The 57,671-nt window shown below is 63.7% G+C and carries 50 protein-coding genes and 5 pseudogenes; 24 read left to right on the forward strand and 31 right to left on the reverse strand.

Going from position 1 to position 57,671, the window contains the following annotated elements:
* Positions 1–224, reverse strand: a pseudogene (locus tag WS61_RS08805) (sel1 repeat family protein); the annotation flags it as partial.
* A gap of 357 nt (positions 225–581) precedes the next feature.
* Here WS61_RS08805 and WS61_RS08810 point away from each other — a divergent pair.
* The 3 genes from WS61_RS08810 to atsR all read left to right on the forward strand — a co-directional run bounded on the left by WS61_RS08810 (position 582) and on the right by atsR (position 3,848).
* Positions 582–1,454, forward strand: a complete 873-nt coding sequence (locus WS61_RS08810) for a helix-turn-helix domain-containing protein (RefSeq protein WP_059500121.1) — start codon at positions 582–584, stop codon at positions 1,452–1,454.
* Positions 1,455–1,519: 65 nt separating this feature from the next.
* Complete coding sequence (locus tag WS61_RS08815) at positions 1,520–2,023, forward strand: molybdopterin-dependent oxidoreductase (protein ID WP_059500122.1); 504 nt, start codon at positions 1,520–1,522, stop codon at positions 2,021–2,023.
* A gap of 1 nt (position 2,024) precedes the next feature.
* On the forward strand, positions 2,025–3,848 hold the full coding sequence (gene atsR / locus WS61_RS08820) for a hybrid sensor histidine kinase/response regulator AtsR (protein WP_059500123.1): 1,824 nt from the start codon (positions 2,025–2,027) through the stop codon (positions 3,846–3,848).
* Positions 3,849–3,897: 49 nt separating this feature from the next.
* On the opposite strand, the gene WS61_RS08825 is transcribed toward atsR, so the two are convergent.
* Entirely contained in the window at positions 3,898–4,317 is a 420-nt protein-coding gene (locus tag WS61_RS08825; protein WP_059500168.1) for a secondary thiamine-phosphate synthase enzyme YjbQ, read from the reverse strand.
* Positions 4,318–4,327: 10 nt separating this feature from the next.
* Positions 4,328–4,654, reverse strand: coding sequence for a thioredoxin family protein (locus WS61_RS08830; RefSeq protein ID WP_059500169.1), 327 nt, complete (start codon positions 4,652–4,654; stop codon positions 4,328–4,330).
* Positions 4,655–4,884: 230 nt separating this feature from the next.
* Here WS61_RS08830 and WS61_RS08835 point away from each other — a divergent pair, with 230 nt between their 5' ends.
* Both WS61_RS08835 and WS61_RS08840 read left to right on the forward strand, forming a co-directional pair.
* Complete coding sequence (locus tag WS61_RS08835; protein ID WP_059500124.1) at positions 4,885–5,586, forward strand: flavin reductase family protein; 702 nt, start codon at positions 4,885–4,887, stop codon at positions 5,584–5,586.
* A gap of 970 nt (positions 5,587–6,556) precedes the next feature.
* Positions 6,557–8,704, forward strand: coding sequence for a TonB-dependent siderophore receptor (locus WS61_RS08840; RefSeq protein WP_059500125.1), 2,148 nt, complete (start codon positions 6,557–6,559; stop codon positions 8,702–8,704).
* Positions 8,705–8,871: 167 nt separating this feature from the next.
* On the opposite strand, the gene WS61_RS08845 is transcribed toward WS61_RS08840, so the two are convergent.
* Positions 8,872–9,096: a hypothetical protein gene (locus WS61_RS08845; protein WP_059500170.1), complete on the reverse strand. Its 225-nt coding sequence runs from the start codon at positions 9,094–9,096 to the stop codon at positions 8,872–8,874.
* Between the two features lie 205 nt (positions 9,097–9,301).
* Here WS61_RS08845 and WS61_RS08850 point away from each other — a divergent pair, with 205 nt between their 5' ends.
* The 3 genes and pseudogenes from WS61_RS08850 to WS61_RS08860 all read left to right on the forward strand — a co-directional run bounded on the left by WS61_RS08850 (position 9,302) and on the right by WS61_RS08860 (position 12,105).
* The gene (locus WS61_RS08850) at positions 9,302–9,634 is read left to right on the forward strand and encodes a DUF2322 family protein (RefSeq protein ID WP_059500126.1); all 333 of its coding nucleotides are present in this window, start codon (positions 9,302–9,304) and stop codon (positions 9,632–9,634) included.
* A 562-nt stretch (positions 9,635–10,196) separates the two neighbouring features.
* Positions 10,197–11,237 (forward strand): annotated as a pseudogene (locus WS61_RS08855) (MFS transporter); the annotation flags it as partial.
* Positions 11,238–11,472: 235 nt separating this feature from the next.
* A complete protein-coding gene (locus tag WS61_RS08860) occupies positions 11,473–12,105 on the forward strand; it encodes a LysE family translocator (RefSeq protein WP_059500127.1) in 633 nt (210 codons plus the stop codon).
* 93 nt (positions 12,106–12,198) lie between these two features.
* Here the strand turns inward: WS61_RS08860 and WS61_RS08865 are convergent, their stop codons facing one another.
* Positions 12,199–12,768 (reverse strand): hypothetical protein, encoded by a 570-nt coding sequence (locus WS61_RS08865; protein WP_059500128.1) that lies wholly within the window; start codon positions 12,766–12,768, stop codon positions 12,199–12,201.
* Positions 12,769–12,987: 219 nt separating this feature from the next.
* Positions 12,988–13,446 carry an Lrp/AsnC family transcriptional regulator gene (locus tag WS61_RS08870; RefSeq protein ID WP_006486309.1) on the reverse strand — a complete coding sequence of 153 codons (459 nt, stop codon included), beginning with the start codon at positions 13,444–13,446 and terminating at the stop codon, positions 12,988–12,990.
* A 125-nt stretch (positions 13,447–13,571) separates the two neighbouring features.
* On the opposite strand from WS61_RS08870, the gene WS61_RS08875 reads away from it, so the two are divergent.
* The 3 genes and pseudogenes from WS61_RS08875 (at position 13,572) to surE (ending at position 15,549) form a co-directional block, all read left to right on the forward strand.
* Positions 13,572–14,306 (forward strand): AzlC family ABC transporter permease, encoded by a 735-nt coding sequence (locus tag WS61_RS08875; RefSeq protein ID WP_059500129.1) that lies wholly within the window; start codon positions 13,572–13,574, stop codon positions 14,304–14,306.
* Positions 14,299–14,607 carry an AzlD family protein gene (locus tag WS61_RS08880; RefSeq protein ID WP_059500130.1) on the forward strand — a complete coding sequence of 103 codons (309 nt, stop codon included), beginning with the start codon at positions 14,299–14,301 and terminating at the stop codon, positions 14,605–14,607. Before WS61_RS08875 ends, WS61_RS08880 begins: the two co-directional genes overlap by 8 nt.
* A gap of 164 nt (positions 14,608–14,771) precedes the next feature.
* A pseudogene (gene surE / locus WS61_RS08885) lies at positions 14,772–15,549 on the forward strand (5'/3'-nucleotidase SurE).
* A gap of 117 nt (positions 15,550–15,666) precedes the next feature.
* Here surE and WS61_RS08890 read toward each other — a convergent pair.
* The 6 genes from WS61_RS08890 to WS61_RS08915 form a co-directional block, all read right to left on the reverse strand.
* Positions 15,667–16,488 carry an SDR family NAD(P)-dependent oxidoreductase gene (locus tag WS61_RS08890; protein WP_059500131.1) on the reverse strand — a complete coding sequence of 274 codons (822 nt, stop codon included), beginning with the start codon at positions 16,486–16,488 and terminating at the stop codon, positions 15,667–15,669.
* A 74-nt stretch (positions 16,489–16,562) separates the two neighbouring features.
* Positions 16,563–16,931: a hypothetical protein gene (locus WS61_RS08895; RefSeq protein ID WP_059500132.1), complete on the reverse strand. Its 369-nt coding sequence runs from the start codon at positions 16,929–16,931 to the stop codon at positions 16,563–16,565.
* A gap of 56 nt (positions 16,932–16,987) precedes the next feature.
* The gene (locus tag WS61_RS08900) at positions 16,988–17,455 is read right to left on the reverse strand and encodes a cupin domain-containing protein (RefSeq protein ID WP_059500133.1); all 468 of its coding nucleotides are present in this window, start codon (positions 17,453–17,455) and stop codon (positions 16,988–16,990) included.
* Between the two features lie 182 nt (positions 17,456–17,637).
* The gene (locus tag WS61_RS08905) at positions 17,638–18,990 is read right to left on the reverse strand and encodes an aminotransferase class V-fold PLP-dependent enzyme (protein ID WP_059500134.1); all 1,353 of its coding nucleotides are present in this window, start codon (positions 18,988–18,990) and stop codon (positions 17,638–17,640) included.
* 20 nt (positions 18,991–19,010) lie between these two features.
* On the reverse strand, positions 19,011–19,310 hold the full coding sequence (locus WS61_RS08910) for a helix-turn-helix transcriptional regulator (RefSeq protein ID WP_059500135.1): 300 nt from the start codon (positions 19,308–19,310) through the stop codon (positions 19,011–19,013).
* Between the two features lie 176 nt (positions 19,311–19,486).
* Positions 19,487–20,368: a LysR family transcriptional regulator gene (locus tag WS61_RS08915; protein ID WP_059500136.1), complete on the reverse strand. Its 882-nt coding sequence runs from the start codon at positions 20,366–20,368 to the stop codon at positions 19,487–19,489.
* A 127-nt stretch (positions 20,369–20,495) separates the two neighbouring features.
* Here WS61_RS08915 and WS61_RS08920 point away from each other — a divergent pair, with 127 nt between their 5' ends.
* A complete protein-coding gene (locus WS61_RS08920) occupies positions 20,496–21,533 on the forward strand; it encodes an aldo/keto reductase (protein WP_059500137.1) in 1,038 nt (345 codons plus the stop codon).
* 193 nt (positions 21,534–21,726) lie between these two features.
* Here the strand turns inward: WS61_RS08920 and WS61_RS08925 are convergent, their stop codons facing one another.
* Complete coding sequence (locus WS61_RS08925; protein WP_095211644.1) at positions 21,727–23,451, reverse strand: ABC transporter ATP-binding protein; 1,725 nt, start codon at positions 23,449–23,451, stop codon at positions 21,727–21,729.
* 215 nt (positions 23,452–23,666) lie between these two features.
* On the opposite strand from WS61_RS08925, the gene WS61_RS32945 reads away from it, so the two are divergent.
* Both WS61_RS32945 and WS61_RS08935 read left to right on the forward strand, forming a co-directional pair.
* Positions 23,667–23,930: a helix-turn-helix transcriptional regulator gene (locus WS61_RS32945; RefSeq protein WP_082742081.1), complete on the forward strand. Its 264-nt coding sequence runs from the start codon at positions 23,667–23,669 to the stop codon at positions 23,928–23,930.
* A 1-nt stretch (position 23,931) separates the two neighbouring features.
* Positions 23,932–25,275 (forward strand): type II toxin-antitoxin system HipA family toxin, encoded by a 1,344-nt coding sequence (locus WS61_RS08935; RefSeq protein WP_059500139.1) that lies wholly within the window; start codon positions 23,932–23,934, stop codon positions 25,273–25,275.
* A gap of 42 nt (positions 25,276–25,317) precedes the next feature.
* Here the strand turns inward: WS61_RS08935 and WS61_RS08940 are convergent, their stop codons facing one another.
* Positions 25,318–26,043 (reverse strand): class I SAM-dependent methyltransferase, encoded by a 726-nt coding sequence (locus tag WS61_RS08940; RefSeq protein ID WP_059500171.1) that lies wholly within the window; start codon positions 26,041–26,043, stop codon positions 25,318–25,320.
* A 192-nt stretch (positions 26,044–26,235) separates the two neighbouring features.
* Between WS61_RS08940 and WS61_RS08945 the strand changes: the two genes are divergently transcribed.
* Together WS61_RS08945 and WS61_RS08950 are read left to right on the forward strand one after the other, a co-directional pair.
* The gene (locus WS61_RS08945) at positions 26,236–27,240 is read left to right on the forward strand and encodes a hypothetical protein (RefSeq protein ID WP_059500140.1); all 1,005 of its coding nucleotides are present in this window, start codon (positions 26,236–26,238) and stop codon (positions 27,238–27,240) included.
* A gap of 473 nt (positions 27,241–27,713) precedes the next feature.
* On the forward strand, positions 27,714–28,520 hold the full coding sequence (locus WS61_RS08950) for a TlpA disulfide reductase family protein (protein ID WP_059500141.1): 807 nt from the start codon (positions 27,714–27,716) through the stop codon (positions 28,518–28,520).
* A 275-nt stretch (positions 28,521–28,795) separates the two neighbouring features.
* On the opposite strand, the gene WS61_RS08955 is transcribed toward WS61_RS08950, so the two are convergent.
* From WS61_RS08955 to WS61_RS09030, 17 genes are all read right to left on the reverse strand, one after another.
* Positions 28,796–29,851, reverse strand: a complete 1,056-nt coding sequence (locus WS61_RS08955; RefSeq protein WP_059500142.1) for a relaxase/mobilization nuclease domain-containing protein — start codon at positions 29,849–29,851, stop codon at positions 28,796–28,798.
* A gap of 1 nt (position 29,852) precedes the next feature.
* Positions 29,853–30,377, reverse strand: a complete 525-nt coding sequence (locus WS61_RS32950) for a hypothetical protein (RefSeq protein ID WP_060031287.1) — start codon at positions 30,375–30,377, stop codon at positions 29,853–29,855.
* A 6-nt stretch (positions 30,378–30,383) separates the two neighbouring features.
* The gene (locus WS61_RS34815) at positions 30,384–31,007 is read right to left on the reverse strand and encodes a hypothetical protein (protein ID WP_157692716.1); all 624 of its coding nucleotides are present in this window, start codon (positions 31,005–31,007) and stop codon (positions 30,384–30,386) included.
* A gap of 77 nt (positions 31,008–31,084) precedes the next feature.
* On the reverse strand, positions 31,085–32,923 hold the full coding sequence (locus WS61_RS08970; protein ID WP_059500145.1) for a PriCT-2 domain-containing protein: 1,839 nt from the start codon (positions 32,921–32,923) through the stop codon (positions 31,085–31,087).
* Complete coding sequence (locus WS61_RS08975) at positions 32,920–34,662, reverse strand: type IV secretory system conjugative DNA transfer family protein (protein WP_095211645.1); 1,743 nt, start codon at positions 34,660–34,662, stop codon at positions 32,920–32,922. Before WS61_RS08975 ends, WS61_RS08970 begins: the two co-directional genes overlap by 4 nt.
* Positions 34,662–35,057: a hypothetical protein gene (locus WS61_RS08980; protein WP_257127218.1), complete on the reverse strand. Its 396-nt coding sequence runs from the start codon at positions 35,055–35,057 to the stop codon at positions 34,662–34,664. The genes WS61_RS08975 and WS61_RS08980 overlap by 1 nt, the downstream gene beginning before the upstream one ends.
* Complete coding sequence (virB11, locus tag WS61_RS08985; protein WP_059500147.1) at positions 35,017–36,186, reverse strand: P-type DNA transfer ATPase VirB11; 1,170 nt, start codon at positions 36,184–36,186, stop codon at positions 35,017–35,019. The genes WS61_RS08980 and virB11 overlap by 41 nt, the downstream gene beginning before the upstream one ends.
* Positions 36,183–37,373 (reverse strand): type IV secretion system protein VirB10, encoded by a 1,191-nt coding sequence (gene virB10 / locus WS61_RS08990; RefSeq protein WP_059500148.1) that lies wholly within the window; start codon positions 37,371–37,373, stop codon positions 36,183–36,185. Before virB10 ends, virB11 begins: the two co-directional genes overlap by 4 nt.
* Complete coding sequence (locus WS61_RS32955) at positions 37,366–38,190, reverse strand: TrbG/VirB9 family P-type conjugative transfer protein (RefSeq protein WP_095211646.1); 825 nt, start codon at positions 38,188–38,190, stop codon at positions 37,366–37,368. The genes virB10 and WS61_RS32955 overlap by 8 nt, the downstream gene beginning before the upstream one ends.
* A complete protein-coding gene (locus WS61_RS09000; RefSeq protein ID WP_059500150.1) occupies positions 38,187–38,891 on the reverse strand; it encodes a virB8 family protein in 705 nt (234 codons plus the stop codon). Before WS61_RS09000 ends, WS61_RS32955 begins: the two co-directional genes overlap by 4 nt.
* A 181-nt stretch (positions 38,892–39,072) precedes the next feature.
* The gene (locus WS61_RS09005) at positions 39,073–39,780 is read right to left on the reverse strand and encodes a type IV secretion system protein (RefSeq protein WP_059500151.1); all 708 of its coding nucleotides are present in this window, start codon (positions 39,778–39,780) and stop codon (positions 39,073–39,075) included.
* 15 nt (positions 39,781–39,795) lie between these two features.
* Positions 39,796–40,950, reverse strand: coding sequence for a type IV secretion system protein (locus tag WS61_RS09010; RefSeq protein ID WP_059500152.1), 1,155 nt, complete (start codon positions 40,948–40,950; stop codon positions 39,796–39,798).
* Positions 40,947–43,427 (reverse strand): VirB4 family type IV secretion/conjugal transfer ATPase, encoded by a 2,481-nt coding sequence (locus tag WS61_RS09015; protein WP_059500153.1) that lies wholly within the window; start codon positions 43,425–43,427, stop codon positions 40,947–40,949. The genes WS61_RS09010 and WS61_RS09015 overlap by 4 nt, the downstream gene beginning before the upstream one ends.
* Position 43,428: 1 nt before the next feature.
* The gene (locus tag WS61_RS09020; protein ID WP_059500154.1) at positions 43,429–43,749 is read right to left on the reverse strand and encodes a type IV secretion system protein VirB3; all 321 of its coding nucleotides are present in this window, start codon (positions 43,747–43,749) and stop codon (positions 43,429–43,431) included.
* Positions 43,750–43,768: 19 nt separating this feature from the next.
* The gene (locus WS61_RS09025) at positions 43,769–44,128 is read right to left on the reverse strand and encodes a TrbC/VirB2 family protein (protein ID WP_059500155.1); all 360 of its coding nucleotides are present in this window, start codon (positions 44,126–44,128) and stop codon (positions 43,769–43,771) included.
* 19 nt (positions 44,129–44,147) lie between these two features.
* Positions 44,148–44,795 carry a lytic transglycosylase domain-containing protein gene (locus WS61_RS32960; RefSeq protein ID WP_095211647.1) on the reverse strand — a complete coding sequence of 216 codons (648 nt, stop codon included), beginning with the start codon at positions 44,793–44,795 and terminating at the stop codon, positions 44,148–44,150.
* Between the two features lie 449 nt (positions 44,796–45,244).
* On the reverse strand, positions 45,245–46,114 hold the full coding sequence (locus tag WS61_RS09030; protein WP_095211648.1) for a CHC2 zinc finger domain-containing protein: 870 nt from the start codon (positions 46,112–46,114) through the stop codon (positions 45,245–45,247).
* Between the two features lie 177 nt (positions 46,115–46,291).
* Between WS61_RS09030 and WS61_RS36055 the strand changes: the two are divergent.
* The 8 genes and pseudogenes from WS61_RS36055 to WS61_RS09065 all read left to right on the forward strand — a co-directional run bounded on the left by WS61_RS36055 (position 46,292) and on the right by WS61_RS09065 (position 57,269).
* Positions 46,292–46,765: pseudogene (locus WS61_RS36055) on the forward strand (transposase).
* A complete protein-coding gene (tnpB, locus tag WS61_RS09035; RefSeq protein ID WP_059500157.1) occupies positions 46,741–47,091 on the forward strand; it encodes an IS66 family insertion sequence element accessory protein TnpB in 351 nt (116 codons plus the stop codon). The pseudogene WS61_RS36055 and the gene tnpB overlap by 25 nt, the downstream one beginning before the upstream one ends.
* A gap of 31 nt (positions 47,092–47,122) precedes the next feature.
* Positions 47,123–48,703 (forward strand): annotated as a pseudogene (locus tag WS61_RS09040) (IS66 family transposase).
* A complete protein-coding gene (locus WS61_RS09045; protein WP_373557114.1) occupies positions 48,672–49,118 on the forward strand; it encodes a GNAT family N-acetyltransferase in 447 nt (148 codons plus the stop codon). The pseudogene WS61_RS09040 and the gene WS61_RS09045 overlap by 32 nt, the downstream one beginning before the upstream one ends.
* Positions 49,119–49,731: 613 nt before the next feature.
* On the forward strand, positions 49,732–52,809 hold the full coding sequence (locus WS61_RS09050; protein ID WP_059500158.1) for an ATP-binding protein: 3,078 nt from the start codon (positions 49,732–49,734) through the stop codon (positions 52,807–52,809).
* Positions 52,810–52,928: 119 nt separating this feature from the next.
* On the forward strand, positions 52,929–53,117 hold the full coding sequence (locus tag WS61_RS09055; protein WP_179949667.1) for a hypothetical protein: 189 nt from the start codon (positions 52,929–52,931) through the stop codon (positions 53,115–53,117).
* A 351-nt stretch (positions 53,118–53,468) separates the two neighbouring features.
* A complete protein-coding gene (locus WS61_RS09060) occupies positions 53,469–54,140 on the forward strand; it encodes a response regulator (RefSeq protein ID WP_059500160.1) in 672 nt (223 codons plus the stop codon).
* 69 nt (positions 54,141–54,209) lie between these two features.
* Positions 54,210–57,269 (forward strand): hybrid sensor histidine kinase/response regulator, encoded by a 3,060-nt coding sequence (locus tag WS61_RS09065; RefSeq protein ID WP_059500161.1) that lies wholly within the window; start codon positions 54,210–54,212, stop codon positions 57,267–57,269.
* Positions 57,270–57,671 lie beyond the last annotated feature (402 nt).

Below are 57,671 nucleotides of genomic sequence, written 5' to 3' on the forward strand. Positions count from 1 at the left end.
TAGGCGGCCTTCGGCTGGGTTTTCGCGGTTTGCTTGAGCGCGGCGATGCGCGGATCTTCGCGGTCTTCCGCGTCGTCCCTTTTTTGATAGGACACCTGATCTTTAGGGCGATCGGAACAACCTGTGTCGTCGCAGATCCGTACCGTGCCGGCGGTAACCGACGGATCCTGCGCGCACGCGGCCAACAGCAACAGCAGCCCCGGTGCGAGTAAACGGCGATACATTGGTACTTTCCTCAAGTTTTATTGGCGCCGCAATTCTTCGAGCTATCCCATCCCCGCGAGCGTTTACCCGGTTGCGCGCGGCGCAGCGGATACAATCCGCGCACGCCGACACGCTGCCAAGGCTCTCTCAGGTTCTCTCTTCGAATCGTTCCGTCACTGCTTCATTGCTGCCGCCCTGCGCTGATCCGACTGTGCCGGCATCGATCTCCAAACATGACGCAGCAAACAATAGTGACGTGGTGAGCAATAATAATGGAGAAAAATGGCATGTCAAGGGCATTCGCGTGTTTGAAGTTTGCGTAGCGCGTCAGCTTTGATATGCTCTTCCTCGCCAAAACCCCTGGAGACCCCATCGAGATGTCCACCACCGAGCAGGCCAACGTCGATCTCATCACCGCCAACAAGGTGCGCGATCTCCTGAACCGGAACGGCATTCCGCCGCGAAGTCACAACACGACGATCGCGAACGTGCTCGGTCTGAGCTTCTCGGTCGTCACGCGCAAGATGAAAGGCCTGATCCCGTGGAACCTGTCGCAGTTGCAGGACATCGCGACGCACTTCGGCGTGCCGCCCGCGATCCTGCTCGACGACAAGGGCACGCAGCCGGCCGCGGCGGAGATGATCGACGCGACGTTCGTGATCGAATCGAAACGCTTGCGCTGCCGCGCCGCGATCTCGACGAAGGCCACCAGCCAGATCGAAACGGATTTCGTCGCGCTGCAATGGCAGGGCGAATGGATCGTCACCGAACGCGAGTACGCGCGCGAGGGCCGCACGTATCCGGTCGACGTGATCGAGCTGCGCTCGGCGCAGCCGAACGTGTATGCGGCGCGGATCGCCGTGGTCGACGATTCGCACGACGTCGCCGAAACGGTCTGCGAATATTTCATCGAGAAAGGCGTGAACGCGATTCCGTACTTCGACGGCGCGAGCTTCCGCAAGGCGCTGGAAGTCGAGGATTTCGACGGCTACATCCTCGACTGGATGCTCGGCGACCAGACGGCCGCCGAACTCGTGCGCAGCATCCGCACGAGCGAGAACAGCGGCGCACCGATCTTCCTGCTGACCGGCAAGATCTCGACCGGCGAAGCGAGCGAGGACGAGATCGCGCACATCGTGTCGCACTACAACGCGCGCTGCGAAGAAAAGCCGGTGCGCCTGCCGATCCTGTTCGCGGAAGTCGCCCGCGAACTGAAACTCACGCTGCCGGCCGCGGCGGCCACGAACTGAGAACCGGAAACCGACGCCGGGAAACGACAACCGGCTACACCAACCATCAGACCGAGGGGAAAGACATGCGCATTTCAACCATCTGGACCAAAAGCCTGCTGACGGCCTGCCTGCTCGGGATGGCCGCCGCGGCATGGGCCGCTTCGTCGTTCACGTTCACCGTCGACGGCAAGATCAGCAAGAGCAACCAGCAGGGGAAGACGGCCTACGTCTTTTCCGAGCAGGCGCTGATGGCGCTGCCGCAGCATACGATCGTCACGTCGACGAGCTGGACGCCGAAGGCGACCTTCACCGGCCCGCGCCTGTCCGACGTGCTGAAGACGGTCGGCGCGCAAGGCACGCAGATCGAATTCCGCTGCATCGACGAATACACGTTCACGATTCCCGTCTCCGACGCCGACAAGTACGGCGTGATCCTCGCACGGACGATGAACGGCAAGGTGCTCGGCAACGACAACTACGGCCCGCTGTGGATCATGTATCCGCGCGATCAGTATCCCGACGAGCTGAAAACGCCGCTCGGCGAAGCCAAGTTCGCATGGCAGATCATCGGTCTGACCGTGAAGTGAAATGACGCGGCGGCGATGGAAAAATAGAAAAATCATCCTGGTCCTCGGCTCGCTGTGGATCATGGGATTCGCCGCGTGGGCGTTCCTGCTGTGGGATCTCCTCGCCACCTCGGTCAACGAGGGCGTGCTCGAGGGGCCGCGCGAAGGCGTGTTCTGGACCGCCGCGCAGTACCGCAACGTCTACACGCGCTTCGACCGGCAATTGATCCTGTACGCGACGCACGAGGACGAAGACTTCGATCACGTACAGATGCAGCTCGACAGCCTGTCGGTGTCGTTCGGATTCCTGCAGCGGCCGTCCGAAGTGTCCGAATACTGGCTGCGCATTCCGCGCGCGCGCAACGAGATCGACGCGCTCGGCGAATTCATGACGCGCCTGAAGCGCGAGGTGCCGCCGTTGCGCGACGCGCCGACGCAGGCGCGGCAGGTAATCGACGAAGTCAATGCGTACTGGCCGAAGGTCAACGGCCTCGCGAACTACTTCCGCGCGATCGAAATGGCGCAGCGCGATTTCACGTTCCATCAATTGAAGGACAAGCAGCGCGCGATCCTGATCCTCGGCATCGTGCTCGGCGTGATTCTCTGCGCGTTGTTCCTGCTGCTGCTCTATACGATGCGCACGCGCGACGACCTGCTCGAACGGCAACACGCGGCGCTCGACGCGGAACGCAAGGCGTCCGACCGCGCGTTCGAGATGATCGAGGCGAAGAACGCGTTCCTCGGAATGGTCAGCCACGAGCTGCGCACGCCGCTGCAGGCGATCTGCGGATCGATCGAGATCCTGCTCGCGCGAGCGCAGTCCGACGCGAACCTGAAGACGATCCGGCGGCTACAGAATTCGGCGCTGTCGCTCGAAGCGCTCGTCAAGGATCTCACCGACTACATCAAGCTGCGCTCGACGAAGCGCATCGCCGAACTGGATACCGTCGGCGTCGCGCCGCTGCTTGCCGAAGTGCTCGAACCGCTGCGCGAGAAGATCGTGGCGAAACGGATCTCGGTCACGCAGCTCGTCGAGCCGCCCGGCCTCGCGATCCGCTCCGATCGCAAGCTGCTGCGGCAGGTGCTGTCGAACCTGATCGAGAACTCGGTCAAGTACACGGTCGGCGGCTCGATCACGGTGGCGATCACGCTCGCCGATGCGCCGGCCGGCCAGCAGGTGAGGATCGCCGTACGCGACACCGGCGCCGGCATCGCGAAGCAGCATCTGTCGAAAATCTTCGAGCCGTTCTATCGCGCGAACGACGCGGTCGGACTGCACGTCGACGGGATCGGCATGGGGCTCGCGGTCGTGCGCGAGATCGTGACGACGCTGCGCGGGCATGTGGACGTGCGCAGCGTGGTCGGCGAAGGCAGCGAGTTCGTCGTGACGCTGCCCGTCGAAGTACCCGGCGTCGATACGGGCGCGGGCGGCAGCGCGGCCGACATGCCCGCGCTGCCGCCGGTGCTGGCGCACCTCGGGCGGCGCGCACTGGTGGTCGACGACAACGACAACGCGCGCGAAACGCTCGGCGCGATGCTGTCGGCGCTCGGCATCGAGGCCGATCTGTGCGGCACCGGACAGGAAGGTGTCGCGCGCTTCGGAACGGGCCGCTACGACCTCGTCGTGCTCGATCTCGAACTGCCGGACCTGAGCGGATTCGACGTGGCGCGGCGCATTCGCGCGGTGGCGGAACCCGACGACGACGGCCGGCATCCGGCTATCCTCGGCGTCAGCGCGTATGAATCGGCAGCGCTGCGCGAAAACCAGCGGGTGTTCGACGCGTTCCTGCCGAAGCCGGTTCACCTGCGCGAACTCGGCGCGCTCGTCGAGAAGCTGCTCGCCTGAGCCGCGCCAACGCGGCATCGCGCGTTCGCCGCTTTGCCCTGCTACGCGCCTACTCGCCGATCAGATGCAGCACGACGTCGCGCCGGTGCGCCGCGCGACGATGCTCGAACAGATAGATCCCCTGCCACGTGCCGAGCACCATGCGCCCGTGCTCGACCGGAATCGACACTTGCACCTGCGTGAGCGCCGTGCGCAGATGCGCGGGCATGTCGTCGGCGCCTTCGGTGTCGTGCTCGTAGCGCGTGTCGTCCTCGGGCGCGAGCGTCGCGAAATAGCGTTCGATATCGCGCTGCACCGACGGATCCGCGTTCTCCTGGATCAGCAGCGACGCCGACGTATGACGGCAGAACACGGTGAGCAGGCCGGTGCGGATCGCCTGCTGGTCGACGAACGCTCGTACTTGCGGCGTGATTTCGACGAGGCCGCTGCCGCGCGTATCGACGCCGACGTGCGTGATGCCCTGCTGCATTGCCATGATCTCAGCCCAGCGCGGCGAAGCCGTCGGCTTCGATCTGCTTCGCGTCGGCGGGGCGCACGACCCGCGCGACTTCGACCCCATCGCGCAGGAATACCAGCGTCGGCCACAGCTTCACGCCGAACGAGCGGCCGAGCGGACGGCCGGGGCCGTCCTCGATCTTCAGGTGCCGCACGGCAGGATGCTCGGAGAACGACGCCGTGATCGCGGGCTGCGCGCCTGCGCATATCCCGCACCAGTTCGCGCCGAATTCGATGACGGTTGCGCCGCTCAATGCGTCGACTTCCGCGCGGGTCGGCGCGTTGGCGGTGTAGCGTTGCTCGGTGTCCATCAGGCCCTCGTGTGCGTTGGCAGAACATGACTGCACGCGCCAGCGCAACGCAGGCGAGTACAGCCTTCGATTTCTTACTGTAGCGGAAAAGCCCGCGCACTGCCGGCCGGTCCGGGCGGGCGGCACCGCGCCTTTGCGTACCTTTCGGAATGACACGACAAGATTCGGAGCGCCGCGCCGTCGCGACGGGATCAGCATGTGAACCGATCCCGTCAACGAAGGACTCAACCATGAATGCGCCGCATTGCGTCACCGAACCAAACATTCTCTACTTCGGCACGCCCGTCGTGCTGGTCAGCACGCTGAACGAAAACGGCACGGCCAATCTCGCACCGATCTCGTCCGCGTTCTGGCTCGGCTGGCGCGGCGTGATCGGAATCGCCGCCAGCTCGCAGACCACCCACAACCTGTTACGCACCGGCGAATGCGTGCTGAACCTGCCATCGTCGGCGCAGGCGGACGCGGTCGACCGTATCGCGCGCACGACGGGCACGTACCCGGTGCCCGATGGCAAGCGCGCGAAGGGGTACGTATTCGAACCCGACAAGTTCGGCACGGCTGGGCTGGCCGAAACGGCATCGCAAACCGTCGCGCCGCCGCGCGCGCTCGAATGTCCTGTGCATCTGGAGGCGGTCGTCGCGGCCACGCACGGGATCGGCGACGACATGCCCGACTTGCGCGGCCGCATCCGCGTGTTCGAGCTGCGCATCCAGCGCGTGCACGTGCATCCCGACCTGCTGATGGACGGTCATCCGGACCGCATCGATCCGGACAAGTGGTCGCCGCTGATCATGAGCTTCCAGAAGTTCTATGGGCTGGCGCCGCGACAGGTGCATGCGTCGCGGCTCGCCGAGATTCCCGAACTCGCGTATCGCAGCCCCGACATCGAGCGCTCGCGCGACGCGGGCATGCTGACCGGTACTGGGCGGTAATGAAGCGCGCGCGCGAATTCCGGTGAATCCGACACGCCGCCCTGCTTCCGCACACGTGGCCGATACCGCTGCGCCGGCCCAGCACCCTTTCACACGGCCGACCCGATGCATCGCCGTGCTGATCGCGCAGATAGACACAGCGATCGTAATCTCGCGATCGAACCGATGGCACGCGTTCGGCGCCCGCGTCGGCGCGCTGCGACTTGGCGCGGCACCGCCCTACGCGCCGCCCTCCCGCACCGCTTCCGCATGGATGACATGACCCACCTGAAGCACTCGATTCGACGCGTACGGGCAGCGCACCGACACATCATGGATCGGAAACCGGCCAGCGCATGCAACGCCGGCTCTGAGCATCGGTTCAGCTGTAGCTGGCCACCGCGGCCGACGCCCTTGACATCCTGCGCCTTGTAGCTCAGGCGCCGGCAGGTATGCGCCGCTGCGGCCGAATCTGCCGGGAAGGCGGGCGCGGTGGACCTGGCCGACTTGCCGGTCAGCTACTCAACGAAGCGCAGGCCAAGGCGCTGTTCACCCGCGTTGGCATCATGTCCGTCCGCGAGCGCGTCGTCCGGACTACAACGCGATGGGTGTCACGCTCGGCCGGCATCCGCTCGCGCTGTTGCGCGTTCGCCCGACACGGTGCCGACGACCGCGACAGAGTTTTGCTAGCCGACTCTACACACCGGCTCGCCGGCATACACGTCAATGCTGGCGGCCATCTTTGCGTCTACGGCGCTGACGTGATGATGGCTCGACTACGGACGTCGATAAACGAGGTGAGTCCAAGCGGATTTTTAACGCCTATGCCGTGAGCCGGGGGCGCATACGCGGAACACGTTCGTCATCGAAAAAAACATCAGACAAATCAATAACCCTGCCGCCGCGCAACACTTGTTGACCTTCCTTTCCTTTCAAATGATAATGCGTCGCGTTACGGAATTACGAACTATTACATACGACAGGGTGGACGATGAGACGAGTATTGCAACCGGCACGACGAGCCGTTCTGGCCGCCGTCGCGTGCCAGCCGATCATGGTGGGTGCGGTCTTCGCAGAGGAAAGCGCGCCGACGCCGGCGAGCCCAGCGGCCGACGTGCTGCCGGCCGTGTCCGTCAGTGCGAGTTCGATTCGCGATCCGGGAGAAGGCTACAACCCGTCCAGCGCAGCCAGCGCGACCAGGATCGATGCGCCGCTGCGCGATATCCCGCAGACGGTCAACGTGGTCACGGCCGAAGTGATGCGCGATCAGCACGCCAACTCGTTGCAGGACGTGCTGAAGAACGTGGCCGGGGTTGGCTTCTCGACCGGCGACGGTCAGCGCGACCAGGTGACCATCCGTGGCTTCTCCGCGATCGCCGACCAGTTCGTCGATGGCATTCGCGACGATGCACTGTATTTCCGCGATCTCTCGAACGTCGATCGAGTCGAGGTCGTCAAGGGCCCCGCCGCCGTTCTTTATGGCCGAGGTTCTTCAGGTGGACTAATTAATCGCGTGACGAAAAAACCCGGCGTCGACGTCACCAATCTCGGCATCAGCTACGGTTCGTGGGCCGATCGTCGAGTCGAAGCCGATGTCGGACGGGTGTTCGCGAACGGCGCGGCCGCATTCCGGATAACCGGCGCGCACGAGGAGGCCAAGAGCTATCGCTCGCAGCAGTTTCTGAATCGCACGGCAGTCGCGCCGTCGTTCGAATTTCGCATCGCGCCCAAGACGACCGTGTTGCTGCAAGCCGACTACCTCGAAGATCGTCGTGTGACGGACTTCGGCATCCCGGCCTACAAGGGACGACCGGTCGACGTGCCGGCATCCGCATATTACGGTGCGGCGAACGCCGGCGAGGTGGACTACACGCGCTCGCGTGTCTACTCGAGCACCGCCACGATCAAGCACGAGTTCAACGAGCAGTGGTCGATCCGCAACGCCACTCGCTACTACCACTATTCGCTCGACCGGAACAACACGCTCGTCGGCAGCGTCAACGAAGCGAACCGGACCTTTACGCTGAATCACGGCAACGTCTATCGTGAGGAACACGGCTGGTTCAACCAGACCGATCTTACGCAAAAGGCCACGCTGTTCGGCATGAAGCACGAGTTGCTGTACGGGATGGAATTCGGCCAGCAGAACAAGGATCTCGTCAATTATTCCGCTCCCGTCACCGGCGCGAACGGAAAGCCGATGAACTTCGACCTGTTCACGCCGGCCTTGCCGACGCTGCCGCTCCACACGTCGTCCACGCCGGCCGCCAACAACCTCGGCATCTTCAAGACGCTGGGGTTCTACACGCAGGACTTGATCAGCTTCAACGATCAGTGGAAGGCGCTGCTCGGCATCCGCTACGATCGCTTCGAGCAGGAAACGATCGACCGACGTCCCAAGCAGCCGGGGCTGTCGCGTACGGACACGGCATGGAGCCCACGCCTGGGCCTGGTTTGGCAGCCGACCACGACGCAGTCGTATTACGTGTCGTGGAGCCGCTCCTTCCAGCCTTCCGGCGAGGCGTTTTCGCTGGCGGCCAACAATGCGGAACTCGCTCCGGAAACCACGACCAACACCGAGATCGGCGCGAAGTACGACTGGCTTGGCGGCAAGGCCACCACGACGATATCCGTATTCCGGCTGGATCGCAGCAACATCAAGGTCGCCAATGCGACCAGCACGGCACTGATTCCGATCGGTGAGCAGCGGACCGACGGTATGGAACTCAGCGGGGCCGCGGAACTCGGCCACGGCTGGCGCGTTTTGGCAGGCTATGCGTACCTGGATGCGACCGTCACCAAGTCGACCGCGGCGTTGCAGGACAAACGCGCAACGCTCACTCCGCGCCACTCCGGCAACCTGTGGCTGACCAAGAATCTCGGCAGCGGCTTCGGCGTCGGCGGCGGCCTGAACTTCGTCGGCGCGCGCATGGCCGATCCGCAGAACACTGTGACCTTGCCGGGCTACGTGACGGCCGACATGATGGCCTGGTACGCGCACGGGCCGATGTCGCTCCAGTTGAACCTCTACAACCTGTTCAACAAGGGCTATATCGTTTCGGCACACGGCTCGAGCCCCAACCTCAACATGCCGGGGGCGCCGCGCAGCGTCATGGCAACGTTGCGGTACGAGATGTAGAACCCGAACGTGCCCAACGGGGAATGATGGTGCGGCTGGGCGCGACATCCGATCGCGAGCAAGCTCGTCGACCGAAACGAGCGCCTCGGGGGCGCTGCCTGCAACGTCGAGGGCGTTTTGTTGACGCGCTCTACACGCCGGCTCGCCACCGCGGCGACCGAGCCGGCTCAGCCGGGACGCATGCGATCAAGCTCCTCGACGGAAATTGAAACGACTTCGAGGAGGTGCCGGACAATGTCCTCGGCGGACATTCCGGCTTCGCCATATTCGCGAACGTCCATATGGCGGAGTTGATACGAGCCATGCTCTCCGTTCACGATGTAAATCGTAGCTTCCGCGTCACCCGGCGTAAAAACGACTTGAATCGTCGTATTGCTCACGATCGCTTGCATGCTTATTGCGCCCATCGTGTCCTCCGGTCGCGCCTCGGGTACGTAGTATGCTCCATCGTCCAGGAGATTATTTCGCGAATTGGGCTTGGCATTCGCAATGCGCTGCGAGCTCGGTGACGCCGAAGAGTGCACCGTAGCTGATCAGATAACATACGGTCGGTCACCTCGACCTATGATCAAACCCCCAACCGACCGAGTGCTTCAAGTGATTCGACCGACCCCAGTATTCAAGGACAACCTCGCGCAACTGCCGGCCATCGACGGCATCGCGCACATCGATCTCGTCGGCGCGAACGGCGACGTGGTCGCGACCATCGAGAACCAGCCGGGCAAGCAGGGCTCGCTCGCGGTGTACCACTATCTGAAGCAGGCATTCGGCTCCCTCGACGCGAAAGCGGCCGAACACGGCCTCGCGGTGTTCGCCGAGCATACGGCCGACGCGCGCAATCGTCCGGGCGCGCACCCGAACGTCGATCGGCTGCTGGCGATCGTCGGCGGCGGCGAAGCGCTGCGCATCGACATCGTCGCGAAAGGCTGAGCTACGCAGCGATCCGGCACGCCGCCGCTTCTTGCTGCGGGGCGCGCCGGACCGCTGCGCGCCCGGCTGTGCCACACGAAAGCAGCCCCACCGTGCCCGAGGCCGAGCGACACCGAGGCCCGACCGCATCACACCGGAATCGCCCGACTTCGGCCCTTCACCGGTCAGCAGTTCAACCGGCACACGATCCCGATGCCGTCACCCGGCGTTGCCGGGAATTCGCGCGATCCCCCTTCCGAAACCGGCCCGTCTCCGAGTCTCGACGCAGGCCCCACTAGGCGAGCGAACGTGATCGCCGGCGGGATCTCGCGCCGCACTTAATCCGTGCGCAGAGGATCCGCGTTCCGGGCAGCACGCCGCCAGTGCCGCCCCCTTTGTCGCGTCGAGCGCTGACGAACCTCTCCAATGCCGCGCCGAAGCAGGCCGGACACCGCATTCGCGGCATTTCGCGCGTGCTGGCATACATATTGCCAACAACGACCCTGACGCCGCGACGCGGCGCCTCGCGATGTTCCGACCGATCCCGCCGGTGTCCGACCGGCAATTCGCAGAGGTCTTCACCATGACGCGTTTGCGCACCTCCCTGCAGAGCGGCAACTGGCGCTCGCTGCTCGCGTGCTTCCTGTATTTCGATACCGGCTTCACGGTCTGGGTGCTGTACGGCCCGCTCGCGCCGTTCATTGGCAAGGACATCGCGATGTCCGCCGCACAACAGGGCTTTCTCGTCGCGGTGCCGGTGCTCGCGGCGGCCATCCTGCGTGTGACGCTCGGCAACCTGTACCAGTCCGCAAACGGGCGCAGCATCGCGCTGATGGGCGTCGTGCTGTCGGCGCTGCCGTCCGTCGTGTTGCCGTGCGTGCCCGGCACGCCGTCGTATGCGCTGCTGCTCGTCCTCGGCGTGTTCCTCGGCATGGGCGGCGCCAGTTTCGCGGTGGCGCTGCCGATGGCGGGCAGCAGCTATCCGCCGAAGGTGCAGGGGCTCGTGCTCGGCCTCGCCGCGGCGGGCAACATCGGCGCGGTCCTCGACGGCTTCATGTTTCCGCACATCGCGGCGGCAGTCGGCTGGAAGCTGTCGACGGCCGCCGCACTGCCGCTGCTCGCGACCGCGGGCGTCGCGATCGTCACCTGGGCCGACGACCGCGGCGAGAAGTCCGGCAGCGTGCCACGCGCGCTCGGCGCATTCGCGATCACGCTCGTCGGCCTCGTCGCGCTCGTGCTGGCCGTGCACGGCGGGCTGTTCGGCGTCGGCAAGACCGGCGTCCTGCTGTTGCCGGTGATGGGCGCGCTGCTCGCGATCGCGATCCTGCCCGCCCGCTATCGCGCGGTGCTCGCCGAGCGCGACACGTGGGTCATCATGCTGATCTACAGCATCACGTTCGGCGGCTTCGTCGGCATGTCGTCGTATGTCACGCTGCTGCTGACGTCGCTGTACCAGATGCCGAAGATCAACGCCGGCCTGTTCATGTCGCTGCTCGCGTTCCTCGGCGCGATCGTGCGGCCGCTCGGCGGCTTCATCGCGGACCGCGTCAGCGGCGTGCGCGCGCTGATCGTGCTGCTCACCGCGATCGCCGTCGCCGATTTCGCGTTCGCAGCGCATGCGCCGCGCTCGTGTTGCTGCGCACGCAATGGCTCGCGTGGGCGATGCCCGCCGATGCGCGCGCGGCCGGCGTACCGGCCGTGCCGGCGCCCGGCATGACGCACGTCGCCGAGTGAGAGCCGCGGCCGGCGCGATCGCGAAGCCATACCGCGCCGGCCGTCTCTCGCGTCACGGTTGACTGCCCGCGACGGCGTTCCTAAACTGATCTCCCTTTCACGCCTCGTCGGCGAAAGGGTTTCCCGTGATCGATCTCTCCACGCTCGTGCTGTTCTCCGGCGCGTGTCTCGCGCTGACCGCCACACCCGGCCCCGACATGCTGCTGATCGCGTCCCGCAGCGTGAGCCAGGGCCGCCGCGCCGGCTTCGCGACGCTCGCGGGCATTCAGGCCGGCACCTACTGCCATGCGCTCGCGGCGGCGCTCGGGCTGTCGCAGCTCTTCGTCGCGGTGCCGCTCGCGTATGACGTCGTGCGCTTCGCGGGCGCTGCGTATCTGCTGTATCTCGCGTGGAAAACGTTCCGTTCGGATGCAACCACGCTGTCGCCCATCGCGTCGCAACGTCGCCGTTCGACCGCGGTGATCTTCCGCCAAGGGCTGACGACCAACCTGCTGAACCCGAAGATGGCGCTGTTCGTCCTCGCGCTGTTTCCGCAGTTCGTGCGGCCCGATCACGGCTCGATCGCCGTGCAGATTCTCGTGCTTGCGACCGTGCTCAACCTGATCGGGATCGTCGTGAACGGCGCGGTGATTCTCTCCGCGAGCCGGCTGAGCCGGCGGATCGGCGCGCGCCGCCGGCCATCGAAGGTGCCGCAATATCTGCTCGGCACGGTGTTCGTCGGTCTCGCCGCGCGGCTCGCGGTGGCGGGGCGCCACTGACGCAGGCAGCAGAGAGGTGATGACGCGGGCATATCAGCCGCCACCGTGCGCCGCCACTGCTTCACGTGCGCGGGCGCGCAGGCACCGAAGCCTTCAGCGCGTCGCGCCCAGCGCCACGCGCAGCCGTTCCATCAGTTGCGTGTAATGGCGCAGCACGTCGTCCCTGGGCATGACATTCGCGGTCGAGAAACGCTCGGACCACGCCGGCTTCCATTCATACGAACCGTGCACACTGCGGTCGCCGTCGGGCGCGTGGATCAGCGAGCGGATCCGCGCGTCGCGGCCAGGCCCCGTATGCATCTCGAACAGCGCATGGATGAACGTGTGATACGCGTCGTATACATCGTCGTCGAACAGGTAGCGGTAGATGTGGAACGTGCGGTCGAGGTCGCGCTTCGCGCGGATCACGTCGTCCGGCGAGATGTCCTTCCAGTAGCCGATCCACGTATAGAAGCACAGCAGCGCATTGAGCTGCGGCGCGACCGTGTCGTACAGCGCGAGCCGCTTCTCGATCAGCCGCTGGTTGGTCCACTGTACGAGTTCGAGCCGCTTCAGCCGGCGCGCGACGAGCCAGCCGAGACACGCGACCGACAACGGTGTCAGCGCGCCAAGCACGAGCTTGACGATTTCCAGCGAATTCCACGGCGTATTGAATGGCTGCATGTAAGGCTCGACAGGAAGAAACGCATTCGCTCCGACGTATGACCGGCGCGCCGCGCCGTTTGGCCGATCGCGTCGGCATTGACCGTTAGTTGCTTGCACATCGAACAATGCGCGGCCACACGAACAATCCGTGCGACGCGACTCACCCCATCAGTTTATCCGGCGATTGTCACCGCGCGATGACCGCGCTTCGACGCGCCGCCGCGTGGTCGCATAGAGTCAGGTCGGGAGCGCCGACGTGAGCTTGACCTTCTGCATCGGAATGTCGGTCTTCACGCTGAGCACGCCTGGAATGCGCGTCAGGTATTCCATCTGGAAACGCCGGTAATCGTCAATGTCGGCCGCGACGACGCGCAGCAGGAAATCGCAGTCGCCTGCCATCAGGTGGCATTCGACGACTTCCGGCATCTGCTGGACGGCCTCGGCGAAACGGTTCACCGATTCCGCGTCCTGTCCCTTCAGCCATACGCGCGTGAAGATCGTCAGCCCCTTGCCGACCTTCGCCGGGTTCAACACGGCCACGTATTTCTCGATCACGCCGGCTTCCTCGAGAAGCCGCACGCGCCGCAGGCACGGCGACGGCGACAACCCGACCTCGTGCGCCAGCTCCACGTTCTGCATGCGGCCGTCGCGCTGCAGCGCGCTCAGGATCCGGCGGTCGATGGCATCCAGTTTCATTTGGCATCCGATTCCAAAAAAATCATGTATCAAGCGTTCGATGCCAAATTCTGCGAAATATCTGGCGACAACGCAATCCGATTCGAGTCAAAAAAGCAGACAATCCCTCCCCCGAAGGAGGAGTGATGAGCAGTAGCGTTTCAACGTCGTCCGGGCTTCGCGACAAGCCCGCGTATCTTGCCGAGATGGGTCGCGGGTTGCGCGCGGCGCTGCCCGTCATGCTGGGTTTCGTGCCGTTCGCGCTCGTGCTGGGCGCACAGGCGGCGCAAAAGGGGCTGAGCCTGTTCGAGGTGCCGATGATGACGGGCCTGAACTTCGGCGGCGGCTCCGAATTCGCGGCGATCCATCTGTGGACATCGCCGCCGCACATCGCGCTGATCGTCGCGATGTCGTTCCTCGTCAATTCGCGCCACATCCTGATGGGCGCCGCGTTCGAGCCGTATATCCGGCGCCTGCCGCGCCGCCGTGCGTTCCTCGCGCTGTTCTTCATGTGCGACGAGAGCTGGGCGATGTCGCTCGCCGACGCGCGCTCGCGCTCGGCCGCGCACATCAGCGTCCCTTACTACGCGGGCGTGTGCTCGGGGCTCTACCTGACGTGGATCTCGATGACCACGCTCGGCGCGGCGGTCGGCCCGACGATCGGCAACGTCGAACAATACGGCTTCGACATGGCGTTCACGGCCGTGTTTCTGGTGCTGCTGCGCGGCATGTGGAAAGGCGTGCGCGCGAGCCGCCCATGGTTCGTGAGCCTCGTCGTCGCGGCGGCCACCCATCTCGCGCTGCCCGGCGCGTGGTATGTCGCCGCCGGCGCATGCGCGGGGCTGATCGCCGCGCTGCTGTGGGAGCCGCGCGATGCCTGAGCTTCCGGATTTCAGCACGGTCGCGACGATCGTGCTGATGGCGTCGACCACCTACCTGTCGCGCATCCTCGGCTACGTGCTGCTGCGCAACCGCACGCTGAGCCCGCGGATGGCGTCGGTCATGGAGAACGTGCCGGGCTGCGTGCTGATCTCGGTGATCGCGCCGGCCTTCGTGTCGACGCGCCCGGCCGATCTGCTCGCGCTCGCGATCACGCTCGTCGCGGCGACGCGCCTGTCGATCCTGCCGACCGTCATCGTCGGCGTCGTGTCGGCCGGCCTGCTGCGCCATCTGCTCGGCTGAGCGGGTCCGGCCGCCACACCGGCAACACACGCGATGCGCCCGTTTCACGTCCGCGCCGACCGGCGCCACGGGCGCGACACGACGATCCGCGCGCCGGAGTGCTAGCCTTGTGGCTTGCGCCATGCCGCACTCCCCTCTCATTGCCCTTCGCGAGGATCGTCCCGATGCCAGAAACCCGCCCGCTGTTCGACCGTGTCCTGCTCACCAACGACGACGGATTCGACGCTCCCGGCCTTGAAATACTCGAACAGGTCGCCACGCAACTCGCGCGAAGTGTGGATCGTCGCGCCGGCCGAAGATCAGAGCGGCACGTCGCACTCGCTGAGCCTGCACGAACCGCTGCGCGTGCATCGCAAGGGCGAGCACCGCTTCGCTGTGCGCGGCACGCCGGGCGATTGCGTCGCGATCGCGGTCAGCCATCTGATGAACGGTGCGCGGCCCGACGTCGTGCTGTCCGGCGTGAATCGCGGCGCGAACCTCGGCACCGAAACGGTGTTTTCCGGCACGGTCGGCGCGGCCATGACGAGCATGCTGGTCGGCGTGCCGGCCATCGCGCTGAGCCAGGCGTTCGCCGATCGCAACGCAGTGCCGTGGAACACGGCGCGCGCGCATGCGCCGGACGTCATCCGCCGGCTCGTCGCCGCCGGCTGGGACAGCGATGCGTGCCTCAACGTGAATTTCCCGGCGCGACCGGCCGGGGACGTACGCGGCCTGAAGGTGACGAGCCAGGGTGCGGGCACGCTGCAGGGCGTCGAGATCGTGTCGGGACGCGATCCGCGCGACATCGAATATCACTGGCTGAAGCTCGCGCGCGCACCGCGCGAGGACGATGCGAATTCCGAAACGGTCGCGCTGGGCGAAGGGTATATCGCGGTCACGCCGCTGAAGTTCGAGCGCACGCACGAGCACGCGCTCGCGCGGCTGCGGTCGAACCTCGGCTGATCGCGCGCGCCTTCGAACGGCCTGGCGGTTGCGCGACATGCGTTGCCTGCGCGCCGCCGCATCCCCGCATCCCCGCATCCCCGCATCGCCGCATCACTGCATCACTGCATCACTGCATCACGTCAGATTCAACCCGCCGTCGAGCATCACGATCTCGCCCGTCACGTAGTCGGAGGCGACGAGCATCGCGACCGTCTGGGCGATATCGTCCGGCGTCGCCGCGCGGCGCATCGGCGCGTGCTCGCGCCAGAGCTGCTGCGCTTGCGTCCAGTCGGCGGTCAGCGGCGTATCGACGAGCCCCGGCGCGACCGCGTTGACGCGAATCGCCGGCGCGAGCGTACGCGCGAGCAGCCGCGTCGTGTGATTGAGCGCGGCCTTCGCGGCCGCATACGGAATCGACGCACCCTTCGGCCGCACACCCGCATGCGAACTGACGTTCACGACGCACCCGGCCCGCCCGTGCGACGCCGCCTCGCGCAGCGCGGCCTGCGCTTCGGCGACGAGCCTGAACGGCGCGATCACGTTGATCTCGTGCATCTCGCGCCACACGTCTGGCGTGGCCGCCGCGAGGTCGTCATGCGGAATCACGCGGCTGGCGCCCGCATTGTTGACGAGCACGTCGAGCCGCCCGTGCACGGCGAGCGCATCGCGGATCAGCCGCACGCGCTGCGCATCGTCTGCGAGATCGGCCTGCACATAGGCCGCGCCGAGTTCACGCGCCATCGCACGCCCGGCGTCGGCCGAACTGCGCGAATGCAGGATCACGGCGTAGCCGTCGGCCGCCAGGCGGCGGGCGACAGCCGCGCCGATCCCCGACGTCGAGCCGGTGACGAGCGCGACCGGCCGGTGCACACGCAACGCGCGCGGCTCGGCGGCAGCTTCGGTGTCGGGAGCCGTTTCGGCAATCGGGGAAGACATCGGCGGGAGCGGCGCGTCCATGGCGTGAACCCTGTCAGTGGCGTTCCCGCATCATAAGCGCGACGGGGCCGCGAGAAGCAAATTCGTCCTTTGGATCACTGCCAACGGTACATGAGCCAGAACACGAAGCCCGCCACGGCCCCCAGGCCCACGAACGCAAGAAACCCGAAAACGACCGCCAAGTCGCCTTTGAAAACATCGTGATCCCGGACGGCGGTGTAAATGAAATAGATGGCAATCCACGTCAACAACCCCGTGACGCTGCCACACAGGCACGATGAAAACACGGACACGCGCCAGTATTTCATGACCAGCAGATATTGCGGGATCCCGAACGCTGCAGTACCGAGGTAGGCGATTGGAACAGAATATTTGAGCGACCCGGGATCGTGGGTCAAACGCGCCCACACCAGGCCGGGCACGAGCGCCGCGAGCGCAAAAGCAAGAAAAGGGATCTGACTCATCGAGGTAGGCGGCACGCTGCTGCAACCCTTCTCCGGAGATGACGTGCAATCGGCCGTCACCGCTGTTTCGGCAGCTCGACGTACTCTTCGAGTTCGCCGGCGATATAAAGCCGCTTGCCGATGCGCGGGTATTCGCATACGTCGTGTTCGAGCCGCTGCCCGCCGACGAGCAACTCCAGCGGCGCATCGCCGGTGTTCTGCACCGTATGCGCTTCGCCGCCGCGCGGAAATCCCAGAAAATCGCCGGGACCGATCTCACTGGCGCGCTCGCCGATCGTCACCGTGCCGGTGCCGGACAGCACGTACACGAATTCTTCTTCGTACAGGTGGCGGTGATATTCGGCCGATTCGTGACCGGGCATCAGCGTGAGCAGATGAACGCCGAATTGCGTCAGGCCGGTCAAGTCGCTGAGTTGTCGCTTCAGACGAACGGCATTGGGATTGAGCGAATGCACCTCGCGCGTCGGTTCCATCTTCGCGATATCGGCGGCTTTCAGCAGTTCCCGGGGAAAGGGAGTCGACATGGGGATCTCGCAAGCGTGAATGCTTCGGTTGAACGCACCGCGCCGACGCGGCCGGTGCAGCGGCTATTGTCCGACATTTTCGCGCTTGCAGACATAACGCAGCCCCGCAGGCCGTGTCGCACCTCATCGCATGCAGTAAAGTTGCATACGCAACCATTTCAACCGCGGACGAAGCGCGACACTCAACCCACGTGTACGCCGCGCAGCTTCGTCAGCAACGCGACGAGACGATCGATGTGTGCATCCTCGGTGCGCCACGACGACACGCTGATCCGGAACGCCGGCCGCCCCTGCCACACGGTCGTGCCGAACCACACGTCGCCCGACGCCTGCGCGGCTTCGACGATCGCCGCCGTTTCCTCGTCGGTGCCGGCGCGCACGAGCACCTGGTTCAGCACGACACGATTCAGCACGTCGTAGCCGGCCGCACGCAGGCCGTCCGCGACGCGTGCCGCCTGCGCGCAATGCCGCTCGACCATCGTCGCCACGCCGGCGCGGCCGAGCGAGCGCAGCGCGGCCCACACGGGAATGCCGCGCGCGCGCCGCGAGAATTCGAGGTTCAGGTTCTTCTGCGCATCCTGCGCGCCGCTCAGATAGACGGCGTCGCTGTTCATCGCGGTGGCGAGCGCGGCCGCATCGCGGCAGATCACCATCGCGCCGTCGTACGGCGTGTTGAGCCATTTGTGGCCGTCGGTCGTCCAGCTGTCGGCACCGTCGATGCCGTCCGTCAGCGTGCGCTTGGACGACGCCCGCGCCCACAGGCCGAACGCGCCGTCCACGTGCACCCACGCGCCGGCCGCCTTCGCGGGCGGAATCAATGCCGCGAACGGATCGAATTCGCCGGTGTTCACTTCGCCGGCCTGCACGCAGAGAATGGTCATGTCGTCGAGCGGCGGCAACTGCGCCGGGTCGATCCGGCCATGCGTATCGACCGGCGCGACGACGATGCGCTTCATCCCGAAGCCGAGTACGCGCAGCGCCTTCTTCACCGTGATGTGCGCGAGCGCGGAGATCACGACTTTCACTTCCGGCGCGCCGATCAGCCCATCCTCGTCGATATTCCAGCCCTTGCGCGCGAGCAGCGCGCGCCGCGCGGCCACCAGCGCGACGAGCGTACAGGCCGTCGCGCTGGTGCCGAAGCCGACCGCGCTGCCTGCGGGCAGCCCGAGCGCATCGACGACCCAACGCGCGGCCTGGCGCTCGAGCGTCGCCGCCACCGGCGAATTCGCATACGACGACGCGCACTGGTCCCACGCGAGCATCAGCCGCTCGGCCGCTGCCGCGGCCGGCAGCGTCGCGCCGATCACGAAGCCGAAGTAATTCGGGCCGTTCGATGCGACCGTCGCGGGCGTGCCGCGCTCGTCCAGCAGGCGCAGCACGTCGTCGGCCGGGCGGCCCACGTCGGGCAGCGGTTCGTCGAACGCGGCGAGACCGGCGAGCGCCGCCGCATCGGGAAACGCGCGCCGCTCGTTCGTTGCGGCCAGATACGCGTGCGCGCGCCGATCGGCGTCGGCCAGCAGTGCAAGTTCGTCCATGTCGGTTGCCTCGGTCAGGGTCAGAGTTTCGAGAGATCACGGCCAAGCTGCTGCAGCGCGCCGTCGATCCGCTTGTAGTACGTGAACTTGCCGACGCGGGTCGCCTGCACGAGCCCTGCGTCCGCGAGGATGCGCATGTGGCGCGTGGTCGTGGCCGGCGCGATGCCGAGCTTCTCGGTGATGTACGTGCAGCACACGCCCAGTTCGTCGAGATCGCCATGCGGTTGCGGCGGGAAATGCTTGCGCGGCTGCTTGAGCCAGCGCAGCACGGCCAGACGGCTTTCGTTGGCCAAGGCGCTGATGCGGGTGACGTCGTCCATGAGGTGCGGGTTCGGTTACGTTTTGAATATTAGCTAAATGACGAAATGCGGGCAACGGGTCTGAACGACGGTTTCGGCCCGCGATGCCGCGCGCCGTTGCGCCTCCTCGCGCATTCGATGCGATCGCAGCGAGACCGGCGCCGCAACGTCTCGCAGGCCGCGCGGGCCACGTGCCTTTACGCCAGCGCCTGCGCGAGTCTATCGATCAACGCCCGCACGCGCCGCGGCTGCGCGACACTTCCCGGATAGACGATCTGCAGATCCACGTCGCCCGGCGAGAACGCATCGAGCACCTCGACGAGCGCACCCGACGCCAGATCCCGCTCGACGTCGACAAGCGACTTCAGCGCGACGCCGTGCCCCGCGATGCACCACGCGCGCACGAGCGCCCCGTCGTTGGCGACGCGCCGCCCGCGCACCGCCACGCGCTTCAACGCGCCATCGATGCTGAACGGCCATTCGGCATACAGCTCCTGGCCGAAGCGCATCACGATGCAGTCGTGCAGGCCGAGATCGTCCGGGTGCATCGGCCTGCCATGCGCGGCGAGATACGCGGGCGACGCACACACCACGCGCCGCGCCCGACCGAGCGAGCGGCTGCGCAGCGAACTGTCCGCCAGCGTGCCGCGGCGGATCGCGAAATCGAGCCCCTGCCCGACGAGATCGACATACCCGTCGCCGAGATGCAGGTCGACCGTCACGCCCGGATGTTCGGCCAGGAACGCGTCGACGACGGGCACGACGCGCTCGCGCCCGAGATCGGCCGGCGCGCTCAGCCGCACCGGCCCCGACAGCGTCTGCACGCCCAGCCGCACACGGCTTTCGAGTTCGTCGGCCTCGGCCAGCAGGCGCCGCGCGCCATCCACCAGCGTGCGCCCCTCGTCGGTCAGGTTGATCGCGCGCGTCGTGCGCGTGAGCAGCGCCGCGCCATAGTGGCGCTCGAGCGCCGTCAGCCGCTCGGACACCGTGGCCGGCGACAGGCCGACCTCGCGGCCGGCCGCGGCCAGCCCACCCTTTTCCACGATGCGCAGGAACAGCGCAAGGTTGTCGAGCAGCATTGTTCGCTCCTTCCGAAGGATATTTTCGTCATCTTCGGGATTATCGGGAAAAGGCGCAAACGATACATTGGTCGCCTGACGACCGACGCGCGGCCGTGCCGCGCTCACACGACGAGAGAAAACGCCCATGGAATACCGTACGCTGGGCCGCTCCGGCCTCAAGGTTCCCGTCCTGAGCTTCGGCGCCGGTACCTTCGGCGGCACCGGCCCGCTGTTCAGTGCATGGGGCAATACTGGCGTCGACGAAGCGCGCCGCCTGATCGACATCTGCCTCGAAGCGGGCGTCAACCTGTTCGACACGGCGGACGTGTACTCCGACGGCGCATCCGAGCGCGTGCTCGGCGCCGCACTCAAGGGGCGCCGCGACCAGGTACTGATCTCGACCAAGACCGGCCTGCCGACCGGCGACGGCCCGAACGACGCGGGCACGTCGCGCGCGCGGCTGGTGCGCGCCGTCGACGATGCGCTGCGCCGTCTCGACACCGACTACATCGACCTGCTGCAACTGCACGCGTTCGACGCCGGCACGCCGGTCGAGGAAGTGATGTCGACGCTCGACGATCTGGTGCGCGCAGGCAAGCTGCGCTATATCGGCGTGTCGAACTTCGCCGGCTGGCAGATCATGAAGTCGCTCGCGGCGGCCGACCGGCACGGCTGGTCGCGCTACGTGGCGAACCAGGTCTACTACTCGCTCGTCGGCCGCGACTACGAGTGGGACCTGATGCCGCTCGGCGCCGATCAAGGCCTCGGGGCGCTCGTGTGGAGCCCGCTCGGCTGGGGCCGGCTCACCGGCAAGATCCGGCGCAATGCGCCGCTGCCCGAAGGCAGCCGCCTGCATGAAACGGCCAGCTACGGGCCGCCGGTCGACGACGAACGACTGTACGACGTGGTCGATGCGCTCGACGCGATCGCGGAGGAAACCGGCAAGACGGTGCCGCAGATCGCGCTGAACTGGCTGCTGCAGCGCCCGACCGTGTCGTCGGTGATCGTCGGCGCGCGCAACGAGGAACAGTTGCGGCAGAACCTCGGCGCAGTCGGCTGGGCGCTGACCGATGCGCAGATGGCGAAGCTGGACGCGGCGAGCGCGGTGGAAGCGCCTTATCCGTACTTTCCGTATCGCCGGCAGGAGGCGTTCGCGCGGCTCAATCCGCCGATGCGGGGGTAAGTGGCCACGGCGACGCGGCGCGACGGTCAGCGCCGCCGTGGTCCGCCGTGGCACCAGAAAGCGCGACCGCCATGAGCCTACCCATCGCGCTGCGAACTTCCTATCGTAGCGGCCTGCGACGTTCCGGTCATTCGGCCCCTGTACGACGGGCCGCCTTCACGGCATTTTTCGTCGACCGTCATCCGATGGTCCGTCAGAAATCGACCTGTTTGATCCTGATGTCCGCACGCGGAGGGTCGAACTCGATGCCTCCGACATCAGGCTCCTCGGCGGCGCCGAGCCGCACGACCTTGTCGGTCGGCCCGATGACCGAACGCCGGTGTGTGATCGCGATCACCGTGACGTCGCGGGCCAGCAGCCGCACGTGCTCCATGATGTCGCGCTCGGTGGCTTCGTCGAGCGCGGAGCTCGCCTCATCGAGAAACAGCACGGTCGGCTTGCCGTACAGCGCACGCGCGATCGCGATGCGCTGGCGCTCGCCGCCCGACAGCTTCAGCCCGCGTTCGCCGACCGTCGTGCGGAACCCGTCCGGCAAGCCGTCGATGAACGGCAGGATCGCCGCCTTCGCGGCCGCCTCGCGCAAGCGCCGCTCGTCGCGTGGCCGACCGAGCAGGATGTTGTCCTCCAGGCTTTCGTTCAACAGCACGATATCCTGCGGCACCACGGCGACCACGCCGTACCAGTCGGCACGGTCGATCGCCGCGAGATCGACGCCGTCGACCAGAATGCGCCCACTGGTCGGCTCCATCGACTTCAGCGCCAGCTTGAACACCGTGGATTTTCCCGACCCCGTCTCGCCCACGACGAACGTGATCGCGCCGCGCTCGGCGACGAAGGCGACATCGGTCACGCCGCGGCCGTTGCCGTACGCATAGCCGACGTGATCGAACACCACGCGCCCAGCGCGCGGCACGAACGTCGACGCATGCGACACCTGCCGCTCTTCGGGTGCCGCCCACATCGCCGCGAACGGCACGAGCGTCGCCCGGGCGCGCGCGATTTCGTCGATGGCCCGCGCAATCATGTCGAACGGCTGATTGAGCTGCAGCAGCAGCGTGTTGAACAGCACGATGTCGCCGATCGACAGCATGCCGGCCGCGTGACGCGGCAGAAGCAGCCAGAACGTCACGGCGAACTGGATCGCGAGGCCGAGGCCCAGTAGCGCGAGATAGCCGACGTGCCGCGCCACGTAAGCACGCCAGTTGTCCCGCACGATCCGCGCCTTGTCCGCGAAACGCTCGTTCATCCAGCGGTGGCTGCCAAAATGCCGGAGCGCTTCCATCGCGTTGATCGCGCCGCCGACGAACCGCGCATTCTCCTGTCCGGCCTCGACCGCACGATCGAGGAACGCACGCGAGCGGCGCGCGGACACGACTGCGATCACCACCGCGACCACGCCGTACGCGGCGGCGATCGCCACCACCTCGAGATCGATCAGCGCGCCGAGCGTCACGAACGTCAGCACGATCTGCAGTACGCCGGGAATCAGGCCCATGAGGCCGAGTTGCACGAGCACCGCCAGCGACGAACGCCCGCGCGCGTTCGCGTTCTGTATTTCCGCCGGATTGTGTTCGACGAAGAAGGCCGTGGTCTTCTTCAGGATGCGCGCGAAGAAGCGCGTGCTCAGGACGAATCCCAGATTTTCCGCGCTCATGAACGCCAGGTACTGCACCACGCGTTGCAACGCGCTCGAGACGCCCAGCAGGACGGCATAGAGCAGAAAGCCGGGAAGTAGCGCGCCGAGCGCGCCGCGATGCGACAGCGCATCGATCAGGCGCGAGAACAGATAGGGCGCGGCAACGGCGCTCGTACTCGAGAGCACGACGACCACCGCCACCGCCAGCAACATCCAGCGATCGGCTTTCCAGTAGGCCTGCAGGACCTCGGCGATCGGATTCGGCACGTGGTGTTCGTTCATGGCGCGAAGAACCGGGCGCGGTGCGGCCCGGTTGGCGACAGGCGGGCAAAAAGTCTAACAGAATCGCCCTGACCGCCTCAGTAGCCCCAGAGATACAAATTTTTCGCTTTCGGTAATTTTTGTGTCCCTCCGGCTACAATTTCAACACACCAGTTTGTAGCAGAGGGGCTACAATAAGAACGAGCTTGGTAATTTCTGATGCTTGAGGGCTACAAATGACTACGCTTGCCGATGTCGGAGAGATGCTGAAAGACGCTCGCCACGCAGCGGGTCTTTCACAAAGAGAACTGGCTGAGCATGCCGGTGTCGCACGGACGACGCTTGCACGCATGGAAACGCTTGCCCGAGGCGACATGAGCGTATCTGCGCTCGTTCGCCTCCTCGAGGCTGCAGGATATGATCTGAGAGCGGTCAAGCGCGGACACGGGCGCACGCTGGACGACGTGCTGGCCGAACAACGCGCGATGGGAGACGCGTGACATGCGCCTTCATATATACGTCAAAGGCAAACTCGTTGCCCATCTCTACCGCCAGGCGGACGACTATGCGTTGCGCTACACGGCAGATGCGAGTGCCGCCGATTTTGCCAGTCTGATCATGCCCGTTCGCAACGATGCGTGGGTCTGGCCTCGCGATCTGCATCCTTTCTTCCGGCAGAACCTGCCGGAAGGGTTTCTCTTTCAAGTGATTCGCGAAGAGTTCGGCCCCTATCTCGACGGAACGGACCTTTCGCTTCTGGCCATCATCGGCGGCGCCGGCATCGGCCGGGTAACCGTCGCGCCCGAAGGCGGCGCACCCGGCGGCGAACTTGACCCGCTCGACCTGAAGAGCCTGCTGCACGAGGACATCACCACCGCGCGCTTTGCGGAACTTGTACGGTACTACGCGCGCGCGGCAATTTCAGGCGCCGTACCCAAATTCCTTGCTCCTGAACTCCCGTCGGCTCAAGCACCGATAGGCAAGCAAACGCTGCGCACGAGCCGACACATCATCAAGGGGTCCGACGAGCAAACGCCCTATCTTGGTTTCAACGAACATTACTCGATGCAGGTGCTGGCAAGACTCGACGTCGCTCGAGTCGCGAAGACCACGATGTCGGACGACGGTCGCGTGCTCGTCGTTGACCGGTTCGACATCGACGAGCAGGGCAAACCGGCGTTTGGCCTGGAAGACGCTTGCAGCCTGCTTGGCCTGCCGCCGCATGAAAAGTACCGCCCGTCAACCGAACAGGTTCTCAACGCGACAAAGCCCTACATCGGCGCCGCCAACTGGCGACGAGAAGCCGAGCAGCTCGGCTGGCAGCTCATCGCCAACTACGTCGTGCGCAACGCGGACTGCCACGCCAAAAACATCGCGCTTCTCTACTCGAACATCGACGACGTCGTCTACACGCCCGCCTACGACATTGTCACCACCGCGGCCTACCCGCGCTTCGCGAACAATCCTCCCGGACTGAGCGTCGAGGGTCGCAAAACGTGGGTGCCCGGGAAGACGCTGGAACGTTTCTTCAACACTCGCCTCGGCATCCCGTCGAAGCGATATCGCGAAATGGTCGAGGCGCTGTGCGACTCGGCCGTATCAACAGGAAAAGATATCGTCGAAACGGCAAAAAACGAGACGCGGTGGCATTGGATAGCCAAGCAGATGCTGCACGCATGGAACGAAGGGATGGGATCGCTCCGTAGCGCCAAACCACAGGTGGCACTCAAAGCGCTCACGCCGATCATCGAGGCCGCTGGTTTCTCGGATGCAGATCGGGCCGATAACGCGAGAAAGGTCATTGGCCGATCAGAATTGCTGGCAAATCACGACAAGGGAAACTGATAACCGCCCAGGATCAGCCAACAGGAGCAAGCCCGGCTTTTCTCACCCCACCGGCCGCGCCTTGATCCACAAAAACAGCGGTACACGCGCCCACTGCTTCAGTTGATCCGTATCCGCATGATCGGGCGGCGGCTCGCGCAGCGACACGATCGCGAACCCGGCCGCTTCCAGCGCCTCCATATACGCCTGCAGCGGCAGCGACCAGCCCGCGAAATGCATCGACAGCCCGTCGCGCGTTTCAACGCCGTCGAAATGCTCGCGCCCGAAATAGCTGCCCGTCAGCACGAACGGCGCATCGGGCTGCGGCCCGGCGAAGCCGCCGCGATCGCGGAACGGATGCACGAGCGAGATGAACAGCGTGCCGTCGGGCTTCAGCACGCGGCGCGCCTCGTTCAACGCGCCCTGCATGTCGTCGAGATCCATCAGCACGTTGTACGCCATCACGAGATCGAAGCTGGCCGCATCGAACGGCAGCGCGGCCGCGTCGGCCAGCCGATAACGATGCGCGGAATCCGCGTGACGCGCGGCATCGAGCATCGCGGGCACCGCGTCGCTCGCGGTCACGTCGTAGCCGAGCGCCTTCAGTTCTCGGCTCACGCGGCCTTCGCCGCAGCCGATCTCCAGCGCGGCGCCGGTGCCTCGACCGATGTAGGCCACGAGCCCCGCGCGATATTTCCAGAACGCATCGTGGCCCGGCTTGCCGGCCCAGCCGATCCATTGGTCGGCGACCCGCGTCCAGTGTTCGGTAATGGCTTTCGTATCGGTCATGCGTGCTCCCGCCCGGTATGCGTCGTTGCTCAGGCTGCGCATCGTAAGCCGAAGCGGCGCACGCGTGCACCGATTACCTCGTTTGGCCAGTTTCCGTTTCAGGTCACGGCGTTCTACAGTTACGAGAACGCCACCCGCGCCGCCGCGCATCGCCCACGCTCGACGATGCGCACCCGATTCCGAGGAAAGCCCATGCCGAGTATCTTCGCCGCGCCCGCCGATGCCCCGCCAAGTCCCGTCGCGGCGGAAACGCGCATGGTGCACGACGTGGCAACGCTGAAGCTGTCCGATTACCGCTCCGCGGACGGCGCGCCGTGGGTCATCTCGACCATCACGCCGGCCGCGGACAGCGGCGCGAACGTCACCGGCACGACGTATTTCGACACCGCGAAAGGCCGGACTGTTGCGGTACCCGACGCACGCCGCCGCTATGCGAATCGCGGCACCTGGCAGGTCGTCGCGAGTTCGAGCCCATCGGTGCCTGCTACCGGCCGCTACGACTGGCTCACGCTCGCGTGGTTGCCGATCAACCGGCGCCCGCTGCCGCAAACGCCCGAGCACCTGTATTCACCGTTCATTCGCGGCGGCACGATCGTCTATCGGTGGAACCCGGCCGCGGAAGGCGGCGAGCAGTTCGGCAACGTGCGGATGATTTTTCCCGAGTGGGCGCAGCAGGTGGCCGACGCGTTGCGGTCCGCGCCCGCTGCGGTGCGGGACGGCGCGTCGTCGGCCCCACCACCGGCGCTCGATCGCGTGAAAGCAGACACGAACCCGATGACCGCCGTGCTCGACTTCGGCGATGCGCTGCGCGAGGAACCGGTGGAACGGATCGTTGCACGGCTGCCTGCGCTGCTGCGGGTGCAGGACCGGCACGAACTGTCGTCCATTGTATTCCTGTGCCTGTCCGCGGCGCGCGACGAAGACCGGCCGCGCTTCGTCGAAACGATCGACACGACGATCGCGGCAATCGACGACCGCGCACGCCTGCTGGCGATCGCGTATGGCGCGTTCGCCGCGGGGCGAACGCAACCGGTTCCATTCCGCGACAAGACGCTCGATATGCTCATCAACGATGTATTCGGTGCGCTGAAACAGCGGACGGCGGCACTCGGTGTGCCGGTCGTGCAGGGGTCGCCGTGGTACGAATTCTTTACCGCGTATCGGCTCGGTGGAGCGGGTTCAAGCAACGTCCGGTAACGAAGGACCTCGCGCGCGAGTGAACGCCCTGTGCTCGCATCTGGCAGCGTTCCTATTTCGTTGAATCAGCCGATATGCACCGGAGCGCGGCCGCGCCCACCGACCGCCACAAGGCATTCACGCGCGCACGCATGACGATGAAAAAGCGGCCGCTCGCGAGCGGAGCGGCCGTCAAGGAGAGATCCCTATACGGGATACCGGCGGACACCACACCAGACCGGCCTTTGTATTGTCGATCAACGACATGCCGCTGAACATCGGACCGGTCCGATTCGCTGCATCGTGGCGCGAACGTCACGCAGCCCCGAGCAACCCGCGCGCGTATCACGAGCGGCAACACGCCGTGACGTTCTCGAAGGGAACCCCTGGACCCGGCGACCGGTCGAAACGCCGCACGACCGTCGACGGCTTCGTCGCCGCGGCGGACGATCCCGTCTCCTGCCCCACTCGATCACGTCCATTTTTCCTCTCTCATGCTGAGCATCGGTCCGTTCTCGATCCGCGTCGTCGCGGTAGCCGTCGCCGCGCTGCTGGCGTGGCTCGTCGCGCGCTTCATCCAGCGTCCGCCCGACGGGTATCACAAAACCGCATCGAGCCTGATCCTCGACGTGCTGCTGCTCGGGTTGATTGCCGCGCGAGTCGGTTATGTCGCGCAATGGTGGCCGGACTATGCGGCGGCGCCGCGCGCGATCGTCGCACTCGGCGACGGCGGCTTCGACGCGCGCATCGGTATCGCAGCCGCGCTGGTGTTCGCCGGCTGGCGCCTGCGCCGCCTGCCCGCGCTGCGTCGGCCCGTGCTGGCCGGCATCGTCGCGGGCCTCGCGGCATGGGGCATCGCGCAAGGCGCGCTGGCGACGTGGCAGCGTAGCGCGCCGCCGCTTGCCGCGATGCCGCTCCAGGCACTCGATTCGACGCCCGCGTTGCCGGCGAGCTTCGTCGGCAAGCCGGTCGTCGTGAATCTGTGGGCGACGTGGTGCGCGCCATGCCGGCGCGAGATGCCGATCCTCCAACAAGCGCAGCACGACCATCAGGGCATCACGGTGCTGATGCTCAACCAAGGGGAAAATGCGCAAGCCGTGCGTACGTTCCTCGAGCAGCAGGGCCTGCACTTCGATCACGTATTGCTCGATCCTTCGCTGCACGCGATGCACGCGTACGGTTCGCGTGGGCTACCGACCACGCTATTCTTCAACGCGAAAGGAGAACTCGTCGAATCACACATGGGCGAGCTGACCGCCGCGCGACTGAAGGACACCGTCACGCAACGCTTGAGCCGGTAACGCGCGGCGCGCCGGCCGCGGCCGCCCGCGCCAGGCTGTGACGATTCGCCTCCCATGCCTGCTCCTTGATGTCACCCTCAGGGAATCGTGCTTCGTCATGACGCGCTCCTCATGATTACGTTAGCCTGCCTGCAAGCCGATTGACCGTACCAGACCAAGGGGGAAAAGCTGCGCGCCGGAGCAAGCCGTTTCCCACCCTGACGCGCGCCGACTGAACGATAACCCGTTGAGTGATTTCGTCGCCTCGCGTATGTCCGGCGCACGCACGATCGCGATCAATCCCTTTCCAATGGCGGCTCGATCTCGTGGTGCTCACCGCCCCTACTCCGCTGTCGTTCCGGGGCATACGAACTGCGCGGCCGTTCGGACAATTGGGCGCGCCGCGATTGCGCGACAGCGCTATCCCGCGGCAGCGCTTCGGGATCCAATCGCCGCACCGGCATGCGCCGCACGAACTCCACAACGCGCATCGCCATGGCACGGTCTTCAGGCTCGACAGAGTTGGCCAATGCGTGCGCAAGCTCGCGCCAGACGCTCAATGATTCGATATGCGCGCGCCACAGTGAGCGTTGCGCCCTCTCGCTAATCATAGGCTGGTAAAACCGCGGAGCAACGCCGCGAGAGGCCATCCGAACAACGGCCTGTTTCGGCAAGCGCTGCGTCTGGCCGCGCACCAGTCTCGGCGTCGCATTAGCCTCCACGCCCTGTTCGCGCAACTGTCGAGCAAACTCGTCTCGCCAGTGCCGCAGATCCTGCCTGCGCGGATTCATACGCCGCCCGTCAGGACCACGCACCTGAACGCACAGATGCACATGAGGATGTGCTTCGTCATCATGCTGGGCAAACACATACGGTCGTCCATCTCCAAAAATCTCCCGTGCAAACGCTCGGGCCGCATTGCGCACCGCCTTGCCGCTCGTACCGGGCGGCATCGACAGCATCACATTGAACGTTTCACGATGTCGGCTCTGTTCCGGTAGTCCCAAGCCGCCCCATTTCCATTCCTCGCACAGATCCTGCAATGCGGCATCCCCGGCGATCACACGTGCGTCCTGATCCTCTAGTCCGACACGACCGTGGCGCGAGATATATTGCAAGTGGCGGCGTACCGCACCCATGCCCTGGGCGCCCGAAGCGCGATTTGTAATCCGTACCATAACTTCGGGGGCACGCCGGAGCGTCAAAGCCAGCCGCTCACGCATGCGCTGTGCGTCGCATGGTAGCGGGCCGTGCGACAAATAGAGGGCGCGTGAGTGCCACAGCGGCTCGGGGAATAACCGATCTCCCCAATTGACCAGAAGCGAGTCGACATAGGCTTTAGGAAACGGCATATCAGTGGCTCCATCGGTCTAGATTACTTTGTAGATGTTTCACCACCGTGCGCAAGTGCGCGTCGATCATGCCGCGAAGCTGCTCCCAATCGAATCCCCTCATGCGCTCGCTAGCATCCGTGTGCCTCGCCAGTTCGTTCAGTCGCGTACGAATTGCAGCAAGTTGTCGATTCGACTCCGCGAGCAGCATTAGTTCGCGGTTTCCGAACTGTGGTTGATTTGTCAGGTGTGCCCGAACCAATGCGGCAATCCATCGATTCGGCGTAAAGCCGTGCAGATAGGCCTGTCCTTTGACGCATTCCAGTTCGGCACGCGCGAGCCCTACTCCGATTCGTACTTCGCGCTCGCTCAGCGGTTCGAGCAACCGTGCCATGTCCGGCGGCTCGACAGTAATTCCCACCGTCTCGGCCACGAGTCGGCGCAACCCTTCGCCCGGTAGCACGCCACGCTGCGCACACCAGGCCGCCCAGATGGGTTTGAGCGCACCCAGTTCAACAGCAACGCGTGTTCGAGTTCTCGATCCCATGTTCGTCTACCTTTCAGGTATCGCAGGCAACGCAAGCACACGCTCGACTTCCCGCTGCTGCAAGCGCGCTCGCCTTTGTTTCGCTTGCCATGTTCGTGTGGACACCGCCTGCGGGACGAAGGCCCGCGGTAGGGGAGGCTCGCCCCCGTCGGCGCGAAATGCGTCGAGCATGCGCGCGGCGCCTTGCTTGACACGATCGAGCGAGCGGCCGCGGAAACCCTGCTCGCGCATGGCTGCCACGAACGTGGCAAGCTGGATTGCATGAATATCGGGCGTCGACTGGCGCAGCATTACGTCCCGTGAGTGCTCGGAATCAGCTACGCATACATATCGAGGCAGCGACACGTTAGCTGGTTCGTCGCAGATGCCGGAGATATCGGTAGACCCGGGATCAACTTGAGCATCCATGCGCGGATTCCGTGCGGCTTGTTTGCACAAACGAGCGCGGGCTGCGTCGAACTCTCGTTGCCAACGCATGTGTGTCGTTATGTAGCTGGACAGATCGACCAGAGGTCTGCCAGTCGCACTGTGTCGATCGGGTTTAATCTCCAGTGGTAAATCCGGCTCGATCATGTTCGTGATCGGGTCTGCGCCAGTCTCGTGTGGTGACAACCAGTCACGTTCATCCATGACGAACCCGCCTATCGTTCGATCTGTAAGGCCAATCTATGTGGTGAAAATCCGAATACTGCGTATCACGCTATCGACTACCGCGGTGGGTCATCGGTATCGGCCCGATCTTGCGTGCGCGTCTTCGCTTGTGCGAGCGCAGTCGCACGCGCTGCTTTTACACGCTCCCATGACGCACTCTGCAATGCGTCGAGCTTCGCGTCCATGTCTTCGCCCAGTCCCATTTCCCGCGCCGATTTTTTCAGCGAGGCCACCGCACGCTCGAGCTGATCGCGCGCGCGGTCCCACGGATAGACTTTCGCTCGGTCGCCGTCGTAGCCAATTTGTACATCCGCACCGTTTAAGCGATGATTTTCGTTCATCCATCGCAACCGGTCCGAGACAAACGTCATCTGCGTCTTGGCGTGAAATACCACGCTTCGCGGCGCGACCTCTTGAACGAGATAATGTTCGGTATTGAACACCTCTCCTCGATACGGGCCGCCGTGTTCTCGTGGTGTCGCCATCCTTAACGTGGCACCAAACCGATGCTGGGCCAACGCCTTGACTTCCGCCGGCACCACGTCGAGCCCATAAAGCAACGCCCCGGGCGGCCGACGCGATGACTCGACCGCGCTCTCGCTCGACACAGACTCACCCTGCAGGCCGATCCCCGCATCAGAAGGTCTTGCCGTGTGCCCATTGTCTGGCGTTCGCACTGCTGTTTCCCCGTCACTTGAACCGTTCGGCATGGTGTGTTGTCCCGCCTCGCCCGCACCTGCGCCCTTGTCTGCCCTCGCGCGCGCCATATCCTGACCTCCCGCTAGGTTAAATGACATGCTGTTTGCCACCATGTTGCCCATACCTGCGTCAAGCGGTGCAAGTATGGGGCTGCCACGAACAGCGCTTCGTAAAAACTCGCCAAGAGCGCCGATTCCACTGAGCACCGCCATATCGTTGAAGTCTGTCGGTACCTGGTTGTCGATACCAGAGCCTTGCCTGAACTCGGGAGCCACCAATCTCGCCTGGGCATCGCGCGCCGCATGCACGGCATGCGCGTAGCCCGCACCGAGGTCAGCCAGAATAACGAGGTCGGCTTGCGGATACCGCGCGCGCCAGGCAAGTGCCACCTTGAGCAGATTGCCGCTCGATAAGGCGGCAAGCGAGTACCATCCGGTTGCTTGCCATGCCGACACAGCCGTTGCCACGCCTTCGGCGATCATGATCGGCACGCGTACCTCGCCAAGACTTTGCTTTGGTACGGCTTCCCAGCAGCCACCAGCCTTTGCGCCACCCGCCAGTGCGGATTTACGTCCATCACGATCAATCAGCTCGAGCGTCGAGATTCGATCCCCAATACGGACCGGCACGATCAACACGCGACCACAAAGTGGCTCGTCGGTGCATTTCGGCACGTAGCCGAGCAACACGTGCAACTCCTCCGCTTCGAGCTCACGTAGCCCGGGCACCGACTGGATCCGCTTGCGCGTCAGATAGGGGTGGTCGGGCGCGAGTGGGCGCGCCCATCGCCAGATCGCTCGCGCCTCACGCGCGACGGCGGCTCGTCTAGCCTGGCTTTTTCGCGTGCGTTCGGCCCCACCGTCGACCTTGGGGGCGGAACGCGTCGCGGTAGAACTCGTACGATTGCCAAGCACACGTGAGTCGGCTAGGTCAAACCCATGCCGACTGGCTAGCCAAAACAGCGACGCGAGTGTCTTCCCCCCATTTTGGCTCGCCGAACGCCACGTCACACGGGCGGCTCGCGCATCGTAATTGGATGCCGTTTGGCTCCATGCATCCCATAGATCGAAGCCTACGTCGCCAAACCCTTGCTTCACCGCAAACGCCATGTCGACCCAGGTCGTATAGTCGTCGGCCGGGATCGTGGACAAAGCGGCACGCACCCGCTCTGTCTCGCTCACGAAGGGACCGTTCATGGGTTTGCTCCACCCGCAGACACCTCACTGGTACGGGCAGATGTCCGGGTACGGCGCGCACTTTGACACGAGTGCCCTTTGGCCGGTGCAGCCCCGGCCGTACCGGCTTTGTTATCCGACAAATGGCCTCGAGCGCGCGCTGTGTCATCGGTTGGCGCGCCAAACAACGCAAATTGCTGTCCCACGTATGCATCAACGTCCTCGCAACTGATATCGTCCAACGGTTGCGACAAGTCCTGCGGATCCCATGCCTGAGCACTTTCCAGATAATCAGGTAAAACGTGTGCAAGACTCGAGGTATGGGCATTGACTTCGTCGTCTGCCAAGTCCATTACCCGGTGCTCGATTTGAGCAGTAAATCCGGCGATATCTAGTGCCGGCACCATGGGCGCATCCATCAGACGTGACGTGAAGACCGGATCACGCCAGTAGCAAATCCGATCGGCCATAATTGGCCGGGTATTTTCAAGAAGGATGATCTCCTTGTCACGACCGAGCTCTTTGAGTTCCTGCGGCAACATCAACGGCCTGCGCTGTTCGGACAAGCTCTCACTTGTGCCACCTCGGCCCGCGAAGATGCCCCCTGAGCGGCTCGTTGTGCGCGAATGTGTCGTACGCGTGCCCAGCATCTCCGAGTATGCGTTGGCATCTGCCTGCTCGCGAGGTGCAAACAGGATCTGCATCGCATGATTCGTCACGAAGCTTCTCGCGTCGGCACGGCCGTAGACCGATTCGAGTTGGGAAACGGATTGCACAATCGAGAGCAAGCGCAGATTGTAGCCGGCCATGTAGGCCACTGCTCGCGCGAGGATCTGAATTTTGCCGATTGATGTCATCTCATCCAGCAATAGCAGACACTGATATTTCAGATCGGGATTGTTCTGCGGCAGCTCCTTGGTATTCAGATTCACGAGCTGAGAAAAGACCAGATTCATCAGCAGCGCTGCTTCGCTCAGATGGTCTGGCGTTACACCGAGATACACGGACATTCGGCGCTTTCTCACGTCTCTCAAGTCGAAGTCGTTCGCACTCGTTGCCGCATCGACGATCGGATTGGCCCAGATTGTGAGTGGCGCATTAAATGTCGCCAGGATGCTGGCCAGCACCTTTTCGTCGTTGGAGAGAAAGCGATTCAGCGCGTCAACACAGGCTCGGCTCAAACACTGTCGATCTCGCGCCAACACCCGTTGCAAATAGACCTTAAGCTGCATCCCGTTTCCCGAGGACTGGCGTAGTACCTCACCCATTGTCACCGGATAGTCCGGCGCATCGGCCACCTCCGCGTGGCGAGCATCGCGCCATTCGCACAGCAACAGTACGAGCGCGAGGAACAGATTGCGGGCCTGGTCTTTCCAGAATTCGTCGTGTCCACCCGCCGGGTACAGTACATGGCTAATGGCCAGGATGTCGCCCACACGAAACACCCCGTCGCCGATTACGGATAGCGGGTTATACCGGTGCGTTCGGCCATCCTCCGCAAAGGGGTTAAAGAGATATACCGCGTGCCCGTGTGCGTGCCGAAAGCCGGCAGTTAGCTGAAAATTCTCCTGTTTAATGTCGAGCACCACGACAGAATCGGGATAGCTCAGCAGGTTCGGCACGACGACGCTAACACCCTTGCCCGAACGCGCGGGTGCCGCAAGCAACACGAACTGCTGGCCCGTGAAGCGCAGATAGCGACTACGCCAGCGGCCTACGACAAGCGCTGGGTTTGGTGGCGTGAGCAAGCCCTGCCTCATCACAATCCCGCCTTGCGAATATCAGCATCGGTGGCAAAACGCGCGTCGCCGTAAAGCGCCCGGCGCGCTGCCCGCTCAAGCCATACGTAGATGGCAAGCACCGGACTGCCAAAAGCAATGGCCAATCCGATGAAACCCGCACCGGCCAAACGCCTACCCATATTCGGCAGGCCGCCGTCTGACCACGCCAGAAGTGCATCGACCCATGCCGACCAATGCGCGCGAAGCGGATTGAGATGCAAGCTCACGTATAGCGTGCAGGTAGCTAACCACACGGCAACGCAAAGCCCCATCAACATCCCGATGACCACGCAGAGCGTGACAGTCGTCGCGCGCCACGAGAACGAATGCCAGTCAGAAATCGGACGTGGCTGTCGCATCACGATTCCCTCCACTCTGATTATCCACCTGCCCGATTCTGTGCAGCGGATCGAACCACACTTCAGTCATCGTCCAGCGTTTGCCGATCTGAGCACCGTGCGAGTCGAGCACCGCCCGCGCCTGCATGTGCGCAACCACGTCGATCGTGAGACACAGCAAGCGCTTAAGCGATGCAACGTCCCACGCCGCGGCCTCCGGGTGCTCTTTGGCCATTAACGCGAAGCGTTCGATGGCAACGCGCGCACTGGAGGCATGAAAGCTCGTCATCGACCCCGCGTGTCCAGTCGTCAGCAGCTTCAAAAAATCGTACGCTTCCGAGCCACGCAACTCGGCAAGCAATACCCGATCGGGTCGCATGCGCATGGCGCTGGCAATCAAGTCGGCGGGCGTGATGCGGGCGCGGCCCTGTTCGCCCTTGCTGTACAAAAGATGCACGCAGTTGTCCAGATGCCAGATGAATAGTTCGCGCACGTCTTCGATCGTCACGATGCGTTCGTTCGACGGCAAATATCGACACAAACTGCGCATAAAGCTCGTTTTGCCAGAGCCAGTGGCACCGACAACGACGATGTTCTTGCGCGCCTGCACGGCGCGCTCAAAGAAAGTCGCAAACTCGCGTGCTTCAAGCCGTTCGATGAGCAACTGGTCTGCTGCATGCAAGGCCGATTTCGCCGTATCGAGGTCGCTCGGGCGATGCCACTGCGTCGTCTCAAAAAGCCCCTCGTCGCGATAGCACTCGAGCGTCTTCCCCTCGGCGGACGGTCGCCTAATCGTTACTGAAACCGAGCCCGGAGGAACCGCTGGCGGTACAGCAATCTGGATGCGCGCGTTGCCCGGCAGCAGTGCTGAGAGCAATGGACGTTCGGCTGAAATGCCCTGATTCGTCAGGGTCGCAATCGCGACGGAAAACGCCATCAGTCGCTCGAAGTCGAGCTCCAAGCGCTCGTGCGCTTGCCAGCCTAGACGAGTTTCAGTTAGTACGCGCTGTGGGCGATTGATCACGAGCTCGGTGACTTCTGCATCTTCGAGCAATGGTGCAAACGGACGCATCAACTCCCTCACCGACGCGTCGTCGGGTAACACGGATAGTGCATCGGCTAGAGGAGCGGGCGCCACCGATGGCGTATGCACATAAGCGTTCATCGCACGCCCTCCGGTTCAATGGTGTAGACGGAACTGAAATCAAGATCACGCGCGAGAACAATCGTGAATTCCGCGCCCTGATTCTGTTTGAGCGTGGGTGCAATATTGATGGTCTGATCGAGCACGCGCGTAGCCATGTCGTTGCCTTGTGCCTGCGTACTCTGATAAACGATCGTGCCGTTGGCGTTGCCCCCGCGCGTGGCCAGATAGCCGATTGCATCCTGGCTCAGTCCGAGCAGCATCGCCGCGCCCACACGCTCGCCCCAGTGATTGTCAAGTGCACCGGCCACGCCCATACGACCTAGCGCATCGGCCACGGGTGAGTCGATTTGTACGATCACGCCATGCGGTGTGACGATTCTGGCCGACAGAACGAATACGCGCTTTTGCCCGGGCGCGAGATTGGCACGATATTCGCAATTGATTTGCGATCCGCGCTCGATGAGCACAACGCGCCCGTCGTCAGAATAAATATTGCGAGTGACCGTGCAGGTCGAAATGCCGGCTTGCGTCGAATCGAACGCGGTGTCGCCCGCACAGTCGATCTTGGTGCCCTGACTGAGCAGCAAGCTGCGGTTGCCGATAAACGCGGCTTTCACCTTTGGCGTGCGGGTCGGAACCAGCGCCTGCGCCAGGCTCGAGAACGTTCCCTGATCCGCGCCACCGGTCTGTTCGCTCACGTGTGCCAGGACCGTTCCCGACCCACCGGAGGCTGCTTCCTTCATGTTGCCAGGCTCACTCTCACGGCCGGCAACGACAAGCAACGGTGCATCGTAATAGCTGTGTGCCGGTCCAATGCGATCCACGGCTACGGCCGCGCGTGGCGCTGATACAGCCATCGATGGCGCAGGCCCCGCACTTGCAGCCCCGGCAATTTCCGCAAGCGCTGGATCGATCTCGAATACCTTGTCGTGCGTATCCTGAGCACGAACCGCATTGCGCCGAGCGCGCTCGGCAGCATCATGGCGGCTGAGCACGCCATGAACCGTCCACACGGCGCCGGCTAGCGCGAGCATGACAATCACGAGTGGGATAAGCCAGCCGGCTATCGAGCGACGATTCTGCCCATCTAGACTGGGTAAGCTGCGGTCCAGGACGGTAAACGAATCGGATCCTGACAAGTCGATTTGGTGCGGCTCGAGATCGTCGTGAGGGGATCTACCGTTGCGCGAAGTCTCGTCAATCATCCTCGCTGCTCCGCAAAGTACGGCGCACACCATCGACCGTTACACCGTGCCGAGGCGCTACGCCGTCAACGTCAAATGCGTCGTTCCACAGTCCGACCGTCTCCTCGCCTAGACGCAACACGAGACGCCGAGCCAGCTCATGAACGACGATCACATCGTGGTCCATATGCTTGTCCACAACGCGCTCACTATCGTCATCTTCAACGCGAAAGACAGCGGGTATTCGGCGATTGTTCGGAATTCGGATATATGTGAAGCGACCGTCATCCCACGCCGCAGATGGTGCAATGTCTTCGGCATGCGGCATGACCTGCATCGAATAAGCGGTATTGCGCACGCTCGAAGGTTGGGAAAGGCGTTGTTGCAGACACGTCATGCGCGCCGCAATACGAGCGTTCGCTGCGTTGGCGTCGGGATACACAAAACTTACCCGGTACATTTCGCGCGTATTACCGAAGCGGGCTTTCAGCGGCAGCACGACAAGATCGAAACTGTAACTGCGTCGATCGGTCCGAATGACGAGATTCGTGTCGTGCGCCGCAAGCTTTGGTTTCAGATAAACGTCGTGATCACCCCGGTTGGCGACGACGTGCCATCCGTCACGATCACCTGGCGCGACCACAAGAATATGCTCGCCCGGATCCAGCGCGATATGCGTGGCGAAGCCGCGCTGTGCGACAACGCGCACCACGTCATCTGGCACGAAGCGTACTTGGCGCACCCGCGCATCACGAGTCCATTCCGGCACGATATGAGCATCGGCGGATTGCGCCGCCACGCTTGCTAGCATAACTGTCGCGGACACGAGCACGTTCATCGCGTCCCTCCTGCAACCGCAGCCTGAGCAGGTGATATGTCTTCGGCATCCCGACTGTACGCAGTGACCTTGAAACCAAAGGGGTTTTCGATTGCCGTACGCTCGCGCATCAGCGTAGCTGGACGATACGTAAAAGCCAGCGTAATCACGAAACGTTGTGCGGGCTCGCCACTGTCGATACCATTCTTGAGAGTCGTGCGTTCGATATGCACGACTGCACGGCCGGGCTCGTCAGGCACCAGAGTGGTGGACACAACTCGAACACGGTACTGTACCGACGTGCCTAGGCGTTGATCTAAAGCGTCAGGTCCGCTGTAGATTTGGCGATATGCGCGTGCGACCGACTCGTCGCTCATTTCGAGGACACGGTCGTAGTCCATCTGCAGCAATCCCCAGTCATAGCGCTCTCGCGAGCGGACATAGACCGCGACCCAATGCCTGTCTTGTATCTCGCGCAGTGGAATGTGCTTTGCGTCAAGCACATCGATGAGTTGCGCTTCACCAGTGAGCTTGTCCACCTCAATCGGTAACGGCACCACACGGTAAAACGGCGTCATCACCGCAAGCGCGGCCACAGAGCCCATTGCAACGACAACGGCTGCGCCCGCCACCTGCCATGCTCGGCGTTCGGAGCGCGCCTGCAGATGCGTGAGCGACGTCTCAAAGTCGAGCGCGCGTCGGTAGTCGTCTGCGCCTTTCATGGGCAGTCCCCAACTGATGGCGCAACTTTGCCGAGCGGAATAGGAGACTGCTGATTGACCGGCACCCGATGAGAACCATCGGGCAGCTCCGGTTTGGGCGGCACACTGCCACACCCTGACAGTACTATGATCAGCATGCTCAACGTCATCGACGACCAAATCGGCTTCACGATCGTCCTCCTTACCGTCCGAATGTCGCCGGTACCATCTCGTCCTGAAGGCGGCGAGTGTTGCCAGCTCGCTTGAGAATCAGTTCGGACTGCTGCTGCGCGATTAGGCGGTCCTCGGTATCCGACAGCGCCTTGAAAAGCTGTAGCTTCGTCATTTCGTTGCCGACTGCGGTGCTCTCAGATTGAATGCGCGCCTGTAGCTCTGCGATGCCTTTCGCATCCTGGGTGGCATCGATCTGCCGCATCAAGCGCTCGATCCGGTCAAGCTCCGCCAGCTCGGTCTGATACGCTTGCAGACCGAGTGCCTTGTCCTGAAATGGCTTGTTCAGCGCGCGTTGGCAAATCTGCTGATCGATGCCGCGCTGGTCCTCGCAGTCATAGAGCTTGTTTTGCGCACGTAACGCTTTTGCAGGACCGGTGAGGCCCGCATACCCACCCTGTCGAATCGCTGCATAAATGTCTTGCCAATCAGCAGGCAGCGCATTGGCTAGTCCCGGTCGGTCAAGCAACGCGCCGAACCCGCGCGCACCGCTCATCGAGCGATACAGCGCGATTTCCTGCTGCACTTGCTGCTTTAACTGTCCGACCATCGCAATGGCCTGAGCCACGTTCCGTTCGTCATAGACGGAATAAATCTCCGCGCTTGCGGGCATGGCAATCGCACCGGCGAACGCAGTCGCAGCAATCAGGATGTGGGCCGTTAATGAGTGACGCTTCATGGTTTGAACCCCTCGTCAATCCTCGGTTTGATCGAGATGAGCACGTGCGGCGCGCTGATACGCTGGAGCTCGCACGGCCCCGGTTGTGCTAGCAAGCGCGCCGGCCTCACTTGTCCGGGCACCCGACGATGCACTTCGGGGCAAGGCACGCAGTCCGGACACGAGTGCGCCGCTCATCTGCCGGGACGCGTATCCCGCGACGAAGGCGCCAAAACCGGAAAGGGTCGCGCCTCCTGCAAGCCCAGAGGCGACGGCCGGCAGTTGCCAGCCGATCATGGCCAGTAGTACGGACGTCACGAACATGCCAAATGCCGCCGCCCATGGCGCGCTCGCCTCCAGTGCCTCGCGCGCGGCTGCCGCAAGCGCATCAGCAGAAGTCTCGGGCGGTACCGTCGTCACATGAAATGGCGCGAGATTGGCGGAGAATGCGGCAAGCGCGAGCCCCAGGAACGCTGCGACCAATATCTGAAGCAGCGCATAGTTCACCACCTTGGCCGTCCAAGCCTCAAAAAAGCGCGCGGTCGGGCCAAATGCAGCGCACGCGATAAATGCGGGTCCGAGCGCAAGCACGAGATCAAGCAGCATGCGCGCCATGAGAACTTCGACGGCCAACACCATCAGGAAAATCGCCCCGCCGAACGCAGCTACCAGACCGCAGGCCAGGTCACCGATGCCTGCGACAATGCCACTCATACTCAACCCCTCGTGGGTTGCCTTATCGAAATAGGCGTCAACCACGAGGTTAAGCTGCCGGTCATAGCAATCAAGCGTGCGGTAGATGCCGGCCGCACTTGTGTCTGATGCGCTTGCTTGCACGAGAGCCGCGCACCCCGCGTTGCCGGCACCAGCGTTGACTGCCGCGGTTTGAATTGCCTGAGCAACGCCGGTAGTGGCCCCGCTCACGGAGGTGACAACATGCGACTGATAAAGACCTGTGCCCAGTGCAAATGCGAGTGTGATTGCGACTTTCGTGCCTCGCCAGGCGAACGCAGGGACCGGTTCATGGGCCTCGCCGCGAACCACGGCCATGCCAAACGCGAGAATCCAGATCGTCACCCCAGTTGTCGCCACTGGTACAAGCGCGGAGGAAAGCGCCGACGATGCGTCTGTCACATACGTTTGCATACCATTTTCGAGCGTGCCGCCCACCGCACTGAAAAGCCCGTTCATCGCGCACCTCGCTCAGGGCCTACCACGGTGTTCACATGATCTGTTCCAAGCGAACTTGATCGCGCTCGGCGCGCGGCCACTGCATCATGGAAGTGCGGCAGCCATGCTTCAGGTAACTCACCCACATCGGCTCGAATCGCATCAAGCAATGCAACGTTATCCGTCGTACCAGACAGTACGTCGAGCACGTCACCCAAACCGGTTAAATCCAGCCGCCCGACTGCCGAACGATGGCCTTGCTTAACCAGAAATAGCCGGCTGTGTTCGCCCATGCGCCGCACGATGTTGAATTCGGCTTCGGAAAGCTTAAACCCATGCACGTAGTCGTCGTAGTCAGCTGTAGGGTTCGGTAGAAAGAAGAATGTGGCTGTTTGCTCGACAAGTGCGCGGGCAATAGGACTATTGAGTACATCCGCGGGCGACTGCGTGTCGAATATACCCAGACCATTTAGTTTGCGAATCGTCTTTTGCTTGTCGTTTGCAAATTCTCTAAAAACCGGATCGCGTAGCCGCTTCCAGAACTCCGTCATCACGTAGATAAAGCGCCGTCCGTCCATCAAGCGCTCGGTCAGATGGAGCAACACCATCGTGAGGGGTGTGGACGCTTCGGGATCGTCGAGAAGCTCCGTATCGTCAAATCCGAGGAGACTATGGCTGTGAAAATCAATCCGGTCCACTGGATTGTCGAGCAACCAGCCGAGACGTCCACCGGCACACCATTTAGCAAGTCGCGCATGCAGACTGTTTTCGCCAACGTTCGGTAAAAGTTGTCGGACCATCGACAATCGTCGCAACGAGCGCTCCATGCGCGCGACCTGCTGGACGGCGCGGGAAATGTCGAGCTCCTCCTTGGCTGACAGCGCAGAGCCGCTATCGACGAGCTTGCATACGAGACGTTCCCAAAAATCGCGCGTAACCTCGTCCGGTTCAAGCTGGAACGGATTCACACCGGTCGGCTCTCCCCGACGAAAGACCGTATATTTACCGCCCATTGCACGAATGCCGATCTCGGCACCGCGATCCTTGTCGTAGAGCACGGCGGTTACGCCATACTTCGTCGCCATGGCGAGCAAGAATAGTTCGAGCACCGTTTTACCTGCGCCGGCACGACCGATGATCTGCGTATTGGCCAAAGCCTTCTCGTCGATGGCGTCGGTCTTCTCAAGCGTCGCGTGAAAGTTCAGATAGAGCGGTTGGCCACTGGGCGTCTTCACGATTGTGATGGCCTCGCCCCACGGATTGCCATTGCGCTTTCCGGTTGCGAAATTATGCAGACTGGCCATTGCACAGAAATTGCGCGAAGTGAGCTTCGCATCCCGCGGCCGATATCGCCAATTGCCCGGCCACTGCGCGAACCATGCGGCGTCGGCCACCAGATCGACAAGTGCGCTTTGGAAACCGGCGTCGGCCAGCGACGTCCGTGCTTGCGCGACATGGCGGACCACGTCGTTTAACGAGTCGCCCATTACAGCCAACGTGTAGTGATACTCGCCTAGCACAAAGTCACCGTTCACAAGGTCGTTTAATGCACGATCCATCGCTTCAATTTGGGAGACGGCCACGTCGTCGCCAGCGACAAGTTGATTGCGCTGACGCTCGAGCGTCTCCTTGGCACTTGGACGATCGAGAACAGTGAAGCTTTGCGTTTCGATATATTCGAATTCTCCATACAGCAATCCGTTGAGCATTCCTGGTTCGGTCTGCTCCGGATAATCCTTCAAATCGAGCACGGCCGCGTATCGGGTTTGCGCAGGCATACGGATTTCAAGCTTCTCCCGCTGAAACAGCAGCCGAGAGGTCGGCAGCGCTTCGTAGATTGGACCGGCCGGCACCGGCACCACTTCCCACGTTGCATTGACGAGATAGCCCAGCATCTCGAGCGCGGTCGAGTAACAGCGTGGCCGCCCCGTCAATGGATCGGGACGCACAACCACACCCAATGCGACAGGGGCCCAGGGTTTTAAACCCGATTCCATCTGCGAGGCGATATCTTCCATGGCTCGCAACGCGTCCTGCTGGTCGCGACGAATATCGTCGAGCGTACGACGGGCCACACGGCTAAATGCCCGCCCCAGTGTCGTGCGATGTGGTCGGTAAACCACGCTCAGATACAGCTCGTTGACCATCATTCGGTATCCGGAAAAGCTCGCGTAGTAGCGCTCAGCCAACTCCTGACAAAACCGATTGGAGTACGATGTCTCGAAGCGATCTGCGGTGCGCCGCCGTAGCCGATGTGTCCAAAGCGCGATGTGGCCGCCAGGAAGGTTACGTACGAGCTGATTGAATCCAATGTGGCGTGTAAGGATCTCTGCCGGATCGACCGCTTCGAACGCGATGCCGGGGATTTTCCAGATTTGCACGTAGTCGCCCTCGCACGTACGAATAACCCGGTCTGTGACGTGCGAGGAAAACGGAATAAAGTCGGCAAGTACCACTTCGCGTTGCGCGACTGCAGCCAGCGTTGATCGCATATTCATATCAGCCTCTGCGTTTGAATCGGATAGGCCCATATGCGTGAGCGCCCCAGAACGAACAATTGCGCTGACGCAACTTCATCCTGATACGCAACAGACGCTGGGCGAGCCGCTGATCGTCCTGGCGCGAGATCATTCGCATCGTCGCGAATACTGGAATGATCAGCAGCACGAGCCCAACGCCCGCGGGTGGACTGGCGATCAATACCCACACTGCAGGAATCAGCACGCCGCCGAGGACGATCAAAAGCGGCACGAGCGGTACCCCCCATAGCATTGCAGGCCGGGTGCAACCTTTGAAGATGGGGTCCGCGAGTGCGTCCATTGATCACTCCGTGCACACATCAGCTCGTCGGAATCAGCATGCCGGCGATCACCGTCGCACAGCCGACGAATAGACCGCCGATAAAGACGTGTGCAATATCACCAAACCGGGCATGTTGAAACATCATCTTGAAACCTGCCCAGATGATCGAAATCGAACACACCACCCCACCGACGCCGAGCAACGTATTCTGGATCGTAATCAGCAAGGTGCTAACCTGAGTAAGCTGTGCGCTTGCTGGCACAGTCGTCATGACAAGCGCACTGGCCACTAAAACTCGAAGAGGAAAAAGAGAAATTGTTCTGCATAATATATCGGAGATCTTTAATAGACTATTATTTAGTAGTATTACTAAATTTTTAGCATTATCCCGTCTCATCTTCTATCACCTCTTTCGTTCAGAAGATCACAGCATCGGTTGCGGGCTCGCCATCTCGCTGACCGCGCACCGTCCTGTCTTCCGGGTTCTGCAGCGCAGAAGATGCCGGTGAAAACCGTGATCTAATCTCCCGTTGTGAAGCTACGGGACGCACGGGGATCACCGGAATCGGCTTTGCCTCTGAAGTGGGAGTGGGCACGATGGCTTGGATAGCGTTTGCAGCTGTCACCACACGTCGGACGTATCCGGTTCGGAGGCCGGTGATAAAGTCGCCGCCTTCATAGCATGACAACGCTGCGCGCAGTGCCTGCTGAGGGTCCGAGTAGACAACACGTGCACGTGCGAAGCACTCGCTTAGAATCGTCGCGCCAGCGGCCAAGTTTTGGCAGACATTGAACACGTTTGATGCCGTCAGCCCATAGCGAGACCAGTTCGCTCGATTGATTTGCGTGAGCCCCGCACTATAGTTCCATCCGGTTGCCTCAAGCGCGTTGACCGTGGCAATTGCTTCATCCTGGCGCCGCGGTTGTCTTGCCAGACGGCCGTGGACAATGCCGATTGCGTACGGATTGAATCCGGATTCGACGCGCACAATAGCGGCTAGCGTCGGTGGTGCGACGGCAGGTGCACATTGCTGAGCCAGCGCCATAAGGTCATGGGCCATCATCGATCGCTCTCTATTGTTCGGCCGAAATCTCTCGACTATTTCGACATGTCACCGAAAACGGTTTCACCACAGCCACTGAAGCTGCCGCGATCGCGGCGGTACATAGCCAGCAGCTCGTTCGTGTTATGAGTCGCACGCCACCTCAGTCCTGAGTCGTACGCGAACCGTGGTGGGAACAGGAGGGAATTTATGCAGTGGCTGGCAAGAGCCCAAATCCGTCTTGTCGACGGTTTCTCCCGTCGAATCGAGACGTTGTGCTCAATGCCGAGAGTAGTAGAGACTGGCGGGCTTTCCCGCTATGTACCCGAACCATCTTTTCATGGGCAGCGACCGCCGAATCGGGCATGCGTGGTCGCCAGCCAACACGAAAGTAGTCCTCCACATGGCGGCTCGACACGCACGCATTATCTCTATCGCAATAGATCAACCGGTGGTACGACACTTTATGGTCAGCTACGCGAGACCGAGAACCCTTCCGCGCCGAACGACGCCGTCACGTTCCGGTAGCCCGCGCACCAGAACGTCAGCGCGTCGATGATCGCCTCGCACAGGATCACCTCCGTCTGCCCCGCCAGCCCGGCCGCGTTGAACACGCCCCGATGCGGGCCCGGCAGGTACAGGTGGTACGCGGTGCCGGGGCGCAGGTTGTCGCGAACCTTGCGACCGTACAGGCCCGCCACCGCGCCCGCCGCGTCGAACCACGGGAACACCACGCAGCCGTTCAAGTGCTCGTGGCCGCTCTCGCGAATCACGCCGATCGCCTGCAGGCGCGTGCGGATTGCTTCACCCGCCTCGCGGTTTTTCAGCGGCAGTCGAAGGCCCAAGGTCCGATTCGCGTAGCCCAACCGGAAGGGAGCAACCGCCGCCGCGATGCCCCGTTTCTCCAGATACGCCAGCGCCTCCGCGTCGCCCTTCAGCGTCAGGTGGTAGTAGTCGACCACCTGCGCCAGCAGCTCAACATCGTCCGATTCCGCCGTCACCGGCGACGGCAACGCCCGCACCGTCGTGTGTTTGACGCCCGGTTCGGCAGCTAAGGCAGGAATCCCCTCGCGCAGCAATTGCGCCGCATGCCGGAACGACACGCCGTTGGCCTTCATCTCCCAGTCCACCGGGCCGCCGCCTGCGCCGCAGCCGAAGCAATGCCACAGATTCTTGGCCGGCGTCACCACCAGCGACGGCGTGTCGTCCGCGTGGAACGGGTACCGACCGCGCCAGTCCTTCCCCGATTTATTCAGCTCGATCCCGTGCGTGCGCACCAGTTGCTCCACCGACACTTCCGACTTCAACCGCTCCAGCTCAGCATCCGGGATACGAGGCATGAATCCGTCCTTTCGCTAAAACCCTGTCAAGAGGGCAATCACAATAAAACCGCGCTGATGAGTACTCGTTATACGAGTATCCTTCGACGGTAAGCGATCAATGAACGACACCCTTTCGTCGCGAGGCTGAATCGCAGAGGCTACCTGTCCATGTTGATCGAGCGTGGACACGTGTACATGAATGAACAAGAGGAAGGTTTGCGGGACCGGCTGGTCGTTGATCGTAAGCGTGATGGCCGACGCAAATACGATGAAGCCGCGAAGCGTGAGTTGATCCAGGCGTGCCTGAAGCCTGGTGTCTCGATAGCTCGAACGGCCATGGAGTATGGGATCAATCCAAACCTAGTGCGGACGTGGATCACCCAGTACCAACGCAAGCAAGATCAAGCTGAGCTGGTCGCGCCGGCAAATGCCCGGTCACGCGAAACGTCACCGGAGTTGCCAACGGTATCGGAACCACCCTAGTCTGCCTTCGTGCAAATCGTCTCGTCACCGACACCGATTCCGGCCGATTGCGGTAGAACGCTCTCGCTGAACGTGCGTTTGCCCAATGGAGTCGAATTCGATCTTGGGAAGGCGAGTCTTGATGAATTGACGACGGTCGTCCAGATGCTGGGGAGGTTGCCGTGTTCCGGTTCGACGAAGCGCTGAAGGTCTACCTGCATCGCGATCCCGTCGACTTCCGCATGGGCATCAACGGGCTGTCGATCCTGGTCGAACAAGCGATGCGCCTGAACCCCATGACCTCAGCGCTGTTCGTCTTCGGCAACCGCCATCGCGATCGCATCAAGATTCTCGGCTGGGGCGGCAACGGCTTCTGGTTGCTGCTCAAGCGACTCGAAGCTGACCGCTTCGTCTGGCCGACCGGAGGCGACACGATTACGCTCAGCGTTGAGCAGTTGCATTGGCTGCTCGACGGAATCGACCTGGCCGTGATCCAGAAGCATCCCCAGCGATTTTACGCGCGGATGAGCTGAACACCACGCGGGTGACATGGTCTAATCGGCCATGCCGAACAATCCCGTCATGTTGAGCGCCGAGCATTACGAGGCGCTGATTGCCGCGAGCGTCGAACGCGATGCGCTGCGCGGTGAGCTTCGGCTCGTGACGGCTCAGCGCGATCTGGCCGAAGAGAAGCTGCGGGCCTACAAGCACGAACTGTTCGGCGCCTCGAGCGAAGCGCGCCATGCCGACTAGCTCGGTCTGTTCAACGAAGCCGAGGCGCTGGCGACGGCTACCGATGCGCCTGCGCGCGAGGACGTGCCCGGTACGTCGGTCGCCGCCCACACGCGAGGCAAGCGCGGGCGCAAACCACTCGATCCGAACCTGCCGCGCGAAGCCGTACGGCACGAACTGCCCGAGTCCGAACGATTCTGCGCGCATGACGGCCATGTCCTCGTGGAGATCGGCGTGGAAACGAGCGAACAGCTCGACGTGATTCCCGAACAGGTGCGCGTCGTTCAGCACCAGCGTGTCAAGTACGCGTGCCCGTGCTGCGACCTCGGCATCAAGGTTACGCCGGCACCGGCGCGCATCATTCCTCGCGGGTTGCTCACGGAATCCGCGCTGGCGTGGATCATCACCGGCAAGTACCAGTACGGTATGCCGCTGTATCGCCAGGCCACGCTGCTGCGTCGCTTCGGCGGCGACATCTCGTCGAACACGCTGGCCGCCAGCGTGGTCCGGGTGGGGCTCACCACGCAACTGGTGATCAACCTGATGCGCGACGCGCTGCTCGAATCGGATCTTATCTACGGTGACGAGACAGCGTTCCAGGTACTGAAAGAACCGGGACGAAGGCCGCAGGCAAAAAGCTATCTCTGGGCGTAGGTCAACGGTTCGGGGCCGCCTGTGCGGATGTTCTCGTACTCGCCGGGACGCGGTGCCCAACATGCGCAGAAGCTCTATGCCGGCGTGCAGCCTGGCACAGTGCTGATGACGGATGGATATGAACTCTACAATGGCATCGCCCACGATCACCAACTCGTGCATCTCGGGTGCTGGGCACACGTGCGCCGTGGCTTCATCAAGGCCGAGGAGTCGGTGCCGAAGGCGGCACGTTCGTCGGATCTGCTGGCTACGCGCTTCGTCGTGCTGATCGGCAAGCTGTTCGCGGCCGAGGCGCGCAGCGCGAAGTGGAAGCCTGAGCGCCGGCAGCGACTGCGCGCCCGATACAGCGCCCGCGTGCTCGCCAAGGTCGAATACATGCTGGTCGAACATCTACCCACCGTCGTGCCGTCGAGTCTGCTCGGCAAGGCGCTGCAGTACATGAGCGGACAGTGGCCCAAGCTGGTCCGATACGTCGGTAACGGCAACTGGCCGATCTCGAACAACCTGTGTGAGAACGCGATCCGTCCGTTCGTCGTCGGCCGCAAGGGCTGGCTGCTCTCCGATACTGTCGCTGGCGCGTAGGCCAGTGCTAACCTGTACTCCCTCGTCGAAACGTGCAAGGCGAACAGCATCGATCCGTATCGCTATCTGGTCTCGCTGTTTAGGGCATTACCGGAAGCCGCGACTCTCAGCGACTACGAAGATCTTTTACCTTGGAGGACTGTACGTGCTGAAGTCATCGGACATTCTCATCCGTGAAGCGCGATCATCGGATCACGCAGCAATCGCGCTCTTGCTGCAGCAACTCGGCTACCAGACAACTCCGGCGTTAACCCTCGAGAAGATTGAAGCGATGCGTCCGAGCCCGATGGACAAAATCATTGTTGCATCCATGCGAGAACAAGTCATCGGGAGTATCAGCCTTCACGCCCTACCGTTGTTCCACGTGGCGGGCAGTCTCGGACGCATAACTAGCATGGTCGTCGACGAGCGATATCGGGGAAACAGAGTTGGTAGCGCGCTGATTGACGCTGCAGAACACTGGTTTAGGCAGGTCGGATGTGTAAAGTTGGAAGTGACGAGCGGAGACCACCGACAGGCTGCTCACCACTTCTACGAGCGCCATGGTTTCCTGAGGGACGGCCAGCGACTCTCCAAGAAACCCCATTCATAGGAGTGGTGTCATTACCTGACCGCTTACGGTTGATCCAGAGTATGCGGTCTTTTAACGACATCCCTCAGAGGTTGAGGACCGCAGGCATGCTCCATGGCACGAGAGCGGCGTAGTCGTCGGCGGTTGCAGCGAGCGGTAACCTGGTGAAGAGTCAAACCAGATAGCGATACGGTTCGACGGCGGCCAGCTCCAGGTCAACTGACGTCCCGGGCCGGTGCTGCGTGCGCCGGCCGGTTTTCGATTGGTGATGTGTCGGTGCGCTGCCCGTACGCATCGAATCGAGTGCCTCAGGTGCGTCACGTCTCCCATGCGCGCCTCTTTTGCCGCCGGCTTGCCGGTGGTGTTTCATTTACACGTCGGTCCGCCGCGATCGGCTACGCCGCCGGCCCGGCCGGCCAACGCTTGCAACGAAAATGCAACACGATGATTCGTTCGAGTTCAAAACAAGTTTTAAAACAAATCAGACGCGTACTAAAAGGATAATGCAAGACTGATTTTCGCAGCGTCGTTTGGCATGATCGGGATATCACTTTCCCAAATGTTTCCATCGTGACGCCCGGCCCGGCGGCGAATTCGCCGCCAGGCCGCCTTGCCGGAGACGTCACGCCGACCCATGCCATACACCACGCTTCAGTCCATTCGCCGCTACCAGAGCATTTCGGTGTTCGGGGGCGGCATCGTCGTCACGATCCTGATCCTGATCGCCTGCGGGCTCGGGATCACGTCGATCGTCTACGGCTATCTGGACGGCGAGCGGCGCAATTTCCTGAACGGCGTGGAGGAGACCGTCGACGAGGTGCAGGTGGCCGAGACATCGTTCCGCAACGGCGTCACGAACACGCAACTCATCTGGCGCGAGATCGGCGCGGCGCCTGCCGACGTCGTGAATACGTTTTTCGCGAACGACCAGCAGTTCGCGATCAAGCCGTATCCGTCGCTCGTGGTCGGCGTGCCGGGGCAAACCGCGCAGCGCGACGAGGTCGCGCGCTATCTCGCCCTGTCGTTCATGCTGTCGCGCATCTGCGCGGCGAGCTCGATCAATCGCGGGCGCACGCTCGAGGGCTACCACTACAGCACGCGCACGGGCATGTTCGGCCTCGTGCCGCATCTGGCGCGCGACAATCCCGTGCTCGCATCGGCCGATGCGCGAGCGCACGTGCTCGCGGCGCTGCGCGTCGATTTCGACGGGCAGCCGCCGGCGGCGAACGACGGTCGGCCGAACGTCCGCTGGCTGCCGCCCTACGTGAATCCCGTCACCGGTCAGATGCGCGTGCGGATCGCCGCCGAAGCGCGCGCCGGCGGCCAGCCGTTCGCGGTGCTGGTGACCGAATACGCACCGGAATACCTGCTGTCGTGGCTGCCCGGCCGCGGGTTGGCCGGTGCGTTCTTCATCGCGTCGCAGGACAACCGGCTGATCGCGATCGATCCCGGCGTCGAGCGCACCGGCACGCTGACCGAGCGCCTGCTCAAGCTCGACGTCGCGCAGGGTAGCCAGGCGTCCGGCGAGCCGCTCTTTCGCGACGGCGCGATCGTGTTCCGCAGCCGGCTCGCGACAACCGGCTGGACCATCGCCTACGCGCTTTCATGGGCGGACGTCGCGGCCGGCATCGGCGTGCAGGCCGGTGCGCTGATGGGGGCGACGCTCGTCGCGATTGCGGTGATGTGGTTGCTGCTCGTGCGATTTCACCGGCGTGTGCTGGTGCCGGTCTACGCGCGTTCGGCGCGCGTGTTCGACAGCGAGGCGCTGTGCCGCAACGTGATCGCGATGGCGCCGGTCGGCATCGCTCTGGTGTCGCTGTCCGACCGGCGCGTGATGCTCGCGAGCGACGCGCTGACGCAAATGCTGCGCCCGCACGGCGGCGATCACCATGCGCTGTGCACGCAACTGCTCGACCAGTACGACACGTTCGTCGCGAACGGCGGCTCCGGCGGGACGATGATGAACGAGCTCGTGCTCGACGAGCACGGCGACGCGCCGCTGCATCTGGAGATCATCGCGCACGGCGCGCGTTACCAGGGCGAGGACGTGCTGATCGCGGCCTTCGCCGATACGACCGCGCAGCGCCGGCTCGTGCATCAGCTCGAGGAGGCCGTGCGCGCGGCCGATTCCGCGAATGCGGCCAAGTCGTCGTTTCTCGCCGCGACGAGCCATGAAATTCGCACGCCGCTGAACGTGATTCTCGGCAACCTCGAGTTGCTCGAACGCACGGCGCTCGATGCATCGCAGCAGAGCCGTGTGCAGACGCTGCGCGCGTCGGCTCAGGGCTTGCTTGCGATCGTCAGCGACATTCTCGATTTCTCGAAGATCGAAGCCGGCGCGATGTCGGTCGAATCGATCGAGTTCGACGTGATCGCGGTGATCGAGCGCGAGCTGGCGGCATTCGCGTCGGTTGCAAAGGCGAAAGGTTTGCCGTTGTTCGCCGATATCGGCGCGAGCGGCGCTCAGCGGATGCGCGGCGACCCGACGCGGCTCGCGCAGGTGGTCGACAACCTGTTGAGCAACGCGATCAAGTTCACGGGCGAGGGCCGCGTCGTCACGCGCGTCGCGGTTGGGCGGAACGTGCGCGGCGTGCCCGAACTCGCGATCGGTATCGAGGATACGGGCATCGGCATCGAGCTCGCGCAGCAAGCCAGGCTGTTCAAGCCGTTCTCGCAGGTCGACGCGTCGATCACGCGGCGCTACGGCGGCACGGGCCTCGGGCTCGCGCTGTGTGATCGGCTGGTCGCGGCGATGGGCGGGACGATTTCCGTCGACAGCGCGCCGGGTGTCGGCAGCCTGTTTACCGTGCGTTTGCCGCTGCGCATGGACATCGCGCCTACAAGCGGGGCCGGCTTCGGCGCGGGCCGGACGCTGATCGTCGTGTCGCCGGAGGATGCGTGGCGCGCATTCGCCTTTCCGCATCTGCGTGCGTGGGGTTTCGACGTCGCGATGCATCCGAGTCCGATCGGAATTGCCGCCGGGTGCCTCGCGCGTGCTCACGCGATCGTGCTCTTCGGCGACTCCGACCAATGGCGGCGGGAGGAGCTCGACAGTCTGGGCGGCGGCACGCCGGTCGTACTGGCGACGCCGGACGGCCCGCTGCAGCCGGCCGTCGCGGGCCGTACGATCCGCGTGTCGAGCTATTCGCTGAACGGGCTGCATACGGCGATCGCGCAGGCGCGTGCCGCCATTGCCAAGTCGAGGCGCGGGCCGCACCGCGCCACCGATGCGGGCGCGCCGGCGGCACCTGGCACCGGCATACGAGCGCCGCGGGTGCTGATCGCCGACGATGCATCCGTCAACGGGTCGCTTTTCCGCGAGCAGTTGGACGTGCTCGGCTGCGTGGTCCGGTGCGTGGCGTCCGGCGGCACGGCGATCGATACGCTCGCGGACGGTTCGTGGGACGTGCTGCTGCTCGGCGCCGACCTGCCCGACATGCCGGCCCGCGAACTGGCGGAAGCCGTCCGTGCGCGCGGGCTCGCGTGCGACATGATCGTCGTGGCATCGCACCTCGCGCCCGACGACGCGCGGCGTTACGCGGCATCGAAGGTCGAATGCGTGTTGACCAAGCCGGTGACGCTGGCCGATCTGCGTCGCGGTCTCGCACGCATCGCGCGACGGCGCGGGATCGACTTTCCTGCCGGTGCGGCGGATGAGCGGCAGGCATCGGGCGCGATGGCCGCAGCAGCGGCGCATTGGCCGGGAAGATAAGAGAACGGGACGTCACGGCGGCGCAGACCGCCGGCGTCAAACGGGGAAGGCAGACACGCCGCATCGCTCCGGTGCCGCGTGATTTCAACTGAAGAAGGAAGGGTAAGGCTGTGCGAAATATGGGAAAGGTGTTCGGGCTGCTGCTTGGATTCGCGACGCTGCCGGAGAAATCCCGACGGGATTTCCTCACGAGGCTGAACGAATTCATGATGATGTCGCCGTCGCAGAGACGGCGGGCCATCACCGAATGGCAGCACGTCGCGGACGACGGGTCGGGCAAACCTGACAAATCCGTGGTCAAACGTTAGGCAGCGACACGGCCGCGTTGCAGGACGGGATGGATCGGTGGCGTCGCGGGCGCCGCCGATCGGGCGGGCGTGGGCGTCGGGTCGACGTAGTGCCTGTCGTCGCAATGCCATGTCGGGTCGAAGAGCCGGCGCGCCGGCGGTTGTATCGACCCTGGGCGCGGATGGGGCGGTGCAGGTGGTCACACCCGATTGCATCGCGGCGATGCGGACTCCGGCTATTATCTTAAAATGCGCTGCGTACCGCCCGGTTTGCCGAACCTCACGACGCGACCGTGTTGCGAGATCGATTCGAATTCCGGCGCGTCGCACAACGTGGCACGTCGGGCCGTGTGTATCGGGAGAAGAATAGAGATGGATGAATTTTTTGTGCGAGTGATGGTGGCGGACGATCATCCTGCGTCCGCACTCGGGATGTCGCAGGCACTCGCGGGCAGCAGCACGATCAAGCTGCTTGGCACTGTCTCGAATTCGACCGACCTGGTGGCGATGCTCGACGAACAGCAGAGCGATGTGCTCGTCGTCGACTACGTGATGCCGGGCGGCAAGTACGGCGACGGTCTCGCGTTGTTGTCGTTTCTGCAGCGTCGCTATCCGGCGCTTCATCTGGTGACGATCACGATGATCGACAATCCGAGCGTGCTGCATGCGATTCAGCGGCAGGGCGTCGGATGCATCCTCAGCAAATCCGACGCGATTTCGCATCTGGTGGGGGCGGTTCACGCCGCTTATATCGGCGCGAATTATCTGTCGCCGTTCTTCAAGCAATTGCTCGAGGGCACCGAGACGTCGGCGGGCACACGCGCGTTGACGGCCCGCGAAATCGAGGTCGTGCGGCTGTACGGCGCCGGCCTGACGGTCGGCGAGATCGCCGTTCAGCTTCATCGGAGCAAGCAGACGATCAGTTCGCAAAAGTCCAGCGCGATGAAGAAGCTTGGCATCGTCCGCGATGCGGACCTGATCCGCTATGCCAGCGAGGGCAAGATCGCGGATGTGTCGAACGGCGACGGGCCGCCGCAGACCTAGCGCAAGTGTCGCGGCGAGCGGCCATCGATCGCGCATCGCCCCGCGCGGGACAGACGAGATTCCGACAACATGCCTGAAAAACTGAAAAGACTCGTCGCCCATGCCACCGCGCCGAGTCGCAAGCCATTCGATCCGGAACGGGTTCGGCGCCAGCAGCAATCGTTGCTGTATGGCAGCGGCGCGGCGATCACCGTGTTCATCCTGGTGTGCGCGGCGCTCGTCGTGCGGCTCGAAGTGCTGGACTATTTCACGCAGATGCGCGGGACGTTTCTGAGACGCGAGGCCGAGCTGCATGCCGAACTGCGTTCGACGAAGCTGCTGCTCGGTCAATACGTGAATCAGTCCCAGGCCCTGTGGCGCGCCGACACGCGGGCGTCTTCGGACGTAATGCGGGAATTCGTCGCCGGTCGAGGCAAGATCGTTCGCTACCGTTCCGGCCAGGCCGCGGCCGTCGGGCTGGCCAATCTGTCGCCGGAAAACCCGGCCCGCCTGTATTCGCCGTACCTCGCCCTGATCGTGCAGCAATTCAATGCGATTGCATCGCAGGCTCCCGTCGATGTCGACTTGTCCGGTTACCTGGTCAGTCTGTACGGCGACATGCTCGGCGTGTTCGACCCCACGCTCGTCGAACGGGCGCTCGCGTTGCCGGCGGGCCATTCGCTGGAACTCCTGATCGGCGAACTGCTGCCTTCGCGCGCGCCTATCGTGCCGGCGACGCCGGGCATGACGGCCCAGGACGGCATCGTACTCGAGAGCCGGGTCGATCCGCTGCTGGGGCGCCGGGTGCTGCGCTTCGTCCGGCTGCTATACGACGCCGACGGGAAGCCGGTTGCATGGGTCATCATCAACGGCCGCGCGCGGATCGACGACATGCTGGCGACGCGGGCGATCGACGAGGCGTATGCGCTGGTGGGGAGCGGCGGCAACGTGCTGGCCGGTACCCAGCCCGATTCGAGGCTGATCCGGCAGGCGCTCGATCACGCGCGCGAGCCGGTCGGCGATCAGGTGGCCGCGCATCGCGTTGACGCCCGTTTCGTGGTCAGCGATCGCATGCCGGAATCCGACCTGGTGCTGATGGGGACATTCTCGTGGCGCAGCATCGTCACGGCGATCGCCGTGCCTGTGGGCGCCACGGCCGGCACGGCGCTGGTTGCGATCGTGCTGATGTGGTGCGCGATCGTGCTGTTCGACCGTCGTGCGTTGCGTCCCGCGAACCGTCGTGCGATCCGGCTGATCGAGAGCGACGCGCTGAACCGCACGCTGATTCGCACGGCGCCGGCCGGAATCATGCTGCTGTCGCTCGCCAACGGCGACACGATGGCGCGCAACGACGCCGCCCAGGCATACGGCGATACCGGCGCGGCCCCGTCGCTCGGCAAGCGTATCTGGCAGGCCTATCGAGACGGTATCGCGGGCGGCCGGGCCCCGCGCGTTTTGACGCACGAGCTGTCGGTCGAGCTTGCCGGCGGCGGCACGACCTACCTCGCCGCACATATCGTCCGTACCCGCTATCGCGGCGTCGATGTGCTGCTCTGCACGCTCACCGACATTACCGCGAGCAAGCAGGTCGAGCATACGCTGCGCGAGGCGCGCGAGGCGGCGGACGATGCGAACAAGGCGAAGTCGACTTTTCTCGCGACGATGAGCCACGAGATCCGCACGCCGCTGAACGCGATCGTCGGCAATCTCGAGCTGATGGAACGCGCGCAACTACCGGCCGACCAACGGCGACGCCTGCAGACGGTCATGTCGTCGTCGGATGCCTTGCTGCGCATGATCAACGACGTGCTCGACCTGTCGAAGGTCGAATCCAATCAGATGGCGCTCGAAGCCATTGCGTTCGACCTGCGCGCCGTGCTGCGCGATGTCGCGGCGATCTTCCGCCCGCTCGCGGATGCGAAGCATCTGACGCTCGAATGCCGGATCGCGCCGGAACTGGCCGACGGCTATGTAGGCGACCCGACGCGCGTGCGCCAGCTCGTGTCGAATCTCGTCAGCAACGCGATCAAGTTCACCAGGCAGGGCGGCGTGACGATCGAAGCCGGCCCCGGCGCTTGCGCGGACGGTACGCGCTGCATCGAGATCGCCGTGCGCGATACGGGAATCGGCATTCCGGCGGAAAGCCTGCCGACCTTGTTCGACGTGTATATCCAGACCGACCCGTCGATCTATCGCCGTTTCGGCGGCACGGGGCTCGGATTGCCGCTGTGCCGGCGCATCGCGCGCCTGATGCAGGGCGAGCTGGCAGTCGAAAGCCGTCCCGACGAAGGCACGACATTCACGGCGACGCTGCCGCTGGCGGACGCGCTGCCGGGCTGGCGTGCGGCGTTGGACGAGCGGGACAACACGGCACCGGCCGGTTTCGAGCGGCCTCGCGACGATGCGGCACCGCCGCTGCGCGTGCTGGTGGCGGAAGATCATCCGGCGAGTCGCGCGCTATTGCGGGATCAGCTCGACGCGCTGCACTGGGACGCGACGCTGGTCACGAACGGTATCGAGGCGATGCGCGCGTTCTTCACGCAGCCGTTCGACGTCGTGCTCACCGATCTCGGCATGCCCGAACTCGACGGTTTCGCGCTCGCCAACTTCCTGCGCGAGCAGGGCGCGAAGGTGCCGGTGATCGCGATGACCGCACACGCGACCGAAGAGGACCGGCGGCGATGCGCGCAGGTCGGCGTCGCGGAGGTCGTGCTCAAGCCGCTGTCCATCTCGGCGCTCGACGCGGTGCTGCACCGGCATACGGCGCTCGATCGTGCAGATGCAGGCGCAGGCGCGGCGAGTGGTGTGCCTGCGGACGAGGACGCGCCAGGCGACTTGCGGCCTGTGATATCGGACGAGATTCGCGAGACATTGCGCAACGCAACGCTGCATTCGCTGGCGGTGATCGGCGATGCGCTGTCGAGCGGCGATGTCGACCAGGTGAAAGTCGAGTTGCATTCGATGCGCGGCGGTTTTGCGCTCACAGGCGATGTCGACGCGAGCGATGCGTGCGCGCAGGCCGAACGGGCCGTGACCGAGGGCGGCATCGATGCGATGAAGGTGGCTTGGCCCACGCTCGAAGCCGAGATCAAGTGCGCGCTGAAACGGCTGTCTGGGGCCGGCAAACGCGAATCGCGCGACGCCGACTGACGCTCGAGTGACCGAGCGCGCCGGGGTAGACCGGTGACGCGCAATCGCAGGTGTTTTCCTTTGCGCCGCATTGCTCTGAAGGTGGTGCGATGCTGCGTCCAAGCGTTGGCCCACGGCCATAGGGCTGGATGCCGGCTCGTCCCATCTCCGCCTTGATTTCGACGCGCATTGACACGTGTCTGCACGCGTTTTCCGCGAGATGCGTCGGATGCCGCTACGTGTTGGACCTATCCCGTTTCAGCGCATGCACGAATGCAACGCGTCGCATGGCGGCTGCCGTGCTTGAGCGCTGTGTCCGATGCCTCCAGGGTTCGCGGTTGCCGGCGCCATCGCGGGCAGGATAAAAATCTTTATAAATCAACAACTTAACATCTGCCCGCCAATTTTCGTACTCGTCCTGGT

The sequence above is a fragment of the Burkholderia sp. ABCPW 11 genome (genome assembly GCF_001523445.1).
Taxonomy (GTDB): Bacteria; Pseudomonadota; Gammaproteobacteria; order Burkholderiales; family Burkholderiaceae; genus Burkholderia.

Bases quoted from the DNA above. Each gene is read 5' to 3' on its own strand.
- WS61_RS08945 (WP_059500140.1), top strand. From the start codon at position 26,236: ATGCCGAGTATCTTCGCCGCGCCCGCCGATGCCCCGCCAAGTCCCGTC.
- WS61_RS08870 (WP_006486309.1), bottom strand. From the start codon at position 13,446: ATGAAACTGGATGCCATCGACCGCCGGATCCTGAGCGCGCTGCAGCGC.
- WS61_RS32955 (WP_095211646.1), bottom strand. From the start codon at position 38,190: ATGAACGTGCTCGTGTCCGCGACAGTTATGCTAGCAAGCGTGGCGGCG.
- WS61_RS08880 (WP_059500130.1), top strand. From the start codon at position 14,299: ATGCCTGAGCTTCCGGATTTCAGCACGGTCGCGACGATCGTGCTGATG.
- WS61_RS09025 (WP_059500155.1), bottom strand. From the start codon at position 44,128: ATGAGACGGGATAATGCTAAAAATTTAGTAATACTACTAAATAATAGT.
- WS61_RS08905 (WP_059500134.1), bottom strand. From the start codon at position 18,990: ATGGACGAACTTGCACTGCTGGCCGACGCCGATCGGCGCGCGCACGCG.
- WS61_RS08815 (WP_059500122.1), top strand. From the start codon at position 1,520: ATGCGCATTTCAACCATCTGGACCAAAAGCCTGCTGACGGCCTGCCTG.
- virB10 (WP_059500148.1), bottom strand. From the start codon at position 37,373: ATGATTGACGAGACTTCGCGCAACGGTAGATCCCCTCACGACGATCTC.
- WS61_RS08940 (WP_059500171.1), bottom strand. From the start codon at position 26,043: ATGACCGATACGAAAGCCATTACCGAACACTGGACGCGGGTCGCCGAC.
- WS61_RS08955 (WP_059500142.1), bottom strand. From the start codon at position 29,851: ATGCCGTTTCCTAAAGCCTATGTCGACTCGCTTCTGGTCAATTGGGGA.
- WS61_RS32945 (WP_082742081.1), top strand. From the start codon at position 23,667: ATGACTACGCTTGCCGATGTCGGAGAGATGCTGAAAGACGCTCGCCAC.
- WS61_RS08825 (WP_059500168.1), bottom strand. From the start codon at position 4,317: ATGCAGCAGGGCATCACGCACGTCGGCGTCGATACGCGCGGCAGCGGC.
- WS61_RS08925 (WP_095211644.1), bottom strand. From the start codon at position 23,451: ATGAACGAACACCACGTGCCGAATCCGATCGCCGAGGTCCTGCAGGCC.
- WS61_RS08935 (WP_059500139.1), top strand. From the start codon at position 23,932: ATGCGCCTTCATATATACGTCAAAGGCAAACTCGTTGCCCATCTCTAC.
- WS61_RS09065 (WP_059500161.1), top strand. From the start codon at position 54,210: ATGCCTGAAAAACTGAAAAGACTCGTCGCCCATGCCACCGCGCCGAGT.
- WS61_RS08915 (WP_059500136.1), bottom strand. From the start codon at position 20,368: ATGCTGCTCGACAACCTTGCGCTGTTCCTGCGCATCGTGGAAAAGGGT.
- WS61_RS32960 (WP_095211647.1), bottom strand. From the start codon at position 44,795: ATGATGGCCCATGACCTTATGGCGCTGGCTCAGCAATGTGCACCTGCC.
- WS61_RS09030 (WP_095211648.1), bottom strand. From the start codon at position 46,114: ATGCCTCGTATCCCGGATGCTGAGCTGGAGCGGTTGAAGTCGGAAGTG.
- WS61_RS08845 (WP_059500170.1), bottom strand. From the start codon at position 9,096: ATGCAAGCGATCGTGAGCAATACGACGATTCAAGTCGTTTTTACGCCG.
- WS61_RS08875 (WP_059500129.1), top strand. From the start codon at position 13,572: ATGAGCAGTAGCGTTTCAACGTCGTCCGGGCTTCGCGACAAGCCCGCG.
- WS61_RS09050 (WP_059500158.1), top strand. From the start codon at position 49,732: ATGCCATACACCACGCTTCAGTCCATTCGCCGCTACCAGAGCATTTCG.
- WS61_RS09015 (WP_059500153.1), bottom strand. From the start codon at position 43,427: ATGAATATGCGATCAACGCTGGCTGCAGTCGCGCAACGCGAAGTGGTA.
- WS61_RS08810 (WP_059500121.1), top strand. From the start codon at position 582: ATGTCCACCACCGAGCAGGCCAACGTCGATCTCATCACCGCCAACAAG.
- WS61_RS09000 (WP_059500150.1), bottom strand. From the start codon at position 38,891: ATGAAAGGCGCAGACGACTACCGACGCGCGCTCGACTTTGAGACGTCG.
- WS61_RS08895 (WP_059500132.1), bottom strand. From the start codon at position 16,931: ATGAGTCAGATCCCTTTTCTTGCTTTTGCGCTCGCGGCGCTCGTGCCC.
- WS61_RS09060 (WP_059500160.1), top strand. From the start codon at position 53,469: ATGGATGAATTTTTTGTGCGAGTGATGGTGGCGGACGATCATCCTGCG.
- WS61_RS08975 (WP_095211645.1), bottom strand. From the start codon at position 34,662: ATGAGGCAGGGCTTGCTCACGCCACCAAACCCAGCGCTTGTCGTAGGC.
- atsR (WP_059500123.1), top strand. From the start codon at position 2,025: ATGACGCGGCGGCGATGGAAAAATAGAAAAATCATCCTGGTCCTCGGC.
- virB11 (WP_059500147.1), bottom strand. From the start codon at position 36,186: ATGAACGCTTATGTGCATACGCCATCGGTGGCGCCCGCTCCTCTAGCC.
- WS61_RS08910 (WP_059500135.1), bottom strand. From the start codon at position 19,310: ATGGACGACGTCACCCGCATCAGCGCCTTGGCCAACGAAAGCCGTCTG.
- WS61_RS08900 (WP_059500133.1), bottom strand. From the start codon at position 17,455: ATGTCGACTCCCTTTCCCCGGGAACTGCTGAAAGCCGCCGATATCGCG.
- WS61_RS32950 (WP_060031287.1), bottom strand. From the start codon at position 30,377: ATGGGATCGAGAACTCGAACACGCGTTGCTGTTGAACTGGGTGCGCTC.
- WS61_RS09055 (WP_179949667.1), top strand. From the start codon at position 52,929: ATGGGAAAGGTGTTCGGGCTGCTGCTTGGATTCGCGACGCTGCCGGAG.
- WS61_RS09005 (WP_059500151.1), bottom strand. From the start codon at position 39,780: ATGAAGCGTCACTCATTAACGGCCCACATCCTGATTGCTGCGACTGCG.
- WS61_RS08950 (WP_059500141.1), top strand. From the start codon at position 27,714: ATGCTGAGCATCGGTCCGTTCTCGATCCGCGTCGTCGCGGTAGCCGTC.
- WS61_RS08830 (WP_059500169.1), bottom strand. From the start codon at position 4,654: ATGGACACCGAGCAACGCTACACCGCCAACGCGCCGACCCGCGCGGAA.
- WS61_RS08865 (WP_059500128.1), bottom strand. From the start codon at position 12,768: ATGCAGCCATTCAATACGCCGTGGAATTCGCTGGAAATCGTCAAGCTC.
- WS61_RS09020 (WP_059500154.1), bottom strand. From the start codon at position 43,749: ATGGACGCACTCGCGGACCCCATCTTCAAAGGTTGCACCCGGCCTGCA.
- WS61_RS34815 (WP_157692716.1), bottom strand. From the start codon at position 31,007: ATGGATGAACGTGACTGGTTGTCACCACACGAGACTGGCGCAGACCCG.
- WS61_RS08970 (WP_059500145.1), bottom strand. From the start codon at position 32,923: ATGAACGGTCCCTTCGTGAGCGAGACAGAGCGGGTGCGTGCCGCTTTG.
- WS61_RS09010 (WP_059500152.1), bottom strand. From the start codon at position 40,950: ATGAACGGGCTTTTCAGTGCGGTGGGCGGCACGCTCGAAAATGGTATG.
- WS61_RS08840 (WP_059500125.1), top strand. From the start codon at position 6,557: ATGAGACGAGTATTGCAACCGGCACGACGAGCCGTTCTGGCCGCCGTC.
- WS61_RS08890 (WP_059500131.1), bottom strand. From the start codon at position 16,488: ATGGACGCGCCGCTCCCGCCGATGTCTTCCCCGATTGCCGAAACGGCT.
- WS61_RS08835 (WP_059500124.1), top strand. From the start codon at position 4,885: ATGAATGCGCCGCATTGCGTCACCGAACCAAACATTCTCTACTTCGGC.
- WS61_RS08920 (WP_059500137.1), top strand. From the start codon at position 20,496: ATGGAATACCGTACGCTGGGCCGCTCCGGCCTCAAGGTTCCCGTCCTG.